Genomic DNA, 44,607 nt, shown 5'->3' on the forward strand with positions numbered 1-44,607 from the left:
GAAACTTGACGAAACACTAGGCCGTCTATATAACTAGACATCCTAGTGCTCCGACCCGTGACCAAACCCATCCCGCTCCTCCAGGGCACCCTGGACCTGATCGTTCTCGAGATGCTCCGCGCCGAGCCGACCAACGGCTACGATCTCGCGCAGCGCATACAGGCGGTGTCCCGCGACGTGCTGCACGTCAACGCCGGCTCGCTCTATCCCGCGCTCTACCGGCTCGAAGAGCGCGGACTCGTCCGCGCCGCGTGGAAGGACACCGATACCGGCCGCCGCGCCCGCGTCTACTCGCTCACCAACGCCGGCCGCAAACAGCTCGCCGCGCAGCGCGACGAGTGGGAACGGTTCGCCGGCGCCCTCGCCACCATTCTCAAGCGAGCCTAACGCCATGTCCTTCATCGCGCGGATGATGCGCCGCGTGCGCGCCGCCCTCTTCTTCCGGCGGCGCGAGCGCGAGATGCAGGAGGAAATGCGCGGCCATCTCGAGCAGGCCGCTGAGCGGTTCGCGGCGCGCGGGCTCTCGGGCGCCGATGCGCGCATCGCCGCGCGACGGGAGTTCGGCAACGCGACGGTGATCGAGTCCCACGCCCGCGAGGCGCGTGGCGCACTGTGGGCGGAATCGCTCGCCACCGATACGCGGCTCGCGCTCCGCGGCCTGCGGCGCACGCCGCTCGTCGCCGTGGTCGCCGTGCTGTCGATCGGCATCGGCGTCGGCGCGACGACGGCGATCGTCACGATCGCCAACGCGCTCCTGCTCGAATCGCCGGCCGGCGTTGGGCATGCGGATCGCGTGGTGAGCATCGGCAGCACGCGTCAGGGCCACGGCTTCGACACGTTCTCGTACACCACCTATACCGATTATGCGCGCGCGCCGAGCCTCGCCGCGATGGCGGCGATGGACCTGGAGCCGCGCGCCTTCAGCGTGGTGGACCACGACAACGGTCAGGCGGCGCAGGGCGGCGTGGTGTCGGGCAACTTCTTTCGCGTGCTCGAGGCCCGGCCGGCGTTAGGCAGGTTCTTCGGCGCGGGCGATGACACCGATGCCAATCCTGCGTCGGTCGTCGTGCTCAGCGACCGCTACTGGCGCAAGCGATTCGGCGGCGATTCGAGCGTCGTCGGCCGCACCGTCGACCTCAACGGGTCGCCGTTCACCATCGTCGGCGTGGCGGCGCCGGGATTCGAGGGTCCGTTCGTCATCGCTCCCGATCTGTGGCTGCCGCTGCATGCATGGGCACAGCTGTCGCACTCGCGCTCGGTCTTCACGGAACGGGAATCGGTCTGGCTCATCGGCATCGGACGCCTGAAACCGGGCCGGACGCCGAGTCAGGCGCAGATCGAGATTGGGGCGATCGCCGCGCGGCTGCGCACCGCGTATCCGAAGGAGTCGGACCTGGATGGCGTGCGCGTGGCGCCGGTGTCGCTCATTCCCGGCGACGGGCACGCCGTGGTCGGCGCGTTCATGCTCGTCTTGTTCGTGATCGCCGGGTTGGTGCTCGTGGTCGCCGCGGCGAACGTCGCCGGGATGCTGCTCGCGCGCGCCGTGGGCCGGCGGCGCGAGATTGCGCTGCGCCTTGCGTTAGGCGCGTCGCGCCTCCGGCTGGTGCGCCAGCTCGCCACCGAAAGCGTGGTCCTCGGCCTGGCCGCCGGGGCGGCCGGCCTCGTGCTCGCCCACTGGCTCGTGACGGCGCTGATGTCGCTCCAGCCCAAGCTCCCGGTACCGCTGCGCGTGCATCCGGCGATCGACGCCCGCGTGCTCGCGTTTGCCACGTGCCTAACGCTTCTCGTGGCCGTGCTCGTCGGGACGCTGCCCGCGCTGGAAAGCGTCCGGCCCGATCTCGTCCCCGCGCTCAAGATCGATACCGGCGCCACCGCGCGCCGCCACCGCGTGCGCAGCGTGCTGCTGGTGTCGCAGCTCGGGGTGTCGATGCTGCTGCTCGTGGTGGCGGGATTGTTCGGCCGGTCGCTCGTGCGCGCGCGCGCCGTCGACACCGGTTTCACGGCGCACAGCATCGACATCGTTTCACTCGATCTGGAGCTCGCCGGATACGACTCCGTGCGCGGCGTCACGCAGGCGCACGCGCTGCTCGAGGAGAGCCGCACGCTGCCCGGCGTCACCCAGGCGGCGCTCTCGGCGATGCTGCCGCTCTCCGGCTCTGCGATGGGCTTCGGGCCCATCGCCATCGATGGGCACCCCGCTCCGCGCGGCGAAGACGGATGGACGGCGGACTGGAACGTGGTCACCCCGGGCTACTTCGAGACGTTAGGCGTGCCGCTGGTCGCCGGCCGCGCGTTCACCGACGCCGACCGCGCCGGCGCAACGAACGTCGCCATCCTGAACGAGACCTTTGCCAAGCGGGTGTTCGGCACCACGAACGTCGTTGGGCAGACACTGCGGAACGCGAACCGCGTGATCACCGTGGTGGGGGTCGCGCGCGACGCGAAATATCGGTCGCTGGATGAGGCACCGCTGAATTACATCTACGTGCCGCTGGCGCAGTTTTATCAGCCGGCCACGAATCTGATGGTGCGAACCAATCGGGAGCGTTTCGTCGCGCCGTTGCTCCGGCGCCTCGTCGCGCGGTTCGATCCCCATCTGCCGATCCTCAATCAGCAAACGATCGAGGACGCGACCGCATTCTCGCTCTTCCCGCAGCGGCTGGCCGCCCTGGTGAGCGGCGCGCTCGGCACGGTCGCGCTCGCGCTCGCGATGCTCGGGATTTACGGGGTGATCGCGTACACGGTGGCGCAGCGGACGCGGGAGATCGGCGTGCGCGTTGCGTTAGGCGCAACGCACCGCACCATCCTTGCGATGGTGCTGCGGCAGGGGCTGGTGCTCGCGGGCATCGGCATCGCCATCGGTCTTGCCACGGCACTGCTCGTGACGCGGCTCCTGGCCGACTTTCTGTTCGGCGTGCAGCCGACGGATGTGCCGACCTTCGCCGGCGCCGCGGCGCTCCTGGTGATCGTTGCGCTCGCCGCGAGCTGGGTGCCCGCCCGCCGCGCGGCGGCGAGCGATCCCATGATCTCGTTGCGAGCGGAGTAACTGCCGCGTTCGGTGGCGCCGCCAAGTCACGTCGGCGAGGCTCGCCGATCGACGACCCGCAGTTGACGCGAGCGTCCACCGCGAAGATGTTCGAGCGACACGCTCACCGGACGTCGCGATCGATGCGGACACGATGGATTCTTCAGTCGCTCTTGGCGGCCATGACCGCGGGCGTGGCTCTCGCGGCGCATGGCCCGGGTCGCGGCGCAGCCGCCGGCACCCGGATCCAGCCGCTTCTTGGCGATGAAGGTCCGATGCCCGAATTGAAGGGCGACAAGGGCTGGCTCAATTCCGCACCGCTCTCCACCACGTCGCTGCGCGGGAAGGTGGTGGTCGTCGACATCTGGACATATTCGTGCATCAACTCGCTGCGGCAGCTGCCCTATCTCGAGCGTTGGGCGGCGCAGTACAAGAATCAGGGCCTCGTGGTGATCGGCGTGCACGCGCCCGAGTTCGGCTTCGAGAAGATCCCCGCGAACGTCGACAGCGCGGTGCGCGAGCTCGGCGTGACGTATCCGGTGGTGATCGACAGCGACCACAAAATCTGGGACGCGTTTCACAACCAATACTGGCCGGCCGATTATTTCATCGATGCGAAGGGACGCATCCGCCACCACCATGTCGGCGAAGGCGATTACGACGAGTCGGAACGCGTGATCCAGGAGCTCCTGAAGGAGGCCGGACACACCGGCGCCACCGCCGGCGACTCCGCGCGCCTAACGGAGACCGCGATCGAGGCGCCGGCGAACACCGAGTTCCGATGGTCGCCGGAGACGTACGTCGGCTACCGCCGCGCCGAGAACTTCGCGTCGCCCGAGCACGTGGTGCACGATCATGCGGCCGTGTACAGCCTGCCTGCCACGCTCGACCTGGACGATTGGGCACTCGACGGCTCGTGGAGCATCGGCGCCGAGTACGCCGTCTTGGCGGCGGCGCCGGGAGCGATCCGGTTCCAGTTTCGGGGGCGCGACGTGCACCTGGTGCTCGGCCCGTCGCCTAACGGGGTGCCTGTACGGTTCCGCGTCACGGTGGACGGCGCGGCGCCGGGCGAGAATCACGGCGCCGATGATGCCGCCGACGGGTCGGGCGTCGTGCGCCGGCCGCGCCTCTACCAGCTCATCCGGCTCCGCGAGCCTGCGGAGGGCCACACGTTCGAAATCGAGTTCCTCGACCCGGGCGTGCAGGCGTATGTGTTCACATTCGGTTAGGAACGCCGCCGGACGCCCAGCCGATCATGGAAACGCGCCCGGCGCAATCATGCCCGGATGCCACGCCGGATCCCAGATGACGTGCGTCTCGACCCGCTCGATTCCTGCCACCGCAGCAACCGCACTATGGATGCCGTCGGTAATCACGCGCTCCATCGGGCACCCGGGCGTGGTGAGCGTGTGCGTGATGCGCGCGATCGGCCCGTCGACTTCCACTCCGTACACGAGACCGAGCGTAACAATGTCGAGTCCGAGCTCGGGATCGATCACCGTAGCGAGGGCGGTCCAGATCGTATTGACGAGAGAATCATGATTTGCTGTCGGCATCGCTGCTCGCATGCGAGAGTCACCAAAAATCTCGCCCGCCATCAACCTTCGGCGCGTGACTCTTGTCACACGGGGCTCGACCAGCGAACCATGTGGCGACGCCGGTCCAGCGTGCACATTGACTGCAACTCGCGATCGGCGCACGATAGAAAATGAACTCGACATCACCATCCTCACCCGAACCCCAGGGCGTGTCACCGGAGGTGGTGAGCCAACTCCGAGAGCAGCTCACCAAGGGAGACGACGTCATCGACCCCAAGACGTGGGCCGGTTCCGTTCCCGCTGCGTTCGGCATAGCACCCCGCCTGCGAATCGGCGCGAAGCGATGGTTGAACCTCGTCTGGCTCCTTCCGATCGCTTGGGCGTTGCTCCTGTTAGGCGTCGCCGCAGCCCAATATCTGCGCGGCATTCCGTCGGTCGAGGCGTTCGTGCAGGCACATCCGGGGACCGGCTTCGCTACCACGTTTGCGACGCCGATGCCGGTCTGGCTGCGTGCCCAGCATTTTCTCAATCTGCTGTTTCTGACGTTCATCGTTCGCGCGGGCGCGCAGATCCTGGCTGATCATCCCTTTCTGTACTGGACACGCCACTCCACGCCGGGGAAGGAATGGCTTCGGATGCAGAAGGCGGTGCCACGCATCCCGCTCTGGACCGCCAAAGACGATTCCCTCACGCTGCCCAAGCATATCGGGCTCCCCGGAATTCGCCACTCGATCGGACTCGCTCGTTGGTGGCACCTCGGCGTCGATACCCTCTGGCTCGCGAATGGGCTGGTCTTTTTCGTGCTCCTTTTTGTGAGCGGAGAATGGCGTCGCGTTGTGCCGACCAGCTGGCAGGTGTTCCCCGACGCTGCGTCGGTGCTCCTGCAATACCTGTCGCTGCGCTGGCCCGCGGACGAGAGCTGGGTCGCGTACAACGGCCTGCAGATGCTGGCCTATTTCGTCACGGTCTTCATCGCGGCTCCGCTCGCGCTCGTCACAGGCTTGGGCATGTCTCCCGCGCTCTCGACACGATTCCACGTCATCAGCAAGCGACTCAGCATCCAGGCGGCGCGCTCGCTGCACTTTCTCGTGCTCTGCTGGTTCCTCTTCTTCACCTTTGTCCACATCACACTGGTCTTCGCGACGAGCGCACTCCGGAACTTGAACCACATCTACGCCGGGACTAACGCGCAGGACTGGGTCGGCTTCGGCATCTTCGCGGCGTCGATGGCGGTGGTCGCGATCACCTGGTTCGCGGCAACGCCGCTAACGTTGCGTCATCCGAGGCTGATCCAACGCGCTGGATTCGCGCTCGTCGGTCCGGCACAGCGATTGTTCGAGCATCTCGACGCCGAACCAGGGACGTACACCGAGAAGGACGTGTCGCCGTACTTCTGGCACAACGGCAAGTACCCCGAGACGGCTGAGTATCGCGCGCTCTTCGACGCACAGTTCGCGGACTGGCGACTTCACATCCACGGCTTGGTCAACAATCCGGTGACGCTGAGTCTCGCCGATCTGCGCGCGCTCCCGCGTCACGAGCAAATCACGCAGCATTTCTGCATACAAGGGTGGTCCGGTATCGCGAAATGGGGCGGCGTGTCCATGCAGACCATTCTCGATCTCGTCAAGCCGACGCCCGCGGCGAAATGGGTCGTCTTCTATTCGCTCGGTGACGGGGCGGATGGCGGCCGCTACTACGACGCGCACCCCATCGAGCAGATGCGCTATCACCTGACGATGCTGGCGTATGACATGAACGGCGCGCCGCTCTCGTACGGCCACGGGGCGCCGCTCCGGCTCCGCAACGAAGTCCAACTTGGATTCAAGCAGGTGAAGTGGATCGCGGGCATCGAGTTCGTCGCCGACATCGCGGAGGTCGGCGGCGGCTACGGCGGCTATAACGAAGATCACGAGTTCTTCGGATATCGGCAGTCGATCTGACGGTCGCGCGCATCTCGAGCCGCACGCGGTGGTGAGACATCCGTCACACCATCGCGCAGCGACGGATGCGAGCGTTCGGCATGAGCCTTCCTTGCCCGCTCCCGCCGGCCGCGCCCGACGCGCTCACGGTCGAGCGCGTTCGCGCAACACTACGGACGATCGCCTACCCCGGCCTAACGCGCGACCTGGTGTCGTTCGGGATGGTGCAGCACGTCGCGGTGTGTGATGGCCGCGTGAGGGTTCAGTTAGGCCTGCGCACATCTGACGAGACCATTCCCGCTCGCCTCCGCGCGTCCATCGAGGCAGCGCTCATGCCGCTCGGGGCGACGAGCGTCGCAGTCGAGATTGTGGCGCCGGCAGCGACGCCCGCGCGGCCTCGGAATACCACACCGGATCCGTGGGCGGACCAGGTTCGTCTCGCGAGCGTGCGCCACATCATCGCCGTTGGCGCCGGCAAGGGCGGCGTCGGCAAGAGCACCGTCGCCGTGAATCTCGCCCTGGCACTGGCGCGCGAGGGGCTGCGCGCGGGGCTGCTCGACGCGGACATCTATGGGCCCAGCCTTCCGATTCTTCTCGGCCTCGACGATGGCGCATCGAAAGTACGGATGTCCGCCGAGAAGCACATCGAACCGCTCGAGGCGTACGGCCTGCCAATGATCAGCTTCGGCTTTTTTCTCGGCGAAGGATCACCGGCGATCTGGCGAGGCCCGATGGTCTCGAAGGCGGTGAAGCAGTTTGCTCGCGGCGTCGCGTGGCCCGAGCTCGACGTGCTCGTCGTTGATCTTCCGCCGGGCACGGGCGACGTGCCGCTGAGTCTCGTGCAGGCCGTCGCACTATCCGGTGCAGTGATCGTCACGCAGCCGCCGCGCGTCGCGGTCGCGGAGGCGCGCAAGGCCGCGGAAATGTTCCGCACGCTGGACGTGCCGGTGCTGGGTGTCGTCGAGAACATGAGTGGCGTGTTCGGACGCGGCGCGGGACGCAGCGTGGCCTCCGAAATCGGCGTGCCGTTCCTCGGCGAGATTCCGTTCGACGAGACCGTCGTCGAGGAAGGAGACCGCGGGACACCGACGATGGTCGAGCGCGCGCACAGCGCGACCGGCCTGGCGTTCGATCACATCGCGGCAACCGTGGCCGAGGCGCTGGGATGGCGGCGAGCCTAACGACTGGAACGACGCCGCCGCATCGCGGGACGTCGATATCGGGCAGCGTTAGGCTCGGCGCAGTTGCGCCCGCGTCCGGATCGATTCGGTTGGCCGCCGAGCACTTCACTGCGGCGACGCTGTACCTGCTCGCGGGATCCGTGGGGCTCGTGTGGATCGCGCCCGAGCTCGCAGCGGGCAACTACCTGTCGCCACACGTTGCAGGCGTGACGCATCTCTTCACGCTTGGCTGGATCACGATGACGATCTTCGGCGCTCTCTACCAACTCCTGCCGGTCGCACTCGGCGCGCCGATTCGTTGGCCGAAGCTCGGGCACACGAGCTTCTGGACCTTCGCACCCGGCGTGGGACTGTTCGCGTGCGGCATCGCAGACAACTCGACGCTGCTCCGTCATGTTGGCGTCGGTCTCGTCGCGATCGGCGTCATCCTGACGGTGACCAACGTTGCCGCGACGCTCCCGCGCGCTCGTTCGCGCGACGTGACCTGGGCGGCGATCGCCATCGCGATCACGTACCTGTCCTCGACGCTGGTACTCGGCGTCGTTCTCCTGCACAACATCCACACCGGCTTCATTGCCGCGGTTCGCGTGCAGGTGCTGGCAACGCATCTCCACGTCGCGATCGTCGGTTGGGCGCTCATCATGATCGTCGGCGTCGCGCACCGCCTGCTGCCGATGTTTCTGCTGGCGCACGGCGCCAATGTGCGTTGGACGAAGCCTGCGCTCGGCCTGCTCGCCTGCGGCGTGCCGCTGCTTGCAGTGGGCATCACGACACGACATGACGCCGCATCGTGGACGGCAGTTGTGCTGATGGAAGCGGGCCTCGCCTGCTTCATTTACCAGGCCGTATCGTTCTTCCGCGTCCGCGTGCGCAAGCGCATCGATGTCGGGCTGCGGTTCGCGGCGGCGGGTCTCGCGTTCCTCATCGCTGCCGCTCTGTTCGGGCCGGTCGTGCTCTGGCGCGGCCCGAGCGCCACGCGTCTTGCCACAGCGTACGTGGTCCTCGCGCTGTTGGGCGGCATCGTCGTCTTCGTATCGGGCTTCTTCTACAAGATCGTTCCGCTGCTTGCCTGGACGGCTCGTTACAGCGGGCCCAAACGAATCGAAGGCGCACCAACTGTCGCCGAGCTCTTCTCGGCGCGCGTTGCCGAGGTTCAGCTCGGCGTGATGGTGAGCGCACTCATCATTCTCTCGATCGCCATTCTCCTTGGCTCGTCCGCGGGCGCGTATGCCGGCGCCGCCCTGTTTGCGTTAGGCGTCCTATTGTTCCTGAGCCAGATCGGCCGCGCCGCACTCGGGCGCCCGCGCAGAGGTATCGCGACATGACTTCGACGACCGTTCCAATTTCTCCGCAGGACAAAGTGCACGACGTGCTCGCGCGCGACGAATCGCTGGTCGAGGTATTCGTGCGCGCCGCGCCGCATTTCGCCAAGCTCCGTAATCGCGCGATGCGCCGCGTGATGGCGCGGCTCATCACCGTGGAGCAGGCCGCCCGGACCGCGAAGATTCCGACCGATCGTCTGGTGCGCGAGCTCAATGCCGCTCTGGGCCTGGCCGACGAGGAGTCGAGCGCCGGGGCGACGCCAACCCCGCCTGACGCGGTATCGTTAGGCGAGCGACATCCGCCCAACGCGGCGGTCGTGGAGCTCGACGTCCGCGAGGATCTGCGTTCCGGACGAGAACCGTTCTCCCGCATCATGAGCGCGGTGGCCGCGCTGCGCGGGGATGAAGTCCTCCGCCTCCGCGCGATCTTCGAGCCGGCCCCGCTCTACAGCATACTGACCAGGCGCGGGTTCGCGCACGAAGCCGAGGCACACGCCGCCGACGACTGGTCCGTGTGGTTCTGGCGGTCGGCGGCAGGCAGCGCTGAGACGCCGTCCACGATACCAACGAGCACCGGCGCGGACGACGTTCCTGCGGACGACGAGGAACGTACCTATCTGGACGTTCGCGGATTCAGTCCGCCCGAGCCATTGATGCGTACGCTCGCCGCCATCGAGACGCTCGCACGCGGACGCACCCTGGTCCAGATCAACAATCGTGTCCCGCAGTTTCTGTTCCCCATGCTCTCCGAGCGTGGGTTCACGTGGGAGATCGACGAGTCGCACCCCGATCGCGTGCTCGTTCACATCTCGCACGCCAAGTAGTTCGCCCTTCAACCAAACCAATGAGCATCAATGCCGACCAAGACGACCGAACTCGACGCCCGCGTGATTCCACCGCGGGAGAAGCACCCGACGATCTTTCGTACCTTTGACGGCCTGGCACGCGGTGAGTCCATGGTCATCATCAATGACCACGATCCCCGGCCTCTTCGCTACCAGCTCGACGCGGAGCATCCAGGCGAGTTTGTCTGGACCTATGAGTCCGAAGGCCCGGAGGTGTGGCGCGTGAGAATCGACCGGCGTTAGGCCGCCGGCTCACGGCCTCGGTGGCACGGTTGCGCTCGAGCGAAGAAGACCGTGCGCGCATCCTGCTCGCGGACAACGTCACACAACCCGAGTGGAGAGGCGCGCCGGCTGGCGGATCACGAGTGCAGCCGCCACCGTGAAGACGATCGCGCCCGGGAACCACATCAGAGCGCCGGCGAGCCGCTGATCGGCGAGCGCCGATGCCGGCGTCGCGCCTGGCACGTGCAGGTACGCAGTGTACAACACGCTCTGATGGAACGTGATCAGCGCGCCAAGGAGCGCGGACTGCATCATTCCCGCAACGAGGTAGGCGACGCGTGCGCCATTGGTCGCGAGCGAATCCATCTCCCGCGACGATTCGATCAGTGGCCACCAGTAAAGCAGATAGGCGCCGAGAAACGAGAGATGCTCGATGTGGTGCACTGTCTCATCGGCGAGCGTCCACGCGTAGGCGAGCGGTGCGTGCCACACCCAGAGCAGGATAGTGGAAGTCACCCAGGCGACGAGCGGGCGCGTGAGATGACCGCCGGCGTTCCGCACGATCGCCGGCAACCGTTCGGCGCGATCGAGCATCGGAGCGACGCCGACGAGTACGAGCGGCGCGACCACCCAGATGAGCAGATCGTGCTCGACCATGTGCATCGAGAGCAGCCGCTCGCCGTTCACAGCGATCGGCGACAGGAGCGCGATCGCCATCACCGCCATGGCGGCCGTGAATGCCGCCATGCGGCTCGGCGTTAGGCGCAGTCTGCGGCTGCCGATCCCGCCGCGCGCCCACAGAACGACGTAGACCAGCTCGGCGACGACGATCGCGGCGACGAACGGCGGGTCCCACTCCCACCCCCAGACGAAAGCGACTGAGCCCGTGCCCACGCGCTGGCCGCGATCAGGACTGCAAGGCCGGACCCTCGGTTCCGCGCCACGCCGACAGAAAGCGCCTCGCCAGATCCCACGAGAGCCAGGCGAGCCCGAAGGCGAGAACGACCACGAAGGGGACGGCTACGCGCGCGTACATCTGCCACTGCGTGAGGTGCACGGCGTACCGTCGCGGAACGCTGTTCGCGCCGGCCACAAAGAACATGAGGATGAAACCCGCGCCGCCGATCCCGTACAACCATACGGCGATCGAGCTCGCGCGAGCGGCGCGCCGATCGCTCAGCTCGTGCACCATGTAGAACAGGTATCCCCACGCGAACGCCACTGCGCCGAGCAGATAATAAGTGTGGAAGTGCGCGGGCACCCACATCGTGTTGTGCAGCACTTGGTTCACTGGAATCGTGGCGTCGAGCACCGCGCCCAGGCCACCGAACACCCATCCCCAGATCCCGAGTGCCAGCAGCATCGGCGCCGCCGTCCAGCGAATGCCGGAGCGGTAGATGAGCGTGAGCGCCCCAATGATGGTGACGATGAACGACGGTAGCGCGACAGCGTACGAGGCGATCTCGGCGAGGAGCTGAAGCCCGACGGGCTGTGCGAAATCCGCGTACAGGTGGTGCGAGTAGTTCGTTAGCATGAGGATGATGATCAGGTCCCACGCGCACACCACGGCCCACGTCGTCCGCCACGGCCGGCCGGTAAAGGCGGGCAGCGCCGCGTAGACGAGCCCGGCCCCCACGTAGATGCTCAGATTCGCCATGGTGTGGCCGAAAAGGAGCACTGTGTTCTTCGCATAGAGCGCGTCGACGGACATCACGCCCGCCGCGTGGAGGAAGATGGGCACCAGATAGAGCATACCCGCCGTCGCGGCGGCGATCCCGTCGATCGAGATGACGCCGGCGATGAGCTCGGGCGGCCGCGGCAGCGGATCGCGCGTGTCGCGTCCGAGGGAGAACAGGAAGCGCAGTGCGAACAAGCGAACGAACCCGCCATGCGCGCGGGCGAGCGCGTGCAGCATGTGCACGCAGTAGAGGAGGAGGCCGAGCGCGATGAAGAGGTAGCCGGCGTACATCGCGAGGGCGGCATCCAGCGTCCACACGAGCCCGTGAGTCGGGAGTGGATAGAGCACCGTCCATCCGCCACCGAAGCCGCCGACCAGCGTCGCGAGGATCACGAAGCTGGTCCCGATGAAGTAGATGACGAGGGCGATCCAGAGGACGCGGGCGCTGAGGCGCGTGGTGGCGCTCACCGCGGCCGCGAGGCCGCCGGTGACGGCAAGCAAGATCGAAGCGACCATGCCCGCCCCATGCAACGTCATCACGCGGTAGAACCATACGGGCGCGATCACAAGGATGCCGCCCTGGTCGAGTCGCATGAGGAGGCCGAGCAATCCCATCAAAAGGAAGCTCCCGAGGCCGACCACGAGATAGACCAGCGCCACACGGAGCACGCTGCTATTGGACCGATCCGGCGCGAGCAACGGCGTTAGGCCAGCCGCATCCGCGAGCGGTGCGCGACGATGCGGCGACGTCACTCCTGCCTCGCCACGGTGAGCCGGGCCGTCATCATGTGGTGTCCGACGCCGCAGTATTCCAGACAGCGCACGGTGTAGGTCCCTGGAGCGCTGAACCGGTACACGAGGCGGTTGATGTAGCCGGGCATCGCCTGCACCTGCGTGAGCAGCCGGCCGTCCGGATCGTATATGGCGAAGTCGTGGTTCACGTCGCGCGACGTGACATCGAACTCAATCGGGATGCCGGCCGTTAGGCGATCGCGCGAGATGATCCAGCCCCACTGCACGGCCGTTGCCGTGATCGTGACTTGCGGCGGGCCGAGCTCGGCGCGCCGTGATCCGGCGAACGGCAGCCGCGGCAGGCTGAGGACGAAGACCACGATCGCAATGGCAGCGAGGCCGCCGAGCAGGCCGACGCGAATACGATTCTCCGATCGCTCCAGCTGCTCGACAGGGATCGACCGCCCCGACCGGGCCATGATGATCGCCCAGCCTAACGTCCACACCGCGCCCATCGCGATGAGGACGCCGAAGATGACGTGAGGATTCTGCATCCTGGGCCGCCCGTCAGTTCTTCGAGCGACCCGGACGCTTCGCACCCGCCGTCCGCCTAACGCGCGCGGCGGGACGTTTCGCCTTCGGTGCGTTCAGCCGGCGCCCGAGGAGCTGACTGAGCACCGCGACGTCGCTGATGTCGGCGGCGTGCGATGCGTACACGAGCGTAACGCGGCCGCGTTGGCCGCGGCGGACCAGGTCATCGAGCACGGCCTGCGCGCCAGGCGACTTCAGCTCCTTCGCGTACCGTTTGCGAAACTCCGGCCACTTTGCGGGGTCGTGCTCGTACCACTCCCGCAACTCGCGCGACGGCGCGATCTCTTTGGCCCACGCGTCCAGATGCGCATTGGCCTTCGACAGACCGCGTGGCCAGAGCCGGTCAATGAGCACGCGGTAGCCGTCGGATGGCGCGTACGCCTCGTAGGCTCGCTTGGTCGCAATCATCGATACTCCTCGACGGGCAGTGTGGAGCGCCCGTGCGGGCGGGGTCTCCGTTAGTCCGCCTCACAGTGGAACATCAAGGCAACGGCGCCCTATCGTCCTCAGCGCCGCCGAGGCCGAGGCGGAAGCCTACGCCGCGGATCGTCCCCAGCAGCGACTCACCCGACGCTCGCCGCAGCTTTCGGCGCAGGTTCCCGACATGGACATCCACAACGTTGCTCTCCGGATCGAAATGCATGTCCCACACTTTCTCCAGAAGCGTGGTACGGCGGACGATCTCCCCAGGGTGCAGCATGAAGTGCTCGAGGAGCTGGAACTCCTTCGCCGTGAGATCCACGGGCCGCTCGTTGAGCGTCACCACGTGGTGCAGTCGGTCCATTACGATCGCGCCGTAGCGCAGCACATCCAGCCGCTCAGCACCACCGCGCCGATGCAGCGCGCGGATTCGGGCCAGTAGCTCGTCGAACTTGAACGGCTTGGCGAGGTAGTCGTCTGCGCCGACGTCCAGTCCGCGTACCACATCCTCGACCGCGTCGCGCGAGGTCAGCATGAGGATTGGCGTGTTCCGCCCCTCTCGCCGAAGCTCGGCGGCAACCTGAAATCCGTTCTTCTTCGGCAGCAGGACGTCGAGCAAGATGATGTCGTAATCGTTGACGTGCGCGAGCAAGCTGGCCTCATCTCCATCCCGGGCCACGTCTACAACGTGTCCTTCCTCCCTCAGTCCGTGGTCGATGAATCCGACCACTTTGGAATCATCTTCAACCACAAGGATCTTCATGACACGAATCTCGGAGGCTTGCCTGAATCTGATCGAAATGCAGCGTGAAGATGTCTTCAGGATGAGATGGCGGGGATTTCGAGGATGAAATGCCCTCCCTTGCCGGGGATCGAGACGGCGCGAAGCTCACCTCCGAGCAAGCGCGCGAGTCGCCGTGAGAGCGGCAGCCCCAAGCCAACTCCACGACTCTCCTCCTCTCCCCTGCTCACGTATATGTCGAAGATTCGCTCCACCTCGCTCGGCGCCACTCCCGGGCCCTCATCCTCGACGTCATAGGCAACGCGTCCGTCGCGCGACGTGATGCTCACCTGCACGACGCTTCGCTCGGGAGCGTACTTGATGGCGTTGCCGAGCAGGTTAATCAGAATCTGCTCGACTCGATTGACATCGGTTGCGCAGTTAGGCAGATCGCGACTCACCGCCAGCCTGAAGGTGATCCCTCTCTGATCGGCGGCAGGAGTTTCGCGGCCCATCGCGCGCCTGGCCATGGCCGATGGCTCGACCATCCTGATGACGGGCTTCAGACGATCCTCGTCCAAGCGGCTCAGATCCAGCAAGTCGTTGATGAGATGGATCGCGTGTTCGGCCGAGCCCAAGACCTCGAAGGCGGCGCGCGGGACTGTCGCCGGATCCCGTTTCCGCACGAGCATTTCCGACCATCCGTAGACCGCCGCCAACGCGTTTCTGAGCTCGTGGTTCACCATCGCGAAGAACCGCTCTCGCATGCGCTGTAGCTGCTGCACCTCGTCGAGCAGTCGGGCACTCTCTTCATGGTGCCGCGCGTTCTCGACTGCCGCGGCAGCATTGGCCGCCAGCAGTATCGCGATGTCCTCGTCCTCCTCGGTGAACTCGTGGCCACCGATCTTCTCGGTCACGTAGAGGTTCCCGAACACACCTCGCCTTCCGATGATCGGGACGCCGAGAAAGGAATGCATCGGCGGGTGGTTCGGTGGAAACCCGTAGGAGCTGGGGTGGGCAGCGAGATCCGGCAGCCGAATCGGCTTGGCCTCCTTGATGACCAGGCCAAGGACGCCGTGCCCGTTAGGCGGCGCTCCAATCCGGCGCCCCAGCTCGGGGTCGATCCCATGCGTTACGAAGCTCTCCAGGCGTTTTCCGTCCGGGCCGATCACTCCAATGGCGGCGTAGCGCGCCTCGATCACCTCTGCGGCCACTTGCACGACGCGCTGGAGCACCGCCTCGAGAGACACGTCGGTGATGAGCGCCGCAGTCGCGACCTCGAGCCTTCTGAGACGCTGCTGCATCGACGACGGCTCGGCGGCTGGTGATCCAGTCATAGTCCGCAACTTACAACGACCAGCGCACAGCTGGGGAGCAATGCGGCGATTAGGCAAAGCTTCCTTTGCCTTTCATGCTCTCTTCACAATCGGTGGGAAATCCTTGTCATGCGGAGCTGAAGTAATGGCTACACCGAAACTCGAAACCAATATGGAGACGCCCGATGAAACGTTTCGCACTCATGGCCCTCGTTGGTGCATTCGGCACTGGGATGTACTTGGTCTATCCCGCCGCTGCGGCGGCCCAGCGGACAGAACCTCCGGGTGGCGCCTACAAGCAGGTCAGTAAGCTCGTTCCTCTTCCCAGTTTTCTGCCCGGTCTCGGGACCCTGTACGTCGATCCCGCCACGCTCCCCGAGGGGCCGTTTCTCGCCTATGACCATCAAGGGCATCTCGTGAGCTCGATCTACATGATCCCGCTCAAAGACATGAACGCCCAAAAAGGATTTAGCGACTTGAAAATCGGGCAAGGCGAGCGAGTCGATCACGTCGACATCGTGTACAACGCCGGCCATCCGGGTGTAGCCGAGCCGCACTACCACTTCATCGTCTGGTACATCTCACCGGCCAAAGCGGCCGCGCTGACGAAGTAGCCGCCACCTCTTTCTCGAATCTCGAGGACACATGCAGATGAAACACGCATGGCTGTGTTTTGCCGTGGCGACGGTCAGCGTCGTACCCGCACAGGCACAGACTAACTGGTCGACGTACGGCGGAAGTGACTGGAACCAACGATGGTCCACGCTCGCGCAGATCAATGTTCGGAACGTGAAGAACCTCGTGCCCAGAATCGTATTCCAGACGGGCACCGGCAAACTCGGCTCGTTCGAGACCACTCCCATCGTGGTCGACGGCAGGATGTACGTGACGACGCCAAACAGCGAGGCAATTATCGCGTACGATCTGCGAACCAAGAAGCAGTTGTGGAGACAGGAGCCGAAGATCGGACCGGTCATCACGTGTTGTGGACCGGTCAACCGTGGCGTCGCAATCGGCGGCGGCATGGTGTTCGTCGGGACGCTCGACGCACGATTGCTCGCTTTTGACGCGCTCACTGGCGAGCCGAAGTGGGAAGCGCAGGACGCGGATCCGTCGCTCAGCTACAGCATCACGATGGCGCCGCTCGTGGTAGGTGACAACGTCATTGTCGGCGTGTCCGGAGGCGAGTACGGCATTCGCGGTCACCTCACGGCATACAACATCACCACGGGCAAGCAGGTGTGGCGCTGGTACTCGATCCCCGCCCCGGGTGACGACCCCGTGGCGACTAACGGATGGTGGGGTACCTGGGCGACCAAGGCGGAAAACGCCGACCTCCATCGGGACATCGCGAAGGAGAAGGCTGACAGCGCCAAGTATGCCGATGCATGGCAGCGCGGCGGCGGCGGCGTGTGGACGACGCCCGCGTACGACAAAGCGTCCAACACCATCTTCGTCACGGTAGGCAATCCGTCACCGGACTTGGACGGTACGGCGCGCCCGGGTGACAACCTCTTCACCGACGCCATGGTCGCGATCGACGCGGCCACCGGAAAGACCAAGTGGTACTACCAGACCGTGCCCCACGACGTCTGGGACCTCGATGCCACGTCGCCGTCGGTGGTCGCGATGTTAGGCAACAGGAAAGTTGTTCTTCACGCCGGCAAGACCGGCTGGCTCTACGTGGTCGACGCGTCCACCGGAAAGTTGGTGCGCAAGAGCCAGAACTTCGTGCCGCAGGAGAACATGTTCGCGCTGCCCACTCCCGAAGGGACGCGGATGCTGCCCGGTGCTAACGGAGGCTCCGAGTGGTCGCCGATCTCGGTGGATCCCAAGCTCGAATACGCTTTCGTCGCGGGTCTCCATCAGCCGATGAACTACAAGACGCACCCCGCACCGTGGGAGAAGGGTCGACTGTGGCTCGGCTCCGCATTCGTCGCCGCTCCTGGAGAGCCGCAGTATGGTCTGTTCTCGGCGGTGGACCTGAAGACGGGCAAGATCGCATGGCAGAACAAAGTTGATCAGCCAATGATGGGCGGATCGCTCGCAACCGCCGGCGGTCTCGTTTTCACGGGCGAAGGCAACGGCAACTTCAATGCGTTCGACGCGAAGACAGGCAAGCTGTTGTGGCAGTTCCACGCCGGCGCCGGGTGCAATGCCGCACCCATGACGTTCGAGATGGACGGAGAACAGTTCATCGCCGTCGCGTGCGGCGGCAATTTCCAACTCAGTTACCCACTCGGCGATGCCGTGATGATCTTCGGCTTGCCGAAACCGTGGGCGGCACGATGATGAAAAAGCTTCTCGCGACGGTGGCGCTCGCCGTGATGGTGCCCACCGTCGCGAGCGCCCAGCGACAGGCGGTGGACCCCCACTGGCTGTCGGTGGACGCAAGTGCGAAGACGGCGCGGTTTCAGCTGATCGCCGGCCTAACGGGCACCAATGGCGCGCTGAACTTCAACGGGTTCGCCGATGGTGGCCTAACGATCGTGATCCCCGTCGGCTGGACGGTCGAGATGGACTTCTTCAATCACGACGGCATGCTTCCGCACTCCGCCATCGTGGTTGCCGCCAAGCTTCCGATGCAGGCAGCACCGTCCGATCCAGCCATACCTCGGGCGTTCACGGTGAAGATGAGTGAGGGACTACCGCCGCTCGGGAAAGACACCATGCGCTTCACCGCTGCCCCAGCCGGCGACTACTTCATCGTGTGCGGCGTGCCGGGCCACGCGGCGGCTGGCATGTGGATCCGGCTGCAGATCAGCAGCACCGTGACGGCGCCGACGATGTCCGCCACACAGCCACCAAAGTGAACCATGGATTGGCTATGACAACCAGACGCGCATTCATGCAGACCGCGGGGACGCTCCTCGCCGGTCTTGCGCTACCGGCCCGATGGTACGCGTCGGCCCCGCGGAGCACGGTAACAGAGATCGCGATGAGAAGCGACGCGGCGGGAAGCAAGGTCTGGTTCGATCCGATAGGCGTGCTTGTCGAGCCCGGGGCGACAATTCGCTGGGTGGTCAAGGAAAACGTGCACACGACCACCGCCTATCACCCCAAGAACGACCACCACTCGTTGCGCATCCCCCAAGGGGCCGAGCCATGGAACTCTGGATACCTCGTGAATCCGGGAGATCACTTCGAGATCACACTCAGCGTGCCCGGGGTCTACGACTACTACTGTATGCCGCATGAGGCGGCGGGGATGGTGGGGCGGATCATCGTTGGGAAGCCGTTAGGCCCCGGTGCCGAGCCGTTCGACTACTGGGTAGGTCGGCCCGGAACAAAAGATTGGCGCGATGTTCCGAGCGCCGCGCGCAAGGCGTTCCCGGAAATCGCGGAGATCCTCGCCAAACATCAAGTCCACACGGCCGAGGCGCGAGGGTGAGTTGATGCCGGGTTCCGGTGTCGCCCGAAACGCATCTGTTCGCCGCAGTACGCGGCATGGAGAACACACGTGAACAGCCCTGATAACAATGGTACCCCCATGGCTCCTTCGACTGCCGAACATCCGACGGCGGTCCCGTTAGCATCGAAGCGCGAGTCGCTCTATCCCGAAGCGACTCGAGAGATCGCTGAACAACGAAGCCGTCTTGCCCCCGGACCGGCGAATGCCTTTCGCGCATTCAGCCAGAGCGTGTTTGCCGAAGGAGCGCTTCCCACCAAAACGAAGCAATTGATCGCCGTTGCGGTCGCGCACGTGACGCAGTGTCCCTACTGCATCCGCAGTCATACTCGCGCCGCGCTCCGCCAGGGGGCGAGCGGTGAGGAGATCATGGAAGCGATCTGGGTTGCTGCGGAGATGCGCGCCGGCGGCTCCTATGCGCATTCGGCTCTGGCGCTGGACACAATTGCGCACGACGCGGGTCCGCGCACGAGCCATGTCGCGGAGACAAGCGACGTGCGGGAAACGGGTAATGACGCGTCCGCGCGGATCACACCATGAGCACCAGGGTTGCAATCAATGGCCTGGGGCGCATCGGTCGCGCCATTCTGAAACTCGTGATCGATGAGGCATCGCTCGAACTGGTTGCGGTGAACGACCTGGTCGACGCGAAGAACCTCGCGTACTTGCTTCGCTTCGACACCGCATACGGCCGGTACTCAAAGCCGGTGGCGGTCGACGAAGGCGACTTGGTCGTCGCCGGACATCACGTGCGCAAGCTGACGAGCCGCGATCCCTCAGACCTGCCATGGAAGAAATTGGGGGTCGAGCTCGTGTTCGAGTGCACCGGAGTGCTAACGCGGCGTCAAGATCTCGAGAAGCACATCCGCGCGGGGGCGAAGATGGTGCTCCTCTCGGCACCGTCCAAGGACCAAGAGGTCGAAACGATCGTCCACGGTGCGAACACCCCGGGCGGTGTGCCCGTGATCATCTCCTGCGCCAGCTGCACCACCAACTGCATCACGCCCGTTGTCGAGGTGATCGGCCGCCGCATTGGGATCGAGAAGGCGGTGATGACGACAGTCCATGCCTACACCGCCTCGCAGTCGGTCGTCGATGGGGCGAGCAAGAGCTTCCGCCGCGGTCGCGCCGCGGCCGCGAATCTCGTTCCGACCACCACCGGTGCCGCGTTAGCAACGACGCGCGCGCTGCCGGAGTACACGGGCTTGTTCGATGGCATTGCGATCCGGGCACCGGTTCTCGTCGGGTCGATCGCGGACATTACCTGCGTCACGTCGCGCAAGACGACCGTCGGTGAGGTGAACGCGATCCTAACGAGCGAGGCCGACACGGAGCGCTATGCCGGGGTGCTCGGCGTGTCGCATGACCCGCTGGTATCATCGGACATCGTTGGCGATCCTCGTGCATCGGTGGTCGACCTCGAGCTCACGCGCGTCGTCGGCGGGGATCTGGTCAAGGTGATGAGCTGGTACGACAACGAGTGGGGCTACGCGAATCAGATGCTGCGCGAGGCGATCTCGGCAACTAGAAGCGTGGGCGCTGACACCGGATGATCATTTGGAGAGATCGCAGCTTCAAAGTTCGAGCTCAGGTATCTCCGCCTAACAATTACGAGTCGAACCTCGCTCGCTACCCACTCGTTGTTTCGCACGCCGATCGTAGGAAGCGATGGAATGCTTGCGGTGGTGCGCGGCATCGTATGCGGCGCTGGTACCGCTGACGCGCGCGCTCGCGCCGCCCGCGCCGCGCACCGTTAGGACAGCGGCGATCGCGAATTTCCTCACCGAGATGCTGTTCCTCATCGGCATCGCGCTGGCCATCGACGCGGTGGAGCTGTACCGGCGCATGCAGCAGTCGCAACTCGCGCAGTCGCGCCTGGGACGCGCACTGGCGCACGCGCGGCTCGAAGCGCTGACGCTGCAACTGCAGCCGCATTTTCTCTTCAACACGTTGAACGCCGCCGTCGCGCTCATCCGGCACGATGCGCGCGCCGCCGAGGACATGCTCACCGACTTGAGCGAGATGCTGCATGGCACGTTAGGCGAGCCGCAGCCTCAGCAGGTATCGCTCGAGCGAGAGCTCGACGACGTCGCCCGCTATGTTCGCATCATGACATACCGCTTCGGCCCGCGGCTGGCCGCCGACCTCGATGCCACGCCCGAGGCCCGGCTTGGCCTCGTCCCCCGTTTCATCCTCCAGCCGTTGGTCGAAAACGCCATCGAGCACGGACTCGCACGCCGCGCGGGCGCGGGCGGCGTGAAGATCACGGCGCGCACAGATCCACGTCGCCTGACAGTGGAAGTTTGCGACTCCTGCGATGGCGGACCGGAAGGGACCACGGTGTCAAAGCACGGGCGCGGCATCGGCCTGTCGAACACCCGGCGCCGGCTCGAAGCGCTCTATGGCGATGATTTCTCGTTCGTCGTGACGCCGCACGGGTCGGGGACGAGCGTCGTGATCGACATACCCTATCACGTCGCCTGAGATGGCTGGTCCTCGACGCGTATTGATCGTGGATGACGAACCCCTGGCCCGCGGTCGCATTCGCGATCTATTGTCCGAGCGCGACGACGTCACGGTGATTGGTGAGTCGGCGGATGGACAGGCAGCCGTCGTGGACACGGCGCAACTCGAACCAGACATTCTCCTCCTCGACGTGCACATGCCCGCGATGGACGGATTCGAGGTTGTCGACGCCATCAGCGACATCGGGAATGGGTCGCGTGCGCCGATCGTGATTTTCGTGACGGCGTACGACCAGTACGCCGTGCGCGCGTTCGATGCGATGGCGCTCGACTACCTGCGCAAACCCGTGTCGCGCGCTCGACTCGATGCCGCCCTGGATCGCGCGATCGCGCAGCTCGAGCTGCGCGAGCGGGCTGAGCGCGCGAGCCATTCTATGTTCGGCGGCGATGGGGATGTGCGGGATACGACGCGAGCGCTTCGTCACACTTCTGGAGCGGATGCCACGCATGCATCGCGGTTTGCCGTGCGCGACAAGGACGTCGTGCGCTTCGTGCAGCCGTCCGAGATCGATTGGATCGACGCAGCCGAGAACTATGTGCGCCTGCACGCCGGAGGCAAAGCATATCTGCTGCGCAGCCCGATAGGAGCCTTCGCGGCCCGGCTCGATCCGCGACACTTCATGCGCGTGCACCGCTCGGCGATCGTCAATCTCGACCGCGTGCATCGCATCGAGCCCTTCACGCGCGGCGAGTTCGTGCTGGTCCTGACCGATGGCACACGGCTTCGCTCCAGCCGAGCGTACGGCGCGAGGTTGCGTCAGCTCGTGCGCGACGGCGTCGGCTGACGCTCTGATCGTGCTCTAAATGCTCCGCACCGAGCTGACTAACGACTACGACCGGGCGCAGCGCATCCAGGCAGTGTCCGCGACATCCTGCAAGTGAACGCGGCTCTGACCCATCCGCCTATTGCCGTTCAAAGACATAGATCCTCGGCTCGCCTTCCCCCGCGATGTTCACGATCATCGTCAGAGTCTCGAGGTCTTGAGACAGCGCGAGCCGCCGGGTGAGCTTCACCTTGCCTCCCGACTTGCGCAGTATTTCGACGGTCCGCGGATCGAGTCGCCGCGCCGAGAGCGTGGAGCCCGAGTGTGAATCGAGATGCTCCTTGCCGTCGAAGGTGACGCTGGTGGTGTCAGGTTGACCAGGGATGATGACGAAGAGCCCGTCGCTCCCATGGGGACGGACTTGAAGAACTATGGCTGCTCCGAGCGGTGTGATGGTACCCACCCAGGTACCCGCAAACCCGGATCCCGCTGCCTTCCGTGCGTACCGATAATCCACGGTGGACGACGAACCATCGCTTGCGAACTGCGTAAAGTGGTCTCGAAGCGCGTTGCCATCCTTGGAGAGGGTCCAGGTCGCGGTGAGGAGCATGCGCCCATCCTGCTTGCGGACGACCTTCCAGTTAGGCCCGACGGCGCCTACAGACAGTGTCGTGCCTCCGCCGCCGCGCTGGTCGGTCCCATCCACCACAATGGTCTCGGCGCCGCCGCCGAAGTCAAAGGCATATGTGTTCGCTCGTATGCTCGTCACTTTCATCTGGTCGGTGAGCTTGACGAGCTTCCATTGGCCGACGAACGGGTCGTCTGCCGCGTGTGATGTGCCGGCGACGAGGCAGGCGCACAATAGCACTTGAGCGACGCGCTTGAACATCGAGTTCTCCCTAACGTGTCGTACCCGCGGCAGTCATCGGACCCGGACCGACGCTATTTGTCCACGTCCATTTTGTCGTCCGCCGGCGCTCCTGTCGCCATCGCACGCCCTCGTTGTTCGGCTTGGCGAAACTGGGCGAAGAGCGACCGCGGCGTGGCAGCCGGTGCCGGCGCGGCAGGAGCCGGTATGGCGGCAGCCGCGCCCACTGTGTCCAGATACACCGGCACGTGATCGCTGGGCACGTCGTTAGGCGTGTCCCATCCCTGAAAGACGAGATCGGGCGGCGATTGCTGATCCATCGCTCCCCGGCGCGAAATAATGCGACCAGCCTGCGCGCCGTGCAGCACACCTCCAGCAGCCCCAGCAGCGGCGTTCCCATAGACTTTGTCGCGCGGGCTGCCGGTGCCACGCGCCGTCGTCGGCCTCGCACACAACACCTGCCAGTTGCCGCCACGGTGTGGTTGCTGTGCACCCGCCGTGTTCAAGTCTCCAATCCACGCGTCCACGCGATGCTGCGTGCGTCGTTCCCAATCTGTGATCTCATCGTCAGCGGCGCGCGCATATCGGATGACGACATCGCCGCCTTCCTGAAAGGGCGCGTGGCACGTTGCTACGCGCAGCGACTCGGCGCCCTTCACGAATCGCAGGATGAGGAGTTGACGGTACCATCCCTGATCGGCGAGGGGGTACAGGACGTCGTCTCGCCCGACAGTCACGCCGGCGCGCGTGGCGACGGCAATGCGTCCTTGATGCCGGTCGGCTGGCAACCCGCGCCCCTGGTGGAAGCACGTAACCCGCCACGCTGCGCCTGGTCCTCGGGGAGCCACCTCTTGGTCGCGATGCATCGCATCGCTCGGCTCCACGAGGATGACGGCGTCGGCGTTCCAACTCTCGAAGAGCGGAATGAGCAACGCCGCCGTCTGGTAGCCGGCCTGGCCAGTGACGGCCATGTTCCAGCAGACAATCCTCATCTATGGTTTCCTCGCAGCGTGGTCACTTCGCGCCGATGCGTGGAGCCGCGAAGATGACACGGGATGAAGCGCGCCTCAAGAGTGGCGCCGCCAAGCTCGACTGCACGCTGCAAACAGATGTGGATCAATCCTGTTGCGCCCGACACACACGACCCAGTTAGGCACTAGCGGTACACTCTCTACCACTACCCGTTCCTGCATCAGCTTGACTCAACTTACGGCGCGAGGCACATTCGCCGTCGCACCAAGGGACCGCGCTGTGTCCCGTCACAAAGGGCGAGACACCGAGCCGCCCGACGCTGCAGCCCGGAGGTGGACCCATGTCATCGCGCCTGTGGTTGTGCCAGGGAGTCGCTGCTGCACTCGCCGTATCGATGGCCATCGCGTGCACGGACGTCAATCGCCCCACTGGCCTAACGGCTAACGCCGTCGACCGGAATGCCGCTGCGCAACGGACCGTGAAGGTGAACATTCTCGACAACTGCGACAGCGCCACGTACAACGCCGCCGTGGGACCGGGCACGTGCGATCGGGCCGGGGGCATCAAGTTCCCGCAGTTCATCAATCTCGTCGGGGCGCATCAGGCGCTCGCCTCGTACCGGTTCGCGCCGGCCGGCTTCACCGTGCACGTGGGGCAGACGATCGCCGCGATGAACATGGGCGGCGAGACCCACACGTTCACGCGGGTGTCGAGTTTCGGCGGCGGCCTGGTTCCCCTCCTCAACCAGCTGTCGGGGAACAATACGGTGGTGCCCGAGTGCCTAACGATTCCCGGGAGCGAGTTCCTGGCGCCCGGCCAGACGGACGTGGAGTCGGTGGACGCGCCCGGCACGGCGTTGTTCCAGTGCTGCATCCATCCCTGGATGCGCGCGGTGGTCCAGGTCGTGCCCTGAACGCGCCGCCGCACGCCGGAGAACGCGGACGTGCGCGAGGCGCGCGCTTCCGCGTTCGCACATCAGCCGCCGCACGCCGGCACGACTAGCGTGTTGCATTCGGGCGGCGCAAGAGAAGCGCGCGCACGAACGGACACCGCGCAACCACGCGCCGATACTCACGCGCGGGACGCTCGAGCGCTGCGCAGTCGAGCAGATCCCCGTAGCCGCGTCCGCGTTGGTCGCGCCGGACCTCCGTGTGGATCAACCACGTCCTTGGAGCTCGTCGCGCGACAAGTAGGCCATCGCGACGTGGCATAGCTGGTCAGCATCGCGACACACCATACTCTTTCAATTCCGCGGCGAGCCGTGCTCCTCGGTGGCGCCCGCCCGTGGCTTACGTTCCGCTCATCGGGCCTAACGGCTCGATCGGCACGTGAAGCCCAATCGCTCTGTGAAAGATCTGCGAACCAAGCTTTCTGTTATCTCCGTCACTCACAATAGCCTTTCGGTCCGCCAGGATGTGGCTGCGCTCCGCGACATCAAGATTGGGTGACGTTCCACCACACCGGAATCAACGTGCCGCCGCCGGAGCTGATCTCGCGGCCCAGGACAACGCAACGGTTAGGCGAACTGATCCAATCCGCGGAGGGCGACTTGCGCTTGGGATACACGGCGTGCACATTCGCGCCCTAGCACATTCCCTTCACAGCGAGATCTACATGAGCCAGCCCAGCGTAGCATCGCCAACTGCACCAGCAGCAGCGACGCCATCGTCGGGGCTACCAGCGACGCGCTCAAGCTACGGAAGCACAGCCGTGTGTCTGCTCGTCGGGATCATTCTTGTGATCGCCGGCCTTTACAACCTCGTGCTCAATCCCAGCGGCGACAACCCGCTGTCCGGCGGGGCGGTAAACCTTCAGGCCCTGTTTATGGGAATGACGTTCTTCATATCGGGATGCATCTTTCTCGCCGCCGTCTGGCGACCGCGCCCATAGGCGGCCCGTCGAACGAATTGGGTAACGCCTCCTAAACGGCGAGGATCGCACCCGGCGCCTAGGGGAGCTCGAGCACCACGCGCCTTACGTGAATCGTGCACCGGGCGCACATGTCGAGCGAGATGCGTGACGGTAGAAGTAACTCGTGGTATCCCAGATCCTTGCGATGCGGAGATCCGAAGGGGATGTAAAGCCAGGCCTGCATTGGCTCGGTGTCGCTCGGCGCCTCGAACGTTAGGCGGCGCTATTCGGTCCGCGTGAGTGTGTGGGCGCGCTGAACGCCGGCCGCGTTCACGAAATGCCGCGCATGGACGCCGGGCGGCTCGAGCGCGAGGCGCTTACGCCCGGACGGCCCGAACAGGCAAGCATGCACGCGCCACCGCAAGCCGGCCGAGGGGTGGAGTACGCGCAGTCAGGATCGTTGCGCTCAAGTCTCACGACGCGGTCGCGAGACGGCTCGCGAAGTCGGTGATCGCCGTGGTGGGTCGCGCATCTCGAAGCGACACGAGCCAACCAGTGCTAACTGATTGGCCCGCAAGTAGCAGGGGCGGGACTCGAACCCGCGACCCCGGCATTATGAGTGCCGTGCTCTAACCAGCTGAGCTACCCTGCCCCGTTCGCGTACCGTAAACCTGAAACCTACCCACCATAAATTGCGCACGCAACGCGCAGCTGGCCCACCACGCTGCGCTCCGCGCCCATGCATACCTTTCTTCCCCACTCCGCACACCGACTCGGATCGATGCGCATTCTCGTGGTCGGCGCCGGCGCAGTCGGCGGATACTTCGGCGGCAGACTCCTCGAGGCCGGCCGCGACGTCACCTTCCTCGTCCGCCCGCACCGCGCCGCCGAGCTCGCGCGCACGGGCCTCGTGATCCGGAGCCGGTTAGGCAACGTCCGACTCGGTGCGCCCACCGTCACCGCCGACGCGCTCGCGACGCCGTATGATCTGATCCTCCTCAGCTGCAAAGCCTACGACCTGGACGACGCCATGGCCTCGTTCGCGCCCGCGGTCGGGCCCGACACCGCCATTCTCCCGTTGCTGAACGGCATGCGACACCTCGACGCCCTCGATGCACGCTTCGGAGCGGCGCACATCCTCGGCGGCCTGTGCTTCATTTCCGCGACGCGCAGCCCGCAGGGCGACATCATTCACCTCAACGAGAACCACACCCTCCCGTTCGGCGAGCGCGACGGCGCGCACTCATCGCGCATCGAGCGCATCTCCGGCGCCTTTGCCGGCGCCGCGTTCGACGCGCGCGCCACGAACACCATCGTACAGGAAATGTGGGAGAAGTGGGTCTTCATCGCCGCCGGCGCCGGCCTAACGTGCCTCATGCGCGCGACCGTGGGCGACGTCGTCGCCGCGGGCGGCGCGGACGTCGCGGTGGCGCTGCTCGATGAATGCGCGGCCATCGCGAAGCACGCGGACGTCCCGGTGCGGCCAGAGGCGATGGAGCGGGGCCGCGCGACGTTCACCGCGCCCGGGTCGACGCTCGCGGCATCGATGCTCCGCGACATGGAATCAGGCGGGCGCACCGAAGCCGACCACGTGATCGGGGCGCTCCTCCGGCTCGCACCAGATCCGGCCCGCTGTCCCCTGCTCCGACTCGCCCTCCTGCACCTCCAGAGCTACGAAGCCCGCCGCGCGCGCGAACGACCGGCCACCTGAGCGGCGCCGCTGGTATCTCGGCCCCGGCCAGGCCAGTTTGCGAATACCGAGCGCGCGCGGCGGCCCCTGCCGCATGCGTGCCAGCCGTCGATAGCTCGATCGCGGAGATGCACCCATGCCCAACGCTACCAACAGCGCGTCCACAGCCCTCGGCGCTCCGACTCGCATCCTCATCCTGGGCGGCGGGTTCGCCGGCGTCATCGCCACCCGGCGCCTCGAAAAGCTGCTCGGCAGGCGACGCGACGTGGAAGTCGTCCTCGTCAGCCGCGACAATTTCTTCCTCATCACGCCGTTCCTCTTCGAGGCGTGCTCGGGCACGCTCGAGCTGCGCCACTGCTCGCAGCCCATCCGGCCGTTCCTCCGGCGCGCGACATTCATCGAGGCCACGGTGGGCCGGATCGACCTCGACCGGCGCATCGTGTCGCTCACCGTGCCGGAAGGCACCGCGCAGGACCTCTCGTTCGACCACCTGGTGCTTGCGTTAGGCGCAAAGACCAACGAGCGGCTCATCCCCGGATCCGCGCAGGCGTTCACGTTCAAGACGGTCGCCGATGCGATCGTCCTCCGCAACCACCTGATCGAGCGGTTCGAGCGCGCCGATGTCGAAACCGACCCGGAGCGCAAACGCGAGCTCCTCACCGTCGTCCTGATCGGCGCGGGCCTCGTCGGCACGGAGCTCACCGGCGAGCTCACCGCGTTCGTCGATGAGATCGTCCGCTGGTACCAGAATGTACGCCGCGACGAGGTGCACTTTCACCTCATCGAGGCCGGCCCGCGCATCCTCGGCGAAGTGGACCCGGCGCTGGCGGCGCACGCGGCCAAAGTCTTGACGAAACGCGGCGTCGACATCCGAACGCACACCCCGGTCAAGCGCATCGACCAGGACCGCATCACGATGGCCGACGAGGTGATCAAGGCCAGCACCATCGTGCTCTCGGCGGGCATCGAGCCGCATCCGCTCGTCGCATCGCTTCCGGTGGAGAAGGACCGGCACGGCCGCATCATCGTCGAAGCGTCCATGCGCAGCGCGGCCCGCCCGTCGCTCTGGGGACTGGGCGACTGCGCCGCGATACCGGACCCGAGCGGCAAACCGTATCCGTCGCTCGCCCAACACGCGGTGCGCGAGGCCAAGGTCGTGGCGCACAACATTGCGCGGGCGCTCCGCGGCGAGCCGCCGCGCCCCTTCGTGTACTCGCAGTTGGGCGTGATGGCCGCGCTCGGTCACTTTCAGGCAATCGGCCGCGTCATGGGCATCCCGCTCACCGGATTCCCCGCGTGGTGGACCTGGCGCACGTACTACCTTTTCCAGATGCCGCGGTGGTCGCGCCGGGCTCGCATCATGATCGACTGGACGGTGGCGCTGTTCTTCCGTCCGGACATCGTGAAGGTGGACCTGGCGGTCGAGTCGAGGCAGTTGGAGCGGGCGTGCGCGGCAGGCGCAGACGCGCCGGTGCGGGTGGTGTCGGGCGAGGCGACTCGTCCGCGCCTAACAGAGCACGCCGAGCCGGCGTCGATGGCGGCGGCGCCGGCCAGCCGGCCCGCACCGTGAGCACGACATGGGGACGCATGCACAGGAGGAGGACCGGATGAAGGTGTTACTCATCGGCAGCCATGGCACCATCGGCAAAGCGGTGGCGGCCACCCTCACGCCGACGCACGTGGTGATCGGCGTCAATCATCGGACCAGCGATCTCACGGTCGACCTGGCCGATTCGACGTCGATCCGATCGCTCTTCGAGCACGTCGGCATGGTGGACGCGGTGATCTGCGCCGCCGGCGCGGCGCGGTTCCGTCCGTTAGGCGAGCTCACCGAAGAGGACTTCGTCTTCGGCAACCAAAACAAGTTGATGGGCCAGGTGAACGTCGCACGCCTCGCGCAGGGGTGGCTCGCCGAGCGCGGCTCGATCACGCTCACGAGCGGCGTGCTGGCGCGCGAGCCCATGCCGGGCAGCGCGTCTGTAAGTCTGATCAACGCCGGCATCGAAGGGTTCGTGCGCGCCGCAGCCCTCGAGCTGCGCTCGGGACTGCGCATCAACGCCGTGAGCCCTCCGTGGGTCACCGAAACGGTGCAGGCGATGGGCATGTCGATCGCCGACACGCTGCCCGCGTCGACCGTCGCCAAGGCATACCGGGACAGCGTGCAGGGCACGATGACCGGCCAGATCCTCGACGCCCGGCGCTACGCCTAACGGAATCGGCTTCCGCAGCCCGACCGAACGCGTTCGTCCGACTCGCTGCATCGCTCGGCGCGCGGGACGCGGGCAGTCGTTACGTTGCTGCGCGCGTCCACGGAACACGACGGGCGCGGCAGTGTGCGGCCGAGCGTCGGCCACCGTCCAGCAAGAAAAAAGAGGCGCCCGAGAGGGCGCCTCTTTCTCTTAAATAGCGGGGGCGGGATTTGAACCCGCGACCTTCGGGTTATGAGCCCGACGAGCTACCAGGCTGCTCCACCCCGCGTCAGTGCCCGCAATATCGTGCTGCCCGGTTGGCGAGTCAAGGCGCCCTGAGCGTCGTTCGCCCCACGCAGGCTGTCGAAAAACACACGCCTATCGCCTGCCCCATCCGCACGCTATGTTCTCTATATGACATAGCGGCCCACCTCCGCCTGTCACCTGCGCTTTCCCCGCCGCAGGGTTGATGTGCGCCGGCGCCGATGGCCCCGTCCCAAGCGACGCACTGCATTCTCATCGCGAGAGCGAGGAGGCAACCGTGCGTCGATTGCGCATCACCGTCCTGGATCTCACCACCGAACGGCCCACCCGCGCCATGTATGCGCGGCTCATGAACGCCAACCTCGCCAGCATCATGCCGCAGGCCGTGGCAGTCTGGTGCGAGCAAGCCGGCCACGACGTTCGCTTCATTTGCTATACCGGTTTCGAAGATCTCGCCAGCGAGGTCTTCGCCGAAGCCGATGTCCTGTTCGTCGGCGCCTTTACGCAGGCGGCGCACACCGCGTACGCGATCAGCAACATGCATCGCCGGCGCGGCGCCGTCACCGTCCTCGGCGGGCCGCACGCACGCTGCTACCCCGGCGACGCGGCGCGTCACTTCGACTATGTGTTAGGCTTCACCGACCGCACCGTCATCGACAACGTCCTCCGCGAGTGCATGCCGCAGCGCGCCATGGGCGTCCAATGGAGCGCGGCGCAGCAGCCGCAGTCGCTGCCGAGCGTCGAGGAGCGATGGAAATTCATCGAGCCGACGCTCGCCAAGACGCCGATGCTCAAGATCGTGCCGATGCTCGGCAGCCTCGGATGCCCGTACACGTGCCCCTTCTGCATCGACTCGACCGTCGAATACCAACCGCTCGGCTTCGATCAGATCCGCAGCGACCTGCGCTTTCTGCTCAGCAAGGTCCGGCGGCCGCGAGTCGGTTGGCACGATCCGAACTTCGGCGTCCGATTCGACGACTACATGGGCGCCATCGAAGATGTCGCGCCGCCCGACAGCATCGACTTCTTCGCCGAGAGCAGCTTGTCGCTCCTCTCCGAGCCGCGTCTCGCGCGCCTCAAGAAAAACGGCTTCAAGGCGATCCTGCCCGGCATCGAATCGTGGTTTGCGTTAGGCAACAAGACCAGGACCGGCCGCGATGTCGGGCTGGACAAGGTCAAACGCGTGGCCGAGCACGTGAACATGATTCTGCGCTACGTGCCGTACGTCCAGACCAACTTCGTGCTCGGACTGGACACCGACGAAGGACCGGAGCCGTTCGAGCTCACGAAGCGGTTTCTCGACATGGTGCCCGGCGCGTTTCCGGCGTTCTCGCTGCTCTCGGCGTTCGGGAGCGCCGCGCCGCTCAATCTCGAGCTCCAGCGCGCGGGCCGCGTGCTCCCGTTCCCGTTCCATTTCCTGGACGCGAGCCAGGCCATGAACGTGGTGCCGAAGAACTACGAGTGGACCGCCTTCTACGATAACCTGCTGAGCCTCGAGCGGTACGCGTTCTCGTGGCCGCAGATCGCGCGCCGGTTCCGCGCCAATCAGGGCGCGATTCCCAAGTGGATCAACATCCTGCGCGGCACGTCATCGGAGCGCTTTGGCCGTCTCAAGCAACACGAACGCGTGCGCGCGCTGCTGGATTCCGATGCGAGCGTGCGGAGGTTCTTCGAGCGGGAGACGACGACGGTTCCGCAGCCTTACCTCGACCGCATCGAGAACGACCTGGGACCGCTGTGGTCGTCGCTTCCCAGCGACGGCTTGGAGCACGACCAGAACGAGTATCTCCACACCCAGGCGCGCGCACCATCGTTATCGACGTTGCGCCCGGCTATGGTTCGGATATCGTAGGGCAAGCCTCAATTGGATCGGCGGCGCGCGCGCACGCACGTGCGCGCGCCGTTCATCTCACGACATCGAGATTCGGCGTCGCCGCCTCGTCGCCTGCCGTCAGGTGATTCACCCACGTGTCGCAGGCGAGGAGATCTCGTGCCCACATCCCATACGCCGAGGCGTCTGGAGCAGAACCAACTGCTCCTGGCGCTGCCTCGCGCGGACTACATCGAGCTGCAGGCCGACCTGCAGGACGTCGCGTTGCCGCACGGACATGTGCTGTTCGAAGCGCGCGAGCGGATCTCGCACGTGTACTTCCCGCAACGGTGCGTGATCTCACTGGTTGCGCCGATCGATGGACAGAAAGGCGTGGAAGTGGCGATCGTCGGGAACGAAGGCATGGCGGGCCTGAGCGCGTTCCTCGGCGTCCACACCGCATCGATTCAGGCGGTGATCCAGATACCCGACGCCGCCAGGCGCCTAACGGTCGCCGCGTTTCGCCGCGCGCTCGAGCGCGGCACGGCGATGCGCCGCATCATGCTCCGATACACGGACGCGATGCTGAGCCAGGTCGCGCAGTGCTCGGCGTGCAACCAGCGGCATCGGGTCGTGCAGCGCTGTGCGCGCTGGTTCCTCATGACGCACGACCGCGTGGGCGACGATCAGTTCTCGCTCACCCAGGAATTCCTGGGCCAGATGCTCGATGTCGAGCGGCCGACGGTCTCGGCGGCGGCGCGGCAGCTGCAGGCCGCGGGGGCGATTCGCTACAGCAGGGGTCGCGTCACGGTCACGAGCCGCGCGAGCCTGGAAGAGGCGTCGTGCCCGTGTTACCGCCTGATGTTACAGGATTACGCGCGCGCGTTCGCCTAACGGAATGACGCGCCGGGCGCACCGGCGGGCGTCCCGAATGGCCGGGGCTGCATTGGCCGTCGCGCCATCACGGCTTGGGATGCGCGCTGTCGGCGGGCTCGGCGAACCGGTAGAGAATTTCGTTGTCACCGCGAACCATTCCGAATTGTTCGCGCGCGATGCGCTCCTGCGTGGCCGGGTCCGTCTCGACGGCCTTCTTCACCCGCTCGAGCGAATCGATCTGACGCTGGAGCGTGTCGATCTGCGCGAGCAGATGCTGCTTCCGCGCCCGCTGCTGCAACAGGTCCCACGTCCCGTACTCGCCACCTTGTAACGCGAACAGCGCGCCGCCGACGATGGCCGCGATGGTCACGATCCGCCAGATCGGGAATCGTGGTCGCGTCTTCACAACCCGTAAATCGCTCCGCCCGGATACTCGGCGGATTCGCCGAGCATTTCTTCGATGCGGAGCAGCTGATTGTACTTGGCCACGCGCTCGCCGCGCGATACCGATCCCGTCTTGATCTGGCCCGCGCTGGTGGCCACGGCGAGGTCGGAGATGAACACGTCTTCCGTTTCTCCAGATCGGTGCGAGATGACGGACAAGTAGCCGGCCGAGCGCGCCATCTCGATGGCTTCCAGGGTCTCGGTGAGGGTGCCGATCTGGTTGACCTTGATGAGAATCGCGTTGCCGACGTGGCTCTCGATGCCGCGCGCGAGCCGCGAGGTGTTGGTCACGAAGATGTCGTCGCCGACCAGCTGGACGCGGTCGCCTAACGCAGCGGTGAGCGCGGCCCACCCGTCCCAGTCGTCCTCGGCCAGGCCGTCCTCGATCGAGACGATGGGGAACCGATCGAGCCACCTGGCATAGAGGTCGATCATCGCGTGCGCGTCGAGCGTGCCGGCGCCGCTTTTCTTGAACACGTAGTGTCCGTTCTTGTCGTACAGCTCGCTCGCCGCGGGGTCGAGCGCCAGGGCGACCTGCTTTCCGGGCGCGTACTTGGCGCCTTCGATGGCCTCGATGAGCACGGCCAGCGCGTCTTCGTCGCTTTTGAGATCGGGCGCGAAGCCGCCCTCGTCGCCGACGCCGGTGGCGAGGCCGCGCTTCACGAGCACTTTCTTGAGCGAGTGAAACACCTCGGCGCCCATGCGCAGCGCCTCGGCGAACGTTTCCGCGCCTAACGGAACGATCATGAACTCCTGGAAGTCGACGGTGTTCGTGGCGTGGGCGCCGCCGTTGAGCACGTTCATCATCGGCACCGGCAGCGTACGCGCCATCGGGCCGCCCAGGTAGCGGTAGAGCGGCAGGCCGACGTCGGTTGCGGCCGCGCGCGCAACGGCCATCGAGACGGCCAGCATCGAGTTGGCGCCCAAGCGCTCTTTGTTCGGCGTGCCGTCCAGCGCCAGGAGCGTGTGATCGATCTCGACCTGGTCGGTGGCGTCCAAGCCGCGTACCGCGGGCAGGATGGTTTCCTCGATGTGCTGCACGGCCCGCAGCACGCCCTTGCCGCCATAGCGTTTGGGATCGCCGTCGCGGAGCTCGAGGGCTTCGTGCTCGCCGGTGGAGGCGCCGCTTGGCACCGCGGCGCGGCCCGTGACGCCCGAGTCGAGCACCACGTCGGCCTCGACGGTCGGGTTCCCGCGGCTATCGAGGATTTCCCGCGCCAGTATCTCGATGATCTCTGACATGTCGTCCGTTGATGAGGGTGGCGCCGCGCTGCTCCGTTAGGCGGCGGTCTCCATGGGCGCGCCCGTCGGCGGCACGCCCTTCTCGCCCAGGGCCTGCGCGATGCGCTCCCACACGGTGCGCAGGAGCGCGTCCCGGTCGTCGTACGTCAGACCGGTGGTCGCGATCGGCTCGAGAAACGTGAGCTCGCACGTGCCGGAATGGATGGCGAACTGCCCTTTGCCCTGCACTTCCTTTGTCCCCCAGCTCACGACGGGCACCACCGGCACTTGCGCAGCAATCGCCAGCACGAACGGCCCTTTCTTGAACGGCCGCAGCGCGTACGACCGTCCGCGCGTGCCTTCCGGAAACACGGCCACCGACGTCCCACGCTTGATCTGCTCCGCGGCCTCGGCGTACGTCTGAAACGCAGCCTTCCGATTCTTGCGATCGATGAAGATCGCGGCGACTTCCTTCGCCGCACGCCCGAAGACAGGAATCGACGCGAGCTCCTTCTTCGCCACGAACCGGTAGTGCGGCAGCACGCACGCGAGGCCAAAGATCTCGTACCAGCTCACGTGGTTGGACACGTACATGCGCGCGTCGTTGGGCGCGCCGATGTGCTCGGGATTGCGCACCGTAAGGCGAACCGCCGATGCCCACAGCACCACCTTGGACCAGACGCGCGGCGCGCGGCCCAGAAAGCTGTCCGGCGGAATGTGCACACCGAAGAGCGACAACACGACGATGGGAACGCCGAGCACGATGGTCATGAGGACCATCGTGGGATAGACAATCAGAGCACGCATGCTCACGAAAAGTGGTCGAACCCGCCGCCCGGCGCAACGCGCGCGCCGTGCAGCGTGGCCACGACATCGGCGTCGCCGGCTTCGACGCGTCCGATTGCCGTGAGCGGCAGCTCGAATCGGCGCTCGAACTCCGCGGTGTCGATGTCGCGAGGCGACGCGACCAACAATTCATATTCGTCCCCGCTCCGGGCGGCGGTGTCCGGCGAGAGCCCGCCCAACGTGGGCAGATGATCGAGGGCGATCGCGAGCCGCACGTGCGACGCGGCGGCGATGTGTGCCGCGTCGCTGAGCAGACCATCGGACACGTCGATCGCCGCATGCGCACCGTGCTCGGCGAGCCACCGGGCCTCGCGCACCCTCGGCACCGGATGCGCGACGCGCTCACGATCCGCGGGCGATGGGCGACCGCCGCCTTGCCACGCAGTCAATGCGGCAAGGGGTCCACCGAAGCGCCCGGTGACGAACAACACATCGCCCGGGCGCGCGCCGTTGCGACGCAACGGATTGACCGCGGCGCCGAGCACGGTGATGGCAATGCACAACTCGCGAGCGCCGGTGAGATCGCCGCCCGCGATGTGAGCGGACGTCGCACGGGCTGCGTCAGCCAACCCGTCGGCAAGGTCGAGTATGTCGCCGAGCCACGCGTCAGGGATGGACAACGAGACGAGCATTGCCAGCGGGTCCGCGGCCATCGCCGCCAGATCGCTCAGTGCTGCTGCTGCGACGCGCCACCCGATCTCGCGCGGCGTGAGCCAGTCGCGGCGAAAATGGACGCCGTCGACGGCGCTGTCCGCGCTGACCACCAGCTGATGTCCGGGCGGCACGTCGATGAGCGCCGCATCATCGCCGATTCCGTGCGCCGCGTCGCCCCATCGTTGCTCGAGGGCGCGCACGAGGTCGAATTCCTTTCCGGGGCCGAGCGGGATGTCGTCGCGCATTCGGATCACAAGCTAACGTCCCGCGCCATCCGTAGTGGAGCTTCTTCGTTTTTCGGAAACGAACGGCGCGCACGCCGACCAGCGCGGGGGCGTCTTGATCCCGTCTTCCGTGCACGCCATGCTTCCCGCGGCGGCTTCGGCGTCCGGCGCTCTCGTCCCACCGCCTAACGCGGAGCACACGCATGACCGACGCAGAAACCGCGGAGCAGGACGTGCGACGCTCGAGTGACGCCGAAGTCGATGCCTTTCTGGGTCGTGACTCGGGGGATGTGGGGCGGAACGATGCCGCTCGCCGGAAAAGCGCAGCATCTTCGGTTTACGGCCGTGTGGATGCAACACGACGGGCGGTGGCAGGAGGTGATCCGGCACGCGAAGGTCGTTTGATCACCGTACGCGGCGCGCTCGACGCGTCGGCTAACACCGTTGGTTCGCCGCGCACGGTGCACCTCTTGCGTCGCGTTAGGTGCGGGATTTTTCACGCACGATCGACCATCCGGAGGCTGTATGCGACTCGCTCGCCGGCGGTACACCGAACTCTCGTTTCTCGTGTTTGCTTCCCTGGCGCTGATCGCCTGCAAAGGCAAAGAAAGCGCGTCTACAGCCGACACGACCTCAGCAGCGGCGCCTGCCGCGGCAGCGGACACAACGGCGCCCGCAGCGGCGCCAGCCTCGCCTACGGCGACGACGCTTTCGGATGCCAACATCGTCGCCTTGCTCGATGAGGTGAACATGGCCGACAGCATGCTCGGCGCGGCCGCGCTTCCGAAAGCAACGAACTCGCAAGTGAAGCAATTCGCCAAGTTGATGATGGGCGAGCATCACGCGCTGCGCGTCAAAGGCCAGCTGCTCGCGAAGGCGCAGAACATCACTCCGGAGAAGCCGGCGCAAGACCCGTTCACGAGCGCGGTGCAGAACGAACAGTCAGCGCTCGGGTCGGCCGCCAAGGGTCACGCCTACGATTCGACGTACATCGCCAACGAGGCGGGCATTCACCAGGCAGTAATCGCCTGGGCGGACTCGGCGGAAAATCAAGCACAGAATCAGGCGCTCAAGGATCTGATCAAGGCCGCGGGGCCGGTCTTACAGAAGCACCTCGATCGCGCGCAGGCAATCCAGAAGGTGCTGCACTAGCGGACGCGTTAGGCCGGGGCGAGCGCTCGACGGCGCCGCCCCGGAGGATCCCCTGTCAATGCTGGCGCTGCGCGCGCGTCGTTCGTGACGCGAACGTCTTACACACGAGCGTGGCAAAGAACATCCGGCGAGACGCGGGCCTGCGACAACCGCTACGTGTCTTCATGCCCGCGGTTCAGGAGCCACCCACCGGTGAAGCCGGCCCGACGCAATCCGGCGCGTACGTATGGACATGACCGCATGAGTCGCCAGATCAGTCCCGATCGGAAGTTCTCGACCATGAGTCCGGCCGGCCCCTGATTGATGGCATAGTCTCGCGGCGAAATCCATCCCGGTCCGCCCCGTGATGTGCGGAACGATGGATTGATGCTGCACATGTAACCGTAGCTCCGCTTGGGTCCGGGATAGGTGGCGTGCACCGACTGTAACGTCGGCAGCACGATCTCCGGCGCGAACGGGAGTGAAGCGGCCACGGCCCACGGCGACAACGTGCCGTCGTCCGGGCCATACGGGACGCCGCGCGCATGATAGCCGTAGAACCTTCGCGGCGCCCCGTGCACGGTGCGCGTGGCGTTGCCAGGTCCGTCGCTCGCCGTCACGCCCCACCACGTGTCCCCGTACCAGTCGAAACGCCGCGGATTCCTAACGGCATATGCGCGCTGTACGTACGTGGCCCGCCGGCTGTTCTCGAAGTAGTCGATGCCCTTGCCGCGCATGTACGCGTCACGAATACCGCGGAAATCGATCCAAATGTGACTCAGATGGTGAATGAACAGGGGACCGGCGTGTACGTAGTCGCTGCCGTACGCCCGCACCCATCGGTACGTCGCGGTCCATCGCGCGTAGCAATCTCGCGGCAGCGCATGGGTGGGCGAGCCGAGCCCCAGCACGTAGAGCAACAAGGCTTCGGTGTATCCCCGCCACCGGTACGGCAGAAACCGCCCGCCATTCTCCGGCTTCCATCCCATCGAGACGGCGCGGCCGGCGTTGAGCGCCCACCGCCAGTCCACCCGCCGATAAATATCGTCGCCTAACGACCTGATTTCCCGTTCGTGCGGCGTGTTTCGGTCAAAGTACGCGGCGGCGGACAGAATGCCGGCCAGCGCGATGGCAGTGTCGATGGTCGAGAGCTCGCACTTCCACACGCGGCGGCCGGTGGCCATGTCGAGGAAGTGGTAAAAGAAGCCGTGCGCTCCGGTCGCGTCGGCGGCATCGCCCTGCGGCGCGTTCCAGAGGAAGCGCAGGGCCGTGCGCGTCCGGCTGGCTGCCTCGCGGCGCGCCATGTAGCCGCGCTCCACCGCGGCCGTGTAGGCGCTCAGCGCGAACCCGGTGCCGGCAACTGAGGCCGGCGACTCACGATCGGTGTTGTCCCGCACCAGCCCGGTGGCGGGATTGACCTCGTGGTCGAAGTACGCGATCGCCTTGCGCTCGACGTCCTCCAGCATGGCCTCGTACGGCGCATCATGCTGTTGGGCATTGGCGAGAGCTACGTCTCGGCGCAGCTCCCTCAAGTGGAAGAGACCGGCGTGCCGAGCGTGAGGGTGACGGCCGCGACAGCGTGTGGAGGAATGTCGAGCTCGATCAGCAGGGCGCCTTCTTCGACACGCCATCGCTGCGGTTCGGCGACGAGCCGGGACGCATGGTGCAAGTGCTCCACGTCGGCAGCCGACGGATAGGCAGGCGATCCCATGGCGAGCCACGCCGCCTTCGCATTCGCGTGGTCCGCGTCGATGCGCTGCACGAACGCATTCGTTGGGCGAGGCGCTCCTTCGAGGCGCACCCGCACGTGCTCACACGCGATCGGATGACGCGGCAAGGCGTGGTTCGTTAGGACCACAGTAAGGCGTTGTGCGCCGGGATCGCGCGCGACCCAGACATCGACTGTCGGATGGATGTCGGTCAGCGAGGCGACGAGCTCCGTGCCCAGATGGTGCAGCACCTCGAAGGCCCGATACGACGGTTTCGCGACTCCTTGGAGCGTGAGGAGTCCGAATCCGCCCTGAAATGGAATGGATGGAAAGTAGTTCTCCTCGAAAACGTCGCTGAAGGTCCAGTAGCTGTAGCCGTCCACCAGTCCGGTGGCTTCGAGCATCGTCTTCACGATTACTGCTGCCGCGTATGGTTCGTCGTGCATTGGATCGCGCGGGTTGGACGACGTGTTCCACTCGGTGTAGTACAGCGGCTTGCCCCGTGCTTGTCCGTGAACGCGGGCAGCTCGATCGCGAAGCACGCTGCGCTCGCTCGCGGCGAGCTGTGCCTCCGTGTCATCGCCCGGCTTGCCGAATGCGTCCGTGGGATAGTGGTGCGTGCTCACGAAGTCGGCCGCTACGCCGGCCTTTTCCGTGAAGTCCAGGAACTCGTCGATCCACGCGTCGTCCGCGGTCGCCGGCCCGCCCACGCGAAGCGCCGCATCCACGCTCTTGAGCGCGGCCGCGGTATGACGATAGAGCGTGAAGTAGTCCTGCTCCGTCCCCGTCCAGAAGGCGGGCAAGTTAGGCTCGTTCCACACTTCGAAGAACCACGTCCGCACTTCCGCCACACCGTATCGAGCCACGCTCTCTGCCGCGAACTTGCGGATGAGCGTTTCCCACGCCCCATAGTCTCGCGGCGGCGTGACGTTGCCCCGGTAGTGAAAGACGGTCGTGCTTCCCGACGCGAGGATCGTCGGCATGAAGCTCAGCTCGACGAACGGACGCATTCCGGAAGCGAGCAGTGCGTCCCAGATCTGAAAGGCATTGAAGAACGAGTACACCAATTTGTCGAGCTCGCCGACGAGCGTCCCCACATCGTCGCAGAGCAGTCCGTGGAACCGCACGTGGCGGATGCCTAACTCGTCATGGCAGCGTTTGAGCTGCGCCTGATAGTCCGCGCGCAAGGCGAGCGGGGCATGTCCGCTCCCGACGGTGTGTTCCCACACATGTCGCAGCGGCACGCCCGGCGCCCTCACGTTGCACCGTAGCTCGACCGCGCTCACCGTGCGATCTCGTCGGCCCTACGAACTGTGCGCATGATGTTGGGGTTCGGGTCGCACGTCAAAGCGGCTCCCGAAGAATCATCTTGCACGCTTCGTTCCGCGGGCAAGGTTCCTGCGGCGAAGCAGCGCATGAAAGCGATTGCCATCGTTCCCGGTAAGGCAGGCGCCGAGCTGGCGGAACGAGCTGAGCCTCCGGTCGGCGCGCCTGATGAGATCAAGGTCAGGATCATTCGCGTAGGCATTTGCGGCACGGACCGGGAGGAAGTGTCCGGGGGACGTGCCACGGCGCCCGACGGTCAGCATGACCTGGTGATCGGCCACGAGATGTTCGGTCAGGTAGTCGAGGTCGGCTCCGCGGTGACCCGGGCGACGAACGGCGACTACGTGGTGTTCACCGTGCGGCGAGGTTGCGGTCAATGCTTTTCATGTCTCGCGAGCCGTTCGGACATGTGTCAAACAGGGAAATACCGCGAGCGGGGCATAAAGGGATTGGACGGCTATCAAACGGAGTACGTGGTTGACAAGGAACAGCACGTCATCGTCGTGGCTCCCGAGCTCGCCTCGATCGCCGTGCTGATGGAACCGCTCTCGATCGTCGAGAAGGCGATCGATGACGCGATTCGGCTTCAAAGCATGCGCTGCCCCGAACCGGCGATCACTCCTGCGTGGCTGTTGGGACGCTGCTGTCTGGTGGCGGGATTGGGACCGGTGGGGTTGCTTGCGGCGATGGTCCTGGTGCTGCGAGGCGCCAATGTGTACGGACTCGACGTGCTCGATAGCGCGAGCGCGCGCCCGAAATGGCTCACGGGAATTGGCGGGCACTACGTGGACGGCCGCCGGGTGCCGGCGGATCAAGTGCGCGACAAGGTGGGCGCCATGGACGTGATCCTCGATGCCAGCGGCATCGCGGCCCTCGAGTTCAATCTCCTGGACGCGTTGGCGCTGAACGGGGTCTACGTGGTGACGGGAATTCCGGGCGGCGATCGGCCGCTGCAGGTCGCCGGCGCCGAATTGATCCGGCGGCTGGTCATGAGCAACCAGGTCATGTTCGGCAGCGTGAATGCGGCGCACGGCCATTTTCAGATGGCGGCGGAAGATTTAGCGCGCGGGCATCGCCGCTGGGGTGGACACCTTGGCGCCCTGATTACACGGCATCACCGTCCGAGTCAGTTCGCGGAGGCCTTCGGCGATCGTCCGTCCGATTCGATCAAAGAAGTGATCGAGTGGTGAGAGGCCCCATTGTTGCGTGACCCCATGGTGCGCGACGATCGCCGGCCGCACGCGTCGCGACTAACACTCGCCAGGAGATCGCATGGAACTCACTTCACTCGAGGAGCTCTACGTGGAGGAGCTCAGAGGTCTGTACGGCGCCGAGAAGCAGATCATGCGGGCGCTGCCCAAGATGATCAAGGCGGCGTCGCACCGAGATCTCAAGCGTGCCTTCACCACGCATGAGCGGCAAACGCGCGGCCACGTGACGCGGCTCGAGCGCATCTTCAAGCAGCTCGGCGAGCGTCCGAAAGCCCAGAAGAGTATCGGGATGGAAGGGCTGCTGGAGGAAGGTGCCGCGCTGATCAAAGTGAAGCCATCGCCCGAGGTTCTGGATGCGGGGCTCATCACCAAAGCGCAACGTGTAGAGCATTACGAGATGGCGTGCTACGGCACGGTCCGCACCTATGCCGCGTTGCTCGGACGGGACGACCACCGCCGACTGCTTCAACAGACGCTCGATGAGGAGCGTGAGACGGACAAGTTGCTAACGGACCTCGCGGAGCGTTCGATCAATTCCGACGCCGACGTCCAAGTACCCGCGGCGCGCGCGGCGAAGAGCGCTGCGCGGCGGCGCACGCGGCGAGCCGACGCGGAGGTGGGCCTGCTGAGCGTGGACGAGGCAGTGGCCCTCGATCCGACGCCCGCCGGCTGGGCCGCGCGCATCCGGGCGGAAGCCGGTCCATCGGATCGCGGCCCGGTGCGCTGAGGGAGGAGATGGGCGGACCGCGCGGCAGGATCCGGTGACGACGCCGATCAGCCCGCTTGCGGGCCAGCTTGCTCAGGCCGCACAGCTGGTTGATGTCTCGCGGCTCATCGATGCCTACTATCGCCTAACGCCGGACCCGGCAGTGCTCGCCCAACGGGTTGCGTTCGGCACATCCGGGCATCGCGGCTCGTCGTTCGACGCCACGTTCAACGAGGCGCACGTACTGGCGATCACGCAGGCGATCTGCCGCTCCCGCCACGATCGTGGCGTCGATGGGCCGCTCTTCCTCGGTATCGACACGCATGCGCTGTCGGTGCCGGCGTTCCGGAGCGCGCTCGAGGTGCTGGCCGCCAATCGCGTCGACGTGATGATCGCTCCGGATGGTGAATTCACGCCGACGCCGGCCGTGTCGCACGCGATCCTTGCCTACAACCAGCGACGGACGCACGGCCTGGCCGATGGCATCGTGGTGACGCCGTCGCACAACCCGCCCGACAACGGCGGTTTCAAGTACAATCCGCCTAACGGCGGACCGGCACCGGCCGGCGTCACCGATCCGATCGAAGCCACGGCCAACGCGCTGCTCGAGGGCGCGTTGCGCGACGTGCGCCGGCTCCCGTTCGAGCAGGCGTGTCGCGCCGCGACGACCCACGCGCACGATTTCCTGACGCCGTACGTGAACGACCTCGGCGGCGTGGTCGACCTCGAGGTCGTGCGGGCTTCCGGCATCCGCATGGGCGTCGACCCGTTAGGCGGAGCGGGCGTCCACTACTGGCCGAGGATCGCCGAGCGGTACCGACTCGATCTGTGTGTCGTGAGCGAAGAGGTCGATCCCACGTTTCGCTTCATGACGCTCGACTGGGACGGCCGTATTCGCATGGATCCGTCCTCGCCGTACGCCATGCAGCGATTGATCGCCCGCAAAGACCGCTTCGACGTGGCGTTCGCCTGCGACACCGATCACGACCGGCACGGCATCGTCACCCCGGCCGACGGCTTGCTCCCGCCTAACCACTACCTGGCGGCGATGGTCGACTATCTGTTCCGGCATCGGCCGGAGTGGAGCACCGGCGCCGCGGTCGGAAAGACCATGGTGAGCAGCGCGCTGATCGACCGGGTGACGCGCAGCATCGGCCGCGCGCTCTACGAGGTGCCGGTCGGGTTCAAGTGGTACGCCGACGGCCTGTTCGACGGCTCGCTGGCGTTCGCCGGCGAGGAAAGCGCCGGCGCGTCGTTCGCCCGAATCGACGGACGGGTGTGGACGCCCGACAAGGATGGCATCGTGCCGGCGCTCTTGTCGGCCGAAATCACCGCGCGTACGGGCCGGGATCCGGGCGAGCTGTACCGTGACCTTGCGCGTGCGTTAGGCGAAGCCGCCGATGATCGAGTCGACGAGCCGGCTACGGTCGATCAGAAGAAGAGGCTGGCGACGCTTTCGCCGCAGCAGATACGAATCACCAAGCTCGCCGGAGAGGTCGTGACCGGAGTGATGGACCGCGCGCCGGGCAATGGCGCGCCGCTGGGCGGCATCAAGGTGGTGGCCGAGAACGGCTGGTTCGCGGCGCGGCCGTCAGGGACCGAGGACCTCTACCGGATCTACGCGGAGAGCTTCCAGGGCGCGGGCCATCTGCGGAGCATCCTGCGCCAGGCACAGGACATCGTCGACCACGCGTTGGGAGCGGCGGCAATCGGTTAGGCATTTGCCTCGCGCGAACGACCACCACGTTTCGGTTGGGCCGCAATGTCCGGCATGTACGCGAGCTCCGGTCGCGGCCGCGGCTGCCCGCCGTCGAGCGCCATCTTCAGGACCTGCGCAAGGTGCATCGCCTGCCGGTCCGTCGTCTGCGCGATCTGCTCCCGACAACTGAATCCGTTGCTCACAATCAAGGTATCGAGCGCGGCGTCACGGACCTTGGGCAGCAACACGCGCTCTCCGCACTTGATCGACACATCGTAGTGGTCGCCCTTCTCGAATCCGAAGGCCCCGCACATCCCGCAGCATCCCGAATCCAGCACCGTGTAATCCAGTCCGACCTTCGTGAGCAGCGTCGTCTCGCTGTCGAAGTCGAGCACCGCCTTCTGGTGGCAGTGACCGTGCACGAGCGCCTTGGCGTGCAACGCGGGGATCGCGAACGCAGGCGCCTTCGAGGCGAGAAACTCGCTCAAGAGGAGCGTCTGCTTGCTCAGGCGGCGCGCGTCGTCATCGTCAGGAAGCAGATTCCCCATCTCGTCTCGGAATACCGATACGCAGCTCGGCTCGAGCCCAACCACGCACACACCGGCGCGAATCTCAGCGCGCAGCGTGTCGAGAATCCGGTGCAGCATCCGCTTCGCGAGATCCAGCATGCCGTAGTCGTAGAGCGGCCGCCCGCAACACAGCGAG

At 65.9% G+C, this 44,607-nt stretch carries 43 protein-coding genes and 2 tRNA genes; 27 read left to right on the forward strand and 18 right to left on the reverse strand.

Annotated elements, in window-relative coordinates; genetic code table 11:
* The first annotated feature begins 57 nt into the window (after positions 1–57).
* From VFW04_12485 to VFW04_12495, 3 genes are all read left to right on the forward strand, one after another.
* Complete coding sequence (locus VFW04_12485; GenBank protein HEX5180143.1) at positions 58–387, forward strand: PadR family transcriptional regulator; 330 nt, start codon at positions 58–60, stop codon at positions 385–387.
* A gap of 4 nt (positions 388–391) precedes the next feature.
* The gene (locus tag VFW04_12490) at positions 392–3,046 is read left to right on the forward strand and encodes an ABC transporter permease (GenBank protein ID HEX5180144.1); all 2,655 of its coding nucleotides are present in this window, start codon (positions 392–394) and stop codon (positions 3,044–3,046) included.
* A gap of 122 nt (positions 3,047–3,168) precedes the next feature.
* The gene (locus tag VFW04_12495; protein HEX5180145.1) at positions 3,169–4,254 is read left to right on the forward strand and encodes a thioredoxin family protein; all 1,086 of its coding nucleotides are present in this window, start codon (positions 3,169–3,171) and stop codon (positions 4,252–4,254) included.
* Positions 4,255–4,278: 24 nt separating this feature from the next.
* Here the strand turns inward: VFW04_12495 and VFW04_12500 are convergent, their stop codons facing one another.
* Positions 4,279–4,581, reverse strand: coding sequence for a metal-sulfur cluster assembly factor (locus VFW04_12500; GenBank protein HEX5180146.1), 303 nt, complete (start codon positions 4,579–4,581; stop codon positions 4,279–4,281).
* A 206-nt stretch (positions 4,582–4,787) separates the two neighbouring features.
* Between VFW04_12500 and VFW04_12505 the strand changes: the two genes are divergently transcribed.
* From VFW04_12505 to VFW04_12525, 5 genes are all read left to right on the forward strand, one after another.
* Positions 4,788–6,506, forward strand: coding sequence for a molybdopterin-dependent oxidoreductase (locus tag VFW04_12505; GenBank protein ID HEX5180147.1), 1,719 nt, complete (start codon positions 4,788–4,790; stop codon positions 6,504–6,506).
* 80 nt (positions 6,507–6,586) lie between these two features.
* Entirely contained in the window at positions 6,587–7,666 is a 1,080-nt protein-coding gene (locus VFW04_12510) for an Mrp/NBP35 family ATP-binding protein (protein ID HEX5180148.1), read from the forward strand.
* Positions 7,651–8,991 carry a hypothetical protein gene (locus VFW04_12515; GenBank protein HEX5180149.1) on the forward strand — a complete coding sequence of 447 codons (1,341 nt, stop codon included), beginning with the start codon at positions 7,651–7,653 and terminating at the stop codon, positions 8,989–8,991. The genes VFW04_12510 and VFW04_12515 overlap by 16 nt, the downstream gene beginning before the upstream one ends.
* On the forward strand, positions 8,988–9,812 hold the full coding sequence (locus tag VFW04_12520) for a DUF2249 domain-containing protein (GenBank protein ID HEX5180150.1): 825 nt from the start codon (positions 8,988–8,990) through the stop codon (positions 9,810–9,812). Before VFW04_12515 ends, VFW04_12520 begins: the two co-directional genes overlap by 4 nt.
* Positions 9,813–9,842: 30 nt before the next feature.
* Positions 9,843–10,076, forward strand: coding sequence for a DUF2249 domain-containing protein (locus tag VFW04_12525; protein ID HEX5180151.1), 234 nt, complete (start codon positions 9,843–9,845; stop codon positions 10,074–10,076).
* 78 nt (positions 10,077–10,154) lie between these two features.
* On the opposite strand, the gene VFW04_12530 is transcribed toward VFW04_12525, so the two are convergent.
* From VFW04_12530 to VFW04_12555, 6 genes are all read right to left on the reverse strand, one after another.
* Positions 10,155–10,949: a cytochrome c oxidase assembly protein gene (locus VFW04_12530; protein HEX5180152.1), complete on the reverse strand. Its 795-nt coding sequence runs from the start codon at positions 10,947–10,949 to the stop codon at positions 10,155–10,157.
* Positions 10,950–10,962: 13 nt separating this feature from the next.
* Complete coding sequence (locus tag VFW04_12535; protein HEX5180153.1) at positions 10,963–12,486, reverse strand: cbb3-type cytochrome c oxidase subunit I; 1,524 nt, start codon at positions 12,484–12,486, stop codon at positions 10,963–10,965.
* On the reverse strand, positions 12,483–13,019 hold the full coding sequence (locus tag VFW04_12540) for a hypothetical protein (GenBank protein ID HEX5180154.1): 537 nt from the start codon (positions 13,017–13,019) through the stop codon (positions 12,483–12,485). The genes VFW04_12535 and VFW04_12540 overlap by 4 nt, the downstream gene beginning before the upstream one ends.
* Before the next feature lie 13 nt (positions 13,020–13,032).
* On the reverse strand, positions 13,033–13,464 hold the full coding sequence (locus tag VFW04_12545) for a DUF488 family protein (protein ID HEX5180155.1): 432 nt from the start codon (positions 13,462–13,464) through the stop codon (positions 13,033–13,035).
* Between the two features lie 73 nt (positions 13,465–13,537).
* A complete protein-coding gene (locus tag VFW04_12550; GenBank protein HEX5180156.1) occupies positions 13,538–14,239 on the reverse strand; it encodes a response regulator transcription factor in 702 nt (233 codons plus the stop codon).
* 56 nt (positions 14,240–14,295) lie between these two features.
* Positions 14,296–15,534, reverse strand: a complete 1,239-nt coding sequence (locus tag VFW04_12555) for a GAF domain-containing sensor histidine kinase (protein HEX5180157.1) — start codon at positions 15,532–15,534, stop codon at positions 14,296–14,298.
* Positions 15,535–15,698: 164 nt separating this feature from the next.
* On the opposite strand from VFW04_12555, the gene VFW04_12560 reads away from it, so the two are divergent.
* The 8 genes from VFW04_12560 to VFW04_12595 all read left to right on the forward strand — a co-directional run bounded on the left by VFW04_12560 (position 15,699) and on the right by VFW04_12595 (position 22,232).
* Positions 15,699–16,127 (forward strand): hypothetical protein, encoded by a 429-nt coding sequence (locus tag VFW04_12560; GenBank protein HEX5180158.1) that lies wholly within the window; start codon positions 15,699–15,701, stop codon positions 16,125–16,127.
* Positions 16,128–16,158: 31 nt separating this feature from the next.
* Complete coding sequence (locus VFW04_12565; GenBank protein HEX5180159.1) at positions 16,159–17,805, forward strand: PQQ-binding-like beta-propeller repeat protein; 1,647 nt, start codon at positions 16,159–16,161, stop codon at positions 17,803–17,805.
* The gene (locus VFW04_12570) at positions 17,802–18,326 is read left to right on the forward strand and encodes a sulfocyanin-like copper-binding protein (protein HEX5180160.1); all 525 of its coding nucleotides are present in this window, start codon (positions 17,802–17,804) and stop codon (positions 18,324–18,326) included. The genes VFW04_12565 and VFW04_12570 overlap by 4 nt, the downstream gene beginning before the upstream one ends.
* Before the next feature lie 14 nt (positions 18,327–18,340).
* On the forward strand, positions 18,341–18,904 hold the full coding sequence (locus VFW04_12575) for a plastocyanin/azurin family copper-binding protein (protein ID HEX5180161.1): 564 nt from the start codon (positions 18,341–18,343) through the stop codon (positions 18,902–18,904).
* Positions 18,905–19,003: 99 nt separating this feature from the next.
* Positions 19,004–19,462: a carboxymuconolactone decarboxylase family protein gene (locus VFW04_12580; protein ID HEX5180162.1), complete on the forward strand. Its 459-nt coding sequence runs from the start codon at positions 19,004–19,006 to the stop codon at positions 19,460–19,462.
* Positions 19,459–20,475 (forward strand): glyceraldehyde 3-phosphate dehydrogenase NAD-binding domain-containing protein, encoded by a 1,017-nt coding sequence (locus VFW04_12585; protein HEX5180163.1) that lies wholly within the window; start codon positions 19,459–19,461, stop codon positions 20,473–20,475. The genes VFW04_12580 and VFW04_12585 overlap by 4 nt, the downstream gene beginning before the upstream one ends.
* Before the next feature lie 115 nt (positions 20,476–20,590).
* Positions 20,591–21,406 (forward strand): histidine kinase, encoded by an 816-nt coding sequence (locus VFW04_12590; GenBank protein HEX5180164.1) that lies wholly within the window; start codon positions 20,591–20,593, stop codon positions 21,404–21,406.
* A 28-nt stretch (positions 21,407–21,434) separates the two neighbouring features.
* Positions 21,435–22,232 carry a LytTR family DNA-binding domain-containing protein gene (locus VFW04_12595; GenBank protein HEX5180165.1) on the forward strand — a complete coding sequence of 266 codons (798 nt, stop codon included), beginning with the start codon at positions 21,435–21,437 and terminating at the stop codon, positions 22,230–22,232.
* Positions 22,233–22,350: 118 nt separating this feature from the next.
* Here the strand turns inward: VFW04_12595 and VFW04_12600 are convergent, their stop codons facing one another.
* The gene (locus VFW04_12600) at positions 22,351–23,100 is read right to left on the reverse strand and encodes a hypothetical protein (GenBank protein ID HEX5180166.1); all 750 of its coding nucleotides are present in this window, start codon (positions 23,098–23,100) and stop codon (positions 22,351–22,353) included.
* A gap of 53 nt (positions 23,101–23,153) precedes the next feature.
* The gene (locus VFW04_12605) at positions 23,154–24,071 is read right to left on the reverse strand and encodes a hypothetical protein (protein ID HEX5180167.1); all 918 of its coding nucleotides are present in this window, start codon (positions 24,069–24,071) and stop codon (positions 23,154–23,156) included.
* 320 nt (positions 24,072–24,391) lie between these two features.
* Here VFW04_12605 and VFW04_12610 point away from each other — a divergent pair, with 320 nt between their 5' ends.
* Entirely contained in the window at positions 24,392–24,964 is a 573-nt protein-coding gene (locus VFW04_12610) for a hypothetical protein (protein ID HEX5180168.1), read from the forward strand.
* 797 nt (positions 24,965–25,761) lie between these two features.
* Positions 25,762–25,941 (forward strand): hypothetical protein, encoded by a 180-nt coding sequence (locus VFW04_12615; protein ID HEX5180169.1) that lies wholly within the window; start codon positions 25,762–25,764, stop codon positions 25,939–25,941.
* Between the two features lie 539 nt (positions 25,942–26,480).
* On the opposite strand, the gene VFW04_12620 is transcribed toward VFW04_12615, so the two are convergent.
* A tRNA-Met gene (locus VFW04_12620) sits at positions 26,481–26,554 on the reverse strand.
* Between the two features lie 129 nt (positions 26,555–26,683).
* Here VFW04_12620 and panE point away from each other — a divergent pair.
* The 3 genes from panE to VFW04_12635 all read left to right on the forward strand — a co-directional run bounded on the left by panE (position 26,684) and on the right by VFW04_12635 (position 29,802).
* Positions 26,684–27,613: a 2-dehydropantoate 2-reductase gene (gene panE, locus VFW04_12625; protein ID HEX5180170.1), complete on the forward strand. Its 930-nt coding sequence runs from the start codon at positions 26,684–26,686 to the stop codon at positions 27,611–27,613.
* A gap of 115 nt (positions 27,614–27,728) precedes the next feature.
* The gene (locus tag VFW04_12630) at positions 27,729–29,162 is read left to right on the forward strand and encodes an NAD(P)/FAD-dependent oxidoreductase (protein HEX5180171.1); all 1,434 of its coding nucleotides are present in this window, start codon (positions 27,729–27,731) and stop codon (positions 29,160–29,162) included.
* Between the two features lie 37 nt (positions 29,163–29,199).
* Positions 29,200–29,802, forward strand: a complete 603-nt coding sequence (locus VFW04_12635) for a short chain dehydrogenase (GenBank protein ID HEX5180172.1) — start codon at positions 29,200–29,202, stop codon at positions 29,800–29,802.
* A gap of 194 nt (positions 29,803–29,996) precedes the next feature.
* On the opposite strand, the gene VFW04_12640 is transcribed toward VFW04_12635, so the two are convergent.
* Positions 29,997–30,070, reverse strand: a tRNA-Met gene (locus tag VFW04_12640).
* Between the two features lie 252 nt (positions 30,071–30,322).
* On the opposite strand from VFW04_12640, the gene VFW04_12645 reads away from it, so the two are divergent.
* Both VFW04_12645 and VFW04_12650 read left to right on the forward strand, forming a co-directional pair.
* On the forward strand, positions 30,323–31,897 hold the full coding sequence (locus VFW04_12645; protein HEX5180173.1) for a hypothetical protein: 1,575 nt from the start codon (positions 30,323–30,325) through the stop codon (positions 31,895–31,897).
* Positions 31,898–32,035: 138 nt separating this feature from the next.
* Complete coding sequence (locus VFW04_12650) at positions 32,036–32,749, forward strand: Crp/Fnr family transcriptional regulator (protein ID HEX5180174.1); 714 nt, start codon at positions 32,036–32,038, stop codon at positions 32,747–32,749.
* 67 nt (positions 32,750–32,816) lie between these two features.
* On the opposite strand, the gene VFW04_12655 is transcribed toward VFW04_12650, so the two are convergent.
* From VFW04_12655 to thiL, 4 genes are read right to left on the reverse strand one after another with little or no spacing between them, the layout of a single operon-like run.
* Positions 32,817–33,137, reverse strand: coding sequence for a septum formation initiator family protein (locus VFW04_12655; protein ID HEX5180175.1), 321 nt, complete (start codon positions 33,135–33,137; stop codon positions 32,817–32,819).
* Positions 33,134–34,417, reverse strand: coding sequence for a phosphopyruvate hydratase (eno, locus tag VFW04_12660; protein HEX5180176.1), 1,284 nt, complete (start codon positions 34,415–34,417; stop codon positions 33,134–33,136). Before eno ends, VFW04_12655 begins: the two co-directional genes overlap by 4 nt.
* 36 nt (positions 34,418–34,453) lie before the next feature.
* A complete protein-coding gene (locus tag VFW04_12665) occupies positions 34,454–35,203 on the reverse strand; it encodes a lysophospholipid acyltransferase family protein (protein ID HEX5180177.1) in 750 nt (249 codons plus the stop codon).
* A gap of 2 nt (positions 35,204–35,205) precedes the next feature.
* The gene (gene thiL, locus VFW04_12670; GenBank protein HEX5180178.1) at positions 35,206–36,141 is read right to left on the reverse strand and encodes a thiamine-phosphate kinase; all 936 of its coding nucleotides are present in this window, start codon (positions 36,139–36,141) and stop codon (positions 35,206–35,208) included.
* 504 nt (positions 36,142–36,645) lie between these two features.
* On the opposite strand from thiL, the gene VFW04_12675 reads away from it, so the two are divergent.
* Positions 36,646–37,272: a DUF4142 domain-containing protein gene (locus tag VFW04_12675; protein HEX5180179.1), complete on the forward strand. Its 627-nt coding sequence runs from the start codon at positions 36,646–36,648 to the stop codon at positions 37,270–37,272.
* A gap of 152 nt (positions 37,273–37,424) precedes the next feature.
* Here the strand turns inward: VFW04_12675 and VFW04_12680 are convergent, their stop codons facing one another.
* Together VFW04_12680 and VFW04_12685 are read right to left on the reverse strand one after the other, a co-directional pair.
* On the reverse strand, positions 37,425–38,783 hold the full coding sequence (locus VFW04_12680) for a glucoamylase family protein (GenBank protein ID HEX5180180.1): 1,359 nt from the start codon (positions 38,781–38,783) through the stop codon (positions 37,425–37,427).
* Positions 38,780–40,204 carry a glycosyl hydrolase gene (locus VFW04_12685; protein HEX5180181.1) on the reverse strand — a complete coding sequence of 475 codons (1,425 nt, stop codon included), beginning with the start codon at positions 40,202–40,204 and terminating at the stop codon, positions 38,780–38,782. Before VFW04_12685 ends, VFW04_12680 begins: the two co-directional genes overlap by 4 nt.
* 171 nt (positions 40,205–40,375) lie before the next feature.
* Between VFW04_12685 and VFW04_12690 the strand changes: the two genes are divergently transcribed.
* From VFW04_12690 to pgm, 3 genes are all read left to right on the forward strand, one after another.
* On the forward strand, positions 40,376–41,476 hold the full coding sequence (locus VFW04_12690; GenBank protein HEX5180182.1) for a glucose 1-dehydrogenase: 1,101 nt from the start codon (positions 40,376–40,378) through the stop codon (positions 41,474–41,476).
* 82 nt (positions 41,477–41,558) lie between these two features.
* Entirely contained in the window at positions 41,559–42,224 is a 666-nt protein-coding gene (locus VFW04_12695; protein ID HEX5180183.1) for a ferritin-like domain-containing protein, read from the forward strand.
* 34 nt (positions 42,225–42,258) lie between these two features.
* Positions 42,259–43,920 (forward strand): phosphoglucomutase (alpha-D-glucose-1,6-bisphosphate-dependent), encoded by a 1,662-nt coding sequence (gene pgm / locus VFW04_12700; protein ID HEX5180184.1) that lies wholly within the window; start codon positions 42,259–42,261, stop codon positions 43,918–43,920.
* Here the strand turns inward: pgm and VFW04_12705 are convergent.
* A partial coding sequence (locus VFW04_12705) for a hypothetical protein (GenBank protein ID HEX5180185.1) occupies positions 43,917–44,607 on the reverse strand: 691 nt, incomplete at its 5' end. The genes pgm and VFW04_12705 overlap by 4 nt on opposite strands.

It is taken from the genome of Gemmatimonadaceae bacterium (assembly GCA_036273715.1).
GTDB lineage: Bacteria > Gemmatimonadota > Gemmatimonadetes > Gemmatimonadales > Gemmatimonadaceae > JADGGM01.

Bases quoted from the DNA above. Each gene is read 5' to 3' on its own strand.
- VFW04_12490 (HEX5180144.1), top strand. From the start codon at position 392: ATGTCCTTCATCGCGCGGATGATGCGCCGCGTGCGCGCCGCCCTCTTC.
- VFW04_12495 (HEX5180145.1), top strand. From the start codon at position 3,169: ATGCGGACACGATGGATTCTTCAGTCGCTCTTGGCGGCCATGACCGCG.
- VFW04_12500 (HEX5180146.1), bottom strand. From the start codon at position 4,581: ATGCCGACAGCAAATCATGATTCTCTCGTCAATACGATCTGGACCGCC.
- VFW04_12510 (HEX5180148.1), top strand. From the start codon at position 6,587: ATGAGCCTTCCTTGCCCGCTCCCGCCGGCCGCGCCCGACGCGCTCACG.
- VFW04_12515 (HEX5180149.1), top strand. From the start codon at position 7,651: ATGGCGGCGAGCCTAACGACTGGAACGACGCCGCCGCATCGCGGGACG.
- VFW04_12520 (HEX5180150.1), top strand. From the start codon at position 8,988: ATGACTTCGACGACCGTTCCAATTTCTCCGCAGGACAAAGTGCACGAC.
- VFW04_12525 (HEX5180151.1), top strand. From the start codon at position 9,843: ATGCCGACCAAGACGACCGAACTCGACGCCCGCGTGATTCCACCGCGG.
- VFW04_12540 (HEX5180154.1), bottom strand. From the start codon at position 13,019: ATGCAGAATCCTCACGTCATCTTCGGCGTCCTCATCGCGATGGGCGCG.
- VFW04_12545 (HEX5180155.1), bottom strand. From the start codon at position 13,464: ATGATTGCGACCAAGCGAGCCTACGAGGCGTACGCGCCATCCGACGGC.
- VFW04_12550 (HEX5180156.1), bottom strand. From the start codon at position 14,239: ATGAAGATCCTTGTGGTTGAAGATGATTCCAAAGTGGTCGGATTCATC.
- VFW04_12555 (HEX5180157.1), bottom strand. From the start codon at position 15,534: ATGACTGGATCACCAGCCGCCGAGCCGTCGTCGATGCAGCAGCGTCTC.
- VFW04_12560 (HEX5180158.1), top strand. From the start codon at position 15,699: ATGAAACGTTTCGCACTCATGGCCCTCGTTGGTGCATTCGGCACTGGG.
- VFW04_12565 (HEX5180159.1), top strand. From the start codon at position 16,159: ATGCAGATGAAACACGCATGGCTGTGTTTTGCCGTGGCGACGGTCAGC.
- VFW04_12570 (HEX5180160.1), top strand. From the start codon at position 17,802: ATGATGAAAAAGCTTCTCGCGACGGTGGCGCTCGCCGTGATGGTGCCC.
- VFW04_12575 (HEX5180161.1), top strand. From the start codon at position 18,341: ATGACAACCAGACGCGCATTCATGCAGACCGCGGGGACGCTCCTCGCC.
- VFW04_12580 (HEX5180162.1), top strand. From the start codon at position 19,004: ATGGCTCCTTCGACTGCCGAACATCCGACGGCGGTCCCGTTAGCATCG.
- VFW04_12585 (HEX5180163.1), top strand. From the start codon at position 19,459: ATGAGCACCAGGGTTGCAATCAATGGCCTGGGGCGCATCGGTCGCGCC.
- VFW04_12590 (HEX5180164.1), top strand. From the start codon at position 20,591: ATGGAATGCTTGCGGTGGTGCGCGGCATCGTATGCGGCGCTGGTACCG.
- VFW04_12600 (HEX5180166.1), bottom strand. From the start codon at position 23,100: ATGTTCAAGCGCGTCGCTCAAGTGCTATTGTGCGCCTGCCTCGTCGCC.
- VFW04_12605 (HEX5180167.1), bottom strand. From the start codon at position 24,071: ATGAGGATTGTCTGCTGGAACATGGCCGTCACTGGCCAGGCCGGCTAC.
- VFW04_12610 (HEX5180168.1), top strand. From the start codon at position 24,392: ATGTCATCGCGCCTGTGGTTGTGCCAGGGAGTCGCTGCTGCACTCGCC.
- panE (HEX5180170.1), top strand. From the start codon at position 26,684: ATGCGCATTCTCGTGGTCGGCGCCGGCGCAGTCGGCGGATACTTCGGC.
- VFW04_12630 (HEX5180171.1), top strand. From the start codon at position 27,729: ATGCCCAACGCTACCAACAGCGCGTCCACAGCCCTCGGCGCTCCGACT.
- VFW04_12635 (HEX5180172.1), top strand. From the start codon at position 29,200: ATGAAGGTGTTACTCATCGGCAGCCATGGCACCATCGGCAAAGCGGTG.
- eno (HEX5180176.1), bottom strand. From the start codon at position 34,417: ATGTCAGAGATCATCGAGATACTGGCGCGGGAAATCCTCGATAGCCGC.
- VFW04_12665 (HEX5180177.1), bottom strand. From the start codon at position 35,203: ATGCGTGCTCTGATTGTCTATCCCACGATGGTCCTCATGACCATCGTG.
- thiL (HEX5180178.1), bottom strand. From the start codon at position 36,141: ATGCGCGACGACATCCCGCTCGGCCCCGGAAAGGAATTCGACCTCGTG.
- VFW04_12675 (HEX5180179.1), top strand. From the start codon at position 36,646: ATGCGACTCGCTCGCCGGCGGTACACCGAACTCTCGTTTCTCGTGTTT.
- VFW04_12690 (HEX5180182.1), top strand. From the start codon at position 40,376: ATGAAAGCGATTGCCATCGTTCCCGGTAAGGCAGGCGCCGAGCTGGCG.
- VFW04_12695 (HEX5180183.1), top strand. From the start codon at position 41,559: ATGGAACTCACTTCACTCGAGGAGCTCTACGTGGAGGAGCTCAGAGGT.